This is a genomic window from Pseudomonas sp. P7759 (assembly GCF_013386445.1).
GTDB classification, from domain to species: Bacteria; Pseudomonadota; Gammaproteobacteria; order Pseudomonadales; family Pseudomonadaceae; genus Aquipseudomonas; species Aquipseudomonas azotoformans_A.
On sequence record NZ_JACART010000043.1, the window covers coordinates 1 to 57074 of the forward strand.

58 protein-coding genes (1 of these 58 running past the window's edge) are annotated in these 57074 nt (G+C 54.2%); 32 read left to right on the top strand and 26 right to left on the bottom strand.

Annotated features, from left to right (window positions below; translation table 11 throughout):
• Nucleotides 1–1105: 1105 nt before the first annotated feature.
• Together HX823_RS24880 and HX823_RS24885 are read left to right on the top strand one after the other, a co-directional pair.
• A complete protein-coding gene (locus HX823_RS24880; protein ID WP_080642384.1) occupies nt 1106–1948 on the top strand; it encodes a dioxygenase in 843 nt (280 codons plus the stop codon).
• Between the two features lie 47 nt (nt 1949–1995).
• Nucleotides 1996–2337, top strand: a complete 342-nt coding sequence (locus tag HX823_RS24885; RefSeq protein ID WP_038845904.1) for a Dabb family protein — start codon at nt 1996–1998, stop codon at nt 2335–2337.
• Nucleotides 2338–2628: 291 nt separating this feature from the next.
• Here the strand turns inward: HX823_RS24885 and HX823_RS24890 are convergent, their stop codons facing one another.
• Nucleotides 2629–3693 carry a hypothetical protein gene (locus tag HX823_RS24890; RefSeq protein ID WP_050572424.1) on the bottom strand — a complete coding sequence of 355 codons (1065 nt, stop codon included), beginning with the start codon at nt 3691–3693 and terminating at the stop codon, nt 2629–2631.
• 185 nt (nt 3694–3878) lie between these two features.
• Between HX823_RS24890 and HX823_RS24895 the strand changes: the two genes are divergently transcribed.
• Complete coding sequence (locus HX823_RS24895; protein WP_050572425.1) at nt 3879–5285, top strand: PLP-dependent aminotransferase family protein; 1407 nt, start codon at nt 3879–3881, stop codon at nt 5283–5285.
• Between the two features lie 266 nt (nt 5286–5551).
• On the opposite strand, the gene HX823_RS24900 is transcribed toward HX823_RS24895, so the two are convergent.
• The 4 genes from HX823_RS24900 to HX823_RS24915 form a co-directional block, all read right to left on the bottom strand.
• Entirely contained in the window at nt 5552–6511 is a 960-nt protein-coding gene (locus HX823_RS24900; RefSeq protein WP_016976858.1) for a LysR family transcriptional regulator, read from the bottom strand.
• Between the two features lie 351 nt (nt 6512–6862).
• Nucleotides 6863–8272, bottom strand: coding sequence for a VOC family protein (locus tag HX823_RS24905; RefSeq protein ID WP_038845905.1), 1410 nt, complete (start codon nt 8270–8272; stop codon nt 6863–6865).
• Nucleotides 8273–8563: 291 nt separating this feature from the next.
• Nucleotides 8564–10222 (bottom strand): GMC family oxidoreductase, encoded by a 1659-nt coding sequence (locus HX823_RS24910; protein ID WP_016978831.1) that lies wholly within the window; start codon nt 10220–10222, stop codon nt 8564–8566.
• 110 nt (nt 10223–10332) lie between these two features.
• The gene (locus HX823_RS24915) at nt 10333–11808 is read right to left on the bottom strand and encodes an aldehyde dehydrogenase family protein (protein WP_080642367.1); all 1476 of its coding nucleotides are present in this window, start codon (nt 11806–11808) and stop codon (nt 10333–10335) included.
• 340 nt (nt 11809–12148) lie between these two features.
• On the opposite strand from HX823_RS24915, the gene HX823_RS24920 reads away from it, so the two are divergent.
• Nucleotides 12149–13192, top strand: a complete 1044-nt coding sequence (locus HX823_RS24920; protein WP_177077175.1) for an AraC family transcriptional regulator — start codon at nt 12149–12151, stop codon at nt 13190–13192.
• 308 nt (nt 13193–13500) lie between these two features.
• The gene (locus HX823_RS24925; protein WP_016978834.1) at nt 13501–14319 is read left to right on the top strand and encodes a transporter; all 819 of its coding nucleotides are present in this window, start codon (nt 13501–13503) and stop codon (nt 14317–14319) included.
• A 409-nt stretch (nt 14320–14728) separates the two neighbouring features.
• Here the strand turns inward: HX823_RS24925 and HX823_RS24930 are convergent, their stop codons facing one another.
• The 20 genes from HX823_RS24930 to HX823_RS25025 form a co-directional block, all read right to left on the bottom strand.
• Nucleotides 14729–15382 (bottom strand): cysteine hydrolase family protein, encoded by a 654-nt coding sequence (locus HX823_RS24930; RefSeq protein ID WP_256350250.1) that lies wholly within the window; start codon nt 15380–15382, stop codon nt 14729–14731.
• A 72-nt stretch (nt 15383–15454) separates the two neighbouring features.
• Nucleotides 15455–16696, bottom strand: coding sequence for an OprD family porin (locus tag HX823_RS24935; RefSeq protein WP_025999932.1), 1242 nt, complete (start codon nt 16694–16696; stop codon nt 15455–15457).
• Nucleotides 16697–17104: 408 nt separating this feature from the next.
• A complete protein-coding gene (locus tag HX823_RS24940; protein WP_016978837.1) occupies nt 17105–18058 on the bottom strand; it encodes a LysR family transcriptional regulator in 954 nt (317 codons plus the stop codon).
• 275 nt (nt 18059–18333) lie between these two features.
• Complete coding sequence (locus HX823_RS24945; RefSeq protein WP_235165410.1) at nt 18334–19338, bottom strand: amidohydrolase family protein; 1005 nt, start codon at nt 19336–19338, stop codon at nt 18334–18336.
• On the bottom strand, nt 19335–19889 hold the full coding sequence (locus HX823_RS24950; protein WP_016978839.1) for a 3-hydroxyanthranilate 3,4-dioxygenase: 555 nt from the start codon (nt 19887–19889) through the stop codon (nt 19335–19337). The genes HX823_RS24945 and HX823_RS24950 overlap by 4 nt, the downstream gene beginning before the upstream one ends.
• A 2-nt stretch (nt 19890–19891) precedes the next feature.
• Nucleotides 19892–20323, bottom strand: coding sequence for a RidA family protein (locus tag HX823_RS24955; protein WP_016978840.1), 432 nt, complete (start codon nt 20321–20323; stop codon nt 19892–19894).
• Nucleotides 20320–21099 (bottom strand): 2-keto-4-pentenoate hydratase, encoded by a 780-nt coding sequence (locus HX823_RS24960; protein ID WP_016978841.1) that lies wholly within the window; start codon nt 21097–21099, stop codon nt 20320–20322. Before HX823_RS24960 ends, HX823_RS24955 begins: the two co-directional genes overlap by 4 nt.
• The gene (dmpG, locus tag HX823_RS24965; RefSeq protein ID WP_200864481.1) at nt 21099–22130 is read right to left on the bottom strand and encodes a 4-hydroxy-2-oxovalerate aldolase; all 1032 of its coding nucleotides are present in this window, start codon (nt 22128–22130) and stop codon (nt 21099–21101) included. The genes HX823_RS24960 and dmpG overlap by 1 nt, the downstream gene beginning before the upstream one ends.
• Before the next feature lie 4 nt (nt 22131–22134).
• Entirely contained in the window at nt 22135–23079 is a 945-nt protein-coding gene (locus HX823_RS24970; protein WP_016978843.1) for an acetaldehyde dehydrogenase (acetylating), read from the bottom strand.
• A gap of 5 nt (nt 23080–23084) precedes the next feature.
• Nucleotides 23085–23876: a 2-keto-4-pentenoate hydratase gene (locus HX823_RS24975; protein ID WP_025999934.1), complete on the bottom strand. Its 792-nt coding sequence runs from the start codon at nt 23874–23876 to the stop codon at nt 23085–23087.
• A gap of 10 nt (nt 23877–23886) precedes the next feature.
• A complete protein-coding gene (locus HX823_RS24980; RefSeq protein WP_200864483.1) occupies nt 23887–24279 on the bottom strand; it encodes a RidA family protein in 393 nt (130 codons plus the stop codon).
• Between the two features lie 11 nt (nt 24280–24290).
• A complete protein-coding gene (locus tag HX823_RS24985; protein ID WP_050572400.1) occupies nt 24291–25793 on the bottom strand; it encodes a 2-hydroxymuconic semialdehyde dehydrogenase in 1503 nt (500 codons plus the stop codon).
• A gap of 178 nt (nt 25794–25971) precedes the next feature.
• Nucleotides 25972–26682: an ABC transporter ATP-binding protein gene (locus HX823_RS24990; RefSeq protein ID WP_016978847.1), complete on the bottom strand. Its 711-nt coding sequence runs from the start codon at nt 26680–26682 to the stop codon at nt 25972–25974.
• Entirely contained in the window at nt 26679–27431 is a 753-nt protein-coding gene (locus HX823_RS24995) for an ABC transporter ATP-binding protein (RefSeq protein ID WP_016978848.1), read from the bottom strand. Before HX823_RS24995 ends, HX823_RS24990 begins: the two co-directional genes overlap by 4 nt.
• Complete coding sequence (locus HX823_RS25000; protein WP_050572401.1) at nt 27428–28381, bottom strand: branched-chain amino acid ABC transporter permease; 954 nt, start codon at nt 28379–28381, stop codon at nt 27428–27430. Before HX823_RS25000 ends, HX823_RS24995 begins: the two co-directional genes overlap by 4 nt.
• A gap of 4 nt (nt 28382–28385) precedes the next feature.
• Nucleotides 28386–29303 (bottom strand): branched-chain amino acid ABC transporter permease, encoded by a 918-nt coding sequence (locus HX823_RS25005; RefSeq protein ID WP_038844280.1) that lies wholly within the window; start codon nt 29301–29303, stop codon nt 28386–28388.
• The gene (locus HX823_RS25010; protein WP_025999937.1) at nt 29300–29908 is read right to left on the bottom strand and encodes an NADPH-dependent FMN reductase; all 609 of its coding nucleotides are present in this window, start codon (nt 29906–29908) and stop codon (nt 29300–29302) included. The genes HX823_RS25005 and HX823_RS25010 overlap by 4 nt, the downstream gene beginning before the upstream one ends.
• Nucleotides 29909–29963: 55 nt before the next feature.
• Nucleotides 29964–31148, bottom strand: a complete 1185-nt coding sequence (locus tag HX823_RS25015) for an ABC transporter substrate-binding protein (RefSeq protein ID WP_218170005.1) — start codon at nt 31146–31148, stop codon at nt 29964–29966.
• Between the two features lie 47 nt (nt 31149–31195).
• On the bottom strand, nt 31196–31795 hold the full coding sequence (locus HX823_RS25020; protein WP_016978852.1) for a DUF4863 family protein: 600 nt from the start codon (nt 31793–31795) through the stop codon (nt 31196–31198).
• Nucleotides 31796–32014: 219 nt separating this feature from the next.
• Nucleotides 32015–32254 carry a dihydrofolate reductase family protein gene (locus HX823_RS25025; RefSeq protein WP_256262539.1) on the bottom strand — a complete coding sequence of 80 codons (240 nt, stop codon included), beginning with the start codon at nt 32252–32254 and terminating at the stop codon, nt 32015–32017.
• Between the two features lie 149 nt (nt 32255–32403).
• Here HX823_RS25025 and HX823_RS25030 point away from each other — a divergent pair, with 149 nt between their 5' ends.
• The 26 genes from HX823_RS25030 (at nt 32404) to HX823_RS25150 (ending at nt 55935) form a co-directional block, all read left to right on the top strand.
• Nucleotides 32404–33054: a flavin reductase family protein gene (locus HX823_RS25030; protein ID WP_016978854.1), complete on the top strand. Its 651-nt coding sequence runs from the start codon at nt 32404–32406 to the stop codon at nt 33052–33054.
• Between the two features lie 753 nt (nt 33055–33807).
• Nucleotides 33808–34929: a Re/Si-specific NAD(P)(+) transhydrogenase subunit alpha gene (locus HX823_RS25035; protein ID WP_016978855.1), complete on the top strand. Its 1122-nt coding sequence runs from the start codon at nt 33808–33810 to the stop codon at nt 34927–34929.
• Nucleotides 34930–34944: 15 nt separating this feature from the next.
• Nucleotides 34945–35268: an NAD(P) transhydrogenase subunit alpha gene (locus tag HX823_RS25040; RefSeq protein WP_016978856.1), complete on the top strand. Its 324-nt coding sequence runs from the start codon at nt 34945–34947 to the stop codon at nt 35266–35268.
• Nucleotides 35268–36701 carry an NAD(P)(+) transhydrogenase (Re/Si-specific) subunit beta gene (locus tag HX823_RS25045; protein WP_177077179.1) on the top strand — a complete coding sequence of 478 codons (1434 nt, stop codon included), beginning with the start codon at nt 35268–35270 and terminating at the stop codon, nt 36699–36701. Before HX823_RS25040 ends, HX823_RS25045 begins: the two co-directional genes overlap by 1 nt.
• A 318-nt stretch (nt 36702–37019) precedes the next feature.
• Complete coding sequence (locus HX823_RS25050) at nt 37020–37766, top strand: hypothetical protein (protein ID WP_016978858.1); 747 nt, start codon at nt 37020–37022, stop codon at nt 37764–37766.
• Between the two features lie 113 nt (nt 37767–37879).
• Entirely contained in the window at nt 37880–38110 is a 231-nt protein-coding gene (locus HX823_RS25055; protein ID WP_016978859.1) for an AlpA family transcriptional regulator, read from the top strand.
• Between the two features lie 4 nt (nt 38111–38114).
• Nucleotides 38115–38957 carry a ParA family protein gene (locus HX823_RS25060; protein WP_016978860.1) on the top strand — a complete coding sequence of 281 codons (843 nt, stop codon included), beginning with the start codon at nt 38115–38117 and terminating at the stop codon, nt 38955–38957.
• An 85-nt stretch (nt 38958–39042) separates the two neighbouring features.
• The gene (locus HX823_RS32375; protein WP_080589277.1) at nt 39043–39252 is read left to right on the top strand and encodes a hypothetical protein; all 210 of its coding nucleotides are present in this window, start codon (nt 39043–39045) and stop codon (nt 39250–39252) included.
• 14 nt (nt 39253–39266) lie between these two features.
• Nucleotides 39267–40853, top strand: a complete 1587-nt coding sequence (locus HX823_RS25065) for a ParB family protein (RefSeq protein WP_016978861.1) — start codon at nt 39267–39269, stop codon at nt 40851–40853.
• The gene (locus HX823_RS25070) at nt 40850–41398 is read left to right on the top strand and encodes a DUF2857 domain-containing protein (protein WP_016978862.1); all 549 of its coding nucleotides are present in this window, start codon (nt 40850–40852) and stop codon (nt 41396–41398) included. Before HX823_RS25065 ends, HX823_RS25070 begins: the two co-directional genes overlap by 4 nt.
• Nucleotides 41395–42585: an STY4528 family pathogenicity island replication protein gene (locus tag HX823_RS25075; protein WP_016978863.1), complete on the top strand. Its 1191-nt coding sequence runs from the start codon at nt 41395–41397 to the stop codon at nt 42583–42585. The genes HX823_RS25070 and HX823_RS25075 overlap by 4 nt, the downstream gene beginning before the upstream one ends.
• 219 nt (nt 42586–42804) lie before the next feature.
• Complete coding sequence (locus HX823_RS25080; protein ID WP_016978864.1) at nt 42805–43560, top strand: PFL_4669 family integrating conjugative element protein; 756 nt, start codon at nt 42805–42807, stop codon at nt 43558–43560.
• Complete coding sequence (locus HX823_RS25085) at nt 43557–44075, top strand: DUF3158 family protein (protein ID WP_016978865.1); 519 nt, start codon at nt 43557–43559, stop codon at nt 44073–44075. Before HX823_RS25080 ends, HX823_RS25085 begins: the two co-directional genes overlap by 4 nt.
• Entirely contained in the window at nt 44072–44542 is a 471-nt protein-coding gene (locus HX823_RS25090; RefSeq protein WP_016978866.1) for a single-stranded DNA-binding protein, read from the top strand. Before HX823_RS25085 ends, HX823_RS25090 begins: the two co-directional genes overlap by 4 nt.
• Before the next feature lie 208 nt (nt 44543–44750).
• Nucleotides 44751–46718: a DNA topoisomerase III gene (locus tag HX823_RS25095; protein ID WP_016978867.1), complete on the top strand. Its 1968-nt coding sequence runs from the start codon at nt 44751–44753 to the stop codon at nt 46716–46718.
• A gap of 894 nt (nt 46719–47612) precedes the next feature.
• Nucleotides 47613–48194 carry an STY4534 family ICE replication protein gene (locus HX823_RS25100; RefSeq protein WP_016978868.1) on the top strand — a complete coding sequence of 194 codons (582 nt, stop codon included), beginning with the start codon at nt 47613–47615 and terminating at the stop codon, nt 48192–48194.
• A gap of 71 nt (nt 48195–48265) precedes the next feature.
• The gene (locus HX823_RS25105) at nt 48266–48523 is read left to right on the top strand and encodes a hypothetical protein (protein WP_016978869.1); all 258 of its coding nucleotides are present in this window, start codon (nt 48266–48268) and stop codon (nt 48521–48523) included.
• Between the two features lie 99 nt (nt 48524–48622).
• Entirely contained in the window at nt 48623–49117 is a 495-nt protein-coding gene (gene radC, locus HX823_RS25110) for a DNA repair protein RadC (RefSeq protein WP_016978870.1), read from the top strand.
• A gap of 52 nt (nt 49118–49169) precedes the next feature.
• The gene (locus HX823_RS25115) at nt 49170–49916 is read left to right on the top strand and encodes a hypothetical protein (protein WP_016978871.1); all 747 of its coding nucleotides are present in this window, start codon (nt 49170–49172) and stop codon (nt 49914–49916) included.
• Between the two features lie 106 nt (nt 49917–50022).
• Nucleotides 50023–50565, top strand: coding sequence for a PilL N-terminal domain-containing protein (locus HX823_RS25120; RefSeq protein WP_016978872.1), 543 nt, complete (start codon nt 50023–50025; stop codon nt 50563–50565).
• The gene (locus HX823_RS25125) at nt 50562–51233 is read left to right on the top strand and encodes a hypothetical protein (protein WP_016978874.1); all 672 of its coding nucleotides are present in this window, start codon (nt 50562–50564) and stop codon (nt 51231–51233) included. The genes HX823_RS25120 and HX823_RS25125 overlap by 4 nt, the downstream gene beginning before the upstream one ends.
• 9 nt (nt 51234–51242) lie before the next feature.
• Nucleotides 51243–51962, top strand: a complete 720-nt coding sequence (locus HX823_RS25130; protein ID WP_038848947.1) for a TIGR03759 family integrating conjugative element protein — start codon at nt 51243–51245, stop codon at nt 51960–51962.
• Nucleotides 51944–52492 carry a lytic transglycosylase gene (locus HX823_RS25135; protein ID WP_016978876.1) on the top strand — a complete coding sequence of 183 codons (549 nt, stop codon included), beginning with the start codon at nt 51944–51946 and terminating at the stop codon, nt 52490–52492. The genes HX823_RS25130 and HX823_RS25135 overlap by 19 nt, the downstream gene beginning before the upstream one ends.
• Nucleotides 52489–53004, top strand: a complete 516-nt coding sequence (locus HX823_RS25140; protein ID WP_025999940.1) for an integrating conjugative element protein — start codon at nt 52489–52491, stop codon at nt 53002–53004. The genes HX823_RS25135 and HX823_RS25140 overlap by 4 nt, the downstream gene beginning before the upstream one ends.
• An 8-nt stretch (nt 53005–53012) precedes the next feature.
• Complete coding sequence (traD, locus tag HX823_RS25145; RefSeq protein ID WP_177077181.1) at nt 53013–55118, top strand: type IV conjugative transfer system coupling protein TraD; 2106 nt, start codon at nt 53013–53015, stop codon at nt 55116–55118.
• Between the two features lie 85 nt (nt 55119–55203).
• Entirely contained in the window at nt 55204–55935 is a 732-nt protein-coding gene (locus HX823_RS25150) for a TIGR03747 family integrating conjugative element membrane protein (RefSeq protein WP_038848945.1), read from the top strand.
• 20 nt (nt 55936–55955) lie between these two features.
• Here the strand turns inward: HX823_RS25150 and HX823_RS25155 are convergent, their stop codons facing one another.
• Entirely contained in the window at nt 55956–56537 is a 582-nt protein-coding gene (locus HX823_RS25155) for a YniB family protein (RefSeq protein ID WP_025999941.1), read from the bottom strand.
• Between the two features lie 282 nt (nt 56538–56819).
• Between HX823_RS25155 and HX823_RS25160 the strand changes: the two genes are divergently transcribed.
• Nucleotides 56820–57074, top strand: partial view of an RAQPRD family integrative conjugative element protein gene (locus HX823_RS25160; protein ID WP_025999942.1) — the 5' portion only. Its footprint extends 81 nt past the window's final position; only the first 255 of its 336 coding nucleotides appear in the window; it begins with the start codon at nt 56820–56822; its stop codon lies beyond the right edge, outside the window.

A 57074-nucleotide genomic window follows, 5' to 3' on the forward strand; every position in this document is an offset into this window, starting at 1 on the left:
ACACTGATATTGATTTTCCTAGCGTAACAGTAGTCTAAGTTTTGTTAAGTGGCGGTCGTCTAAAATTAACTATCACTAAAGATGACTTAGTTTTTGTCCTCAATGGGGCCTCATTACAGAGACCCCATTCTTCAATTGTTTAACTGGTCGGCATTAAACACAGTAACCGTAACGGGTAGCTGGATTATCATTACTACGAGATGCTGTTATGAAAGCTGACAAGCTATGGATAATCATAATTTTGACTTTGATGATCAATGGCGGAGCGCTCTTGGGTTTTGGACAAGCTTCCACCGGTGCTATCGCTCGTAGCATCGAATGCCGGCATTGGATAGCACGTACCGCAGAAATGATGAAAGGTTCTATGCTTGGAGTCGGAAGCTCGCCAGCCAGATGTTGAAAATGCTTAATAAGTTCACAAAAGGTCAGCAATGTGTGACCAACAGACGGTTATGGACAAAGCAAAAGCCGCTTTGCCGACTTATGCTTTATCCAGTCATACTTTATGCTTGAATGGCCTCTTTTCAATAACGAAACGAGGTACGCAACACCACGATTTGCGAGTTACTGCCTCCGGCATTCTTGTTCGCCGAACCGATGTCATAGAACAGATAGTCGAGACCGACCGTGATATTGGAGATAGGCGTCCAGTTGACGTTGGCTTGATACAGGTGCCCAAGTGTTTGTCGCTACCGGTAGTGGTTCCGGAAACGGTCACCATGCCGGGCAGGCACACTCCGTCATCACTGTTCTGGCGCCACGCGGCAAATACCCCTGGCTCGAATGTGCTTCGTGTACATGTCGACTGGAATCAGGCCGAGTCAATCGCTTGGACACTCAGTCCTGGATGAGGGTGACGTAGAAGACGGCTGGTTGCTGGTCTGTCGATCATTTGCAGACAGCTAAGAACTTATCGTTCGGTTCCTTTGATACCTTGGCGGGTTTACCGGCAGGAGACACCTATGAACGCTGAGCTTAATGCCAGTAACCATATATCGCTCACAAAAACGACGGAGAACTCGAAAGTGCACTGCCGCAACCTGACGACATCGATCTCAACAACCTCTTCACCGAAACCAGTTAGGTGGAAGTCGTTAACGCACGTATGAGCGATTTCGGCGACCCGTGCACTCGCCAGGTGATGGGCGTTATCGTGAAGCACTTCCATGCTGCCATCAAGGAAATCGAGCCCACGTATGCGGAATGGCACGCGGCCATCGAGTTTCTCACTGATGTAGGGCACATGTATAACGACCGGCGCCAGGAGTTCATTCTGCTGTCCGACGTGCTGGATGCGAGCATGCTGGCGGAAGTCATCAACGATCGTCCTCACTCGACAGGACGTCAACCGCCGACCTTTAACACCGTATTGGGGCCGTTCTACTTGCCCGGAGCACCGCACTATCCCAACAACAGCAACATCTGCCTGGATGAGAAAGACGAACCTTTACTGGTTAGCGGGTACGTAAAGGACACTGAAGGTCGGCCTATCGTGGGCGCGACGCTCGATATCTGGCAAACCAACGAAGACGGTTTCTATGACTTGCAACAGCGCGGGATACAGTCCGACTTGGTTCTGCGTGGTGTATTCGTTTCTGAGGCTGACGGACACTATGCATTTCGCACATCCAAACCGCGTCATTATCCTATTCCCAGCGACGGTCCGGTCGGCAAGCTTCTAGGCCGGATTGGACGGCATCCTCATTGGGCAGCGCATATTCACTTTATCGTCACGGTGCTTGGATACGAACTGGTCACCACGCACATCTTTGCTCCGGATTGCCCTTATCTGCGCGAAGACACCGTGCTCGGAGTTAGGCCCGCCCTGATTGCCACTATCGACAGGCTAAGCGATGCGGATATGGCAAAGTGCCGTGGCCTGAAAGCGCCATTCCTCCATATCAACTGGGATTTCATTCTGCAATCTACCACATCAGTGGGTGAGTAACGGCGCTCTATCGCGCGAGTCCGCTCTATGCTTAATAGGTTTACTATATGATCAAACACATTGTTATGTGGAATATAAAGGGTGCCAGCTCTGCTGAGAAGCTCGCGAATAGCCTTCGGGTAAAAAACCTGGTCGAAGGTCTAGCGGGCAACATTCCTGGCATGAAGACTATCGAGGTTGGCATCGAGATCAGCCAGATCGAGTATGCCTGCGACGTTGTGCTCTACAGTGGGTTCGATAGTCACGAAGCGCTGGAGGGATGCTCTTCCCATCCGGCACATCTGAGCGTTCGCCAACAATTGGAAGGCGTGCGGACAACTCGTCACCAAGTGGACTATTTGCCCGGTGGACAGGCGGTGTCAGATCGAGCGGCGGTTGAGGTTGGCTAGGAGTTAGAAGTGTGAACTTCACTTTTGAACCCTGTGCACAACGCGTTCTGTTCGGACACAGACTCACTTGCTTGCAAAAACCAGGATGGACTCCAAGTGGATTTGATGTCTGTGCACGGAGCAGAAGAGTAGACAGCGACGTGATGTGTTGCGAACACCCGTGACACACGAATAGTTCATCCTATCATCTTTGGGAGGGACCGAAGCTAGCTGTTACGGCCCCTTTAGTTTTTAGCATCAGAACAAACCAGCAGCCTCACTATTGGTCCGCTTTGTAAAAAATATGGTCACTCAGATCAGTCTAAGTCCAGTCATGCCGCACATAATTGCCACCGAAATCAGCGAGCTTATCCCTGCTCCCAGCCACCAAATCCGATTTGCATTCGATTGACTTACCTCATGCGCGAGCAGCACCACGCGTAACCCTGAAAACAGGTGAGTCAACACAAAAAACACACCAAGTGCGTAGTGGGGCAAGAGACGGATGTTCCAAGCGTCGTGTATCAAGCCGGCGGGCAGTCCTGCGGCGAAAGCCCAGTCGGTGGGAATGTCGAGAAAAGTACGCGCAAAGATGAACACAGAATTCATGTGACCGAGAATAAACACTGACATAAACACACCTGATGCCACCTGAAAAACCCGATAACGGTCAGCTGTTGTTTCTGTCCAAGTCCACGCTAGTCGTAGGCCGCTGATAATCTGGAACAGCATGACCGTCACCAACAGCGGTTCGATAGCTGCAGCTCTATAGACGGTACGGCCTATATCCATCACTGCTGCATGCGCTTGAGGGCTTATAAGCCCAAACAAATGATTAATGATATGAAATAGAACGTAGAGTGCAGTTATTGAGCCACTGATACCGTGAGCTACACGCAGACGTGAGGACGGATGTGCTTGAGAAAGCATGCTGGAATCGCCTTCTCTCGTTGCCCACGCCCCCAGCAGCAACCAGGCCGGCGACCATACCCAGGTATCTGGAATCGTGCTACCAGCCATGTAAGTAAGCACGCCAAAGAACACATATAGCGTAGGAACGGCAACTGCCAGCAACGCAAATCGTCGGGCGCGGGTGCTTTCCCTAGGCGCAGCATGAATTACACGACCCGCCATGATCAGACAAATCAGAGGCACAGCAAATGCTGCAATCAACAACAAAGCGGCGACGACGATATGACCTGCTGACAAAGACCCATTTATGCCACCAGCAAGTGTTACTGCCCAATGGAATGCCTCTAGGATCCAAGGATAGAGTGCAGCACTCATTGCCGATATCCATATCGTCACCTTGGCATCAAGGGGTCGTACAGAACCGCTGCTCACCATTAAGCGATCCATTCTTGGGTTATAGAGCATCTTATTCTCCAGGGACCGAAGAACATAAATGCTCTGCAAGTCGTATGCATGTAAGCTTTTGGGAAATGGCCTTCCTAGCGACTTATACAATAAACCGTCGTGATGGCAATAAATTTGTGTAACATTACCCTACCAAAGGCAAATTTTATAGAGTCAAAAATGATCAAATTGACTGGGACATTCCAATGAATAAAAAAGTGCACCATGAGGGTGATGGGCTACCGCTGTTTCGGCAGATCTACCTGCGCTTTCGTGATTCAATTAAGGAAGGTCGCCTCAAGCCTGGTGATCGTGTGCCCTCCATTCGGGCGTTAGCCTCTGAACTCCATCTGGCTCAGGGGACAGTCGAGGCTGCGTATCAATTATTGATAAGTGAGGGCTATCTGGTGACACGCGGGCCTGCCGGGACAGTTGTCTCTCCACAAATCAAATCCGCTCCACTTAAGCCTCTCCCGATAAAATCGGAAGCTCCCCAGCAGTCCTTGATACATACGGGAGAGACTCCGCAGCCGCTGCAGATGGGATTGCCGGCGCTGGATGCCTTTCCGACCAAGTTATGGAACCGACTGGCTTACCGTGCTCTGCGCCACTCTCCCATCGACGGTTTGATTTACCCTGATGCGAGAGGACATGTTTCTTTGCGCAACGCAGTCGCGGGTTATCTGGGTGTTTCGCGCGGAATTAGCTGTTCACCTGGACAGGTTTTCATTGTCGCGGGCTACCGAGCTTGCCTCGATTTGATCTGTAGAAGCCTGCTACACAGTGGAGATAGCTGCTGGGTCGAAGACCCCGGTTACTTTGCGACCCACCATTTCCTGCGCGAAGCTGGAGCAAACCTTGTTTCGGTTCCCGTCGATAATGAAGGGATGATTGTTCAGTCAGGTATACAACGAGGCAGCGACGCCCGTTTTGCAGTAGTAACCCCGACCCACCAAAGTCCGTTGTGTGTTCCAATGTCGATGCCTCGCCGGCAAAGTCTACTGGCTTGGGCCCACCACCAACAAAGCTGGATTATCGAAGATGACTATGACAGCGAATACCGCTATCTAGGCCGCCCCCTACCAGCCTTAAAAAGCCTGGATACCTACGATCGAGTCTTGTATTGCGGCACCTTCAGTAAAGTGCTGTTGCCGAGTCTGCGTCTCGCCTACCTAGTGGTACCAGAAAATCTTGTTTCCCGATTCGCTCAGATCGCGGACACCATGCATAGTCATTGCCCTCAGCTATGGCAGGTCACCACAGCCAACTTCATCAATGAAGGCCACTTCGCACGTCATTTGAAGAAAATGCGCGACCTTTATTCAACTCGACGAGGCTTGCTCGTGGATGCGTTGACCAGCGTCCTTGGCTCACGCCTATCGATCGACCATCAAGTCGGAGGGATGCACTTGGTGACACGTCTGGCTGAAGGCAAGGATGATCGTGCCATAATCGCTAAAGCAAAAAGCGCTGGATTGAGTGTTCACGCGCTCACTAACTGGTACTTAGACGCGCCATCTGAGTCGGGCTTGCTGTTAGGTTTCACCAACGTGAAAGACAGGGAGCAAGCCTTATTCTTGGCCACAAAGCTTGGCCAAACGATAGAAAACTGACTAAATTGTTCCAGTAGACGCCCCTCCCCTAAAACTACCTTTTGGGAATTTTATCAAGGGATCTTGTGGACCGGATTTGTAGCCCGAGAATCGGCCACAATCGCACTGAAAACACAGCGTTTAACGTGAGTAGAGCACCAAAAATCAAGTTGGCATCAACCTCTCTGTCTCTAAATCTGATCATCGACCGCATCAGCGGTTTTGAATGAAGGCAGCCTGCTCGTTTCTTCGCGTAACCATACGGTGAACGAATGCGTGTAGAGATTTTATTCGAATATACTCTTGGCGGTTTCGCGAAGGCATTTTATGAAGTTTTTGCAAGCGGGATTAACATCTTTATCGGCGCGAATTGAGAACCCCACCTCACCAAAATTAGCACTCTTTGTTAAGTCGAGGACGACTATCAATCCAGCCTTGACGAATTGTAGTGCTGCTGCTCGAGGCATCAACGCAATCATATCAGTTTCCAACAGCAAGCCTATGTTGGTCAGAATAGATAGAGAATTGACATGATGCGGAGGCAGACCCAGTTTCGAATCACGAAAAAATTTTTCGACGGCATTGTAGGAGGGTGATTCCTGAAGTGGGAAGATCCACTCTTCAGTCATCAAGTCAGCGATGCTCAAACCTTTGCTGTCAGCCAGTGGGTGGTCGCATCCGACCACCGCACAAAAAGATTCATGGAACAAAACTTCGTGTTTGAGCGGGAACGCATGGGATAGAGGCAATTCCTGCTCAGGGAGGCGTCCTACGACGATATCTAGATCTCCTGTCGCCAGCGCCGGAAACATTTGCGCCGTTGTTCCTTCGCGAACCGTGATCAACACGCCAGGAGTGGCTTTGCGCAATGCCACGATTGCCCGAGGTAATAACTTAGCAGAGGCCGATATTAGCGTTCCGACAATCACATGCCCTGCTTCACCGGTCCTGAATGCGTTGACCTCCTCAGTCATATAACGCGTCTCGGCAATCAATGACTTGACTCGCCGTCCCAGCATAACACCGAACTCGGTGGGTGTTACTCCTCTATTAGACCGCTCAAACAACGGGCTGCCAAAAAACAACTCAAGATCGTATATAGCTTTTGTTATGGCCGGTTGCGTAAGACTCATTGCATTTGCAGCCCGCACGAATGATCCTGATTCCAGCACCAACTCAAATATCATCAGTTGGTGAAACTTCAATTTGCGGCTTAAGGTGATCGTCGATATAGGTGAAGTTTCCATAACCCTCCTCATGTGAGGTCGATGGTTGCGTCCACAGAACGCCTCAGCCGACAGTATAGCGTGTTCACTCACATCGTTCCTAGGACGATCTCCTCACCGGGAAAAGGTGCCGAAATTGATCGCAAACCCAAGAAATCGACCTGTTAGTGTGCAGGCAAACACCGACACCCTTACGCTTGCCGCTGGGGGCCAGGCGGGTTCGAATATCAATCGCACAGCCCTCACACACCTGTTGCAAAAAGCTCCGAGGTCAGGATGAGCCCCACCGAATGCTACTCGTCCTCTTACCTTTCTAGCTCCCTTTGTGCTGAGGTGAGGGAAGACTCATGACTAAGGGGCCTAATACGTCCGCTAAAGCATCCAGCTTGCTTCGCTAATCCTCATGATTCTGGCGCAGCTACGCAAAGAACGCGTTTGGCTTTCGGCGTAAAGCTCAAGTTCATTAAGCGTCTTCCTACCAAGCGCTGAGTGAAACTTTTTCTGATTTGAGTTTGCCGAATAGTGTGGTGGAGCATCGCCACCCAAATTGGACTGAAAAATCCCTGCTGCGCTTACAGGCAGAAAGTCCTCATAAACTATCGGTTCAAACCTGATCCAACCCTCATCAACAAGCTGATTCAAGCTTTTCATCTGCAAATTATTACCCGAAGCTTCCATTGCCCTTTCGGCTGGAAAATACCGGAAATATGCGAGTCCCAGCGAACGCATCTCCTCATAATTGTCGGGAAATGCTTGAAAAGCCTTTTCCAGAATACGAACGTATTCAGCAGCGTTTGCCTCGTTTGGAACCTCGCCCAACTCGTTCCGAGCAACGCTTAAACGCTCGTCATAGAGAGCTCGCCCCTTAGGCGTGAGAGCAACGCCACGTTGTTCAATTTCCCCGAAGCGAGCAGAGTGACTACCTGACTCTCCTACCTCTTGCCCCACAAAGCTGATGGATTCCTCAAGCGCCTTAAAACTGGTTTGACGTAGGAGGATCGGGCATTTCCTTCGAGGCGGACCTTCAATCACCGCTTTCGGAACAATTCCCTTCATAAACATACCTCGCTGAACGGCATCGATGTCCATAGTACGAGGGGTCAGGTGATTGATATGGGGGCCTTTGAAGGCGACGACATCGGCGATCAAACGGTGCTGAGCACTCAGTTTCATGTATTGGTCAAGAGAGACAGTAGCTATGTTATGCCAGCGGAAGGTTTCGAGAGCACGGTCAACAAACTCCGAAGCGTCCGCAGCAGATAGTCCGCCTGCAGCTTCGCATTGCTCAATTAGTTCTAAAGCTCGAGGAGTAAAAATCTTGCGCTGACAGAGCAAATGCTGAGCGATCGCTCGGAGCTCCGTATCGTCTATCAATTCGACTCTGAGCAGAGAAGTAAATACTCTGAACGGGCAAGTGTTGAGTGCAGCGTCTTCAATTGCCCGAAATGCTGTGGAATGAACAGGGACCCCAGCGGGGGCCAGATCGTAGTACCCGACAGGTTCCATTCCCATCACAGCAAACAACCTACACAACATTGACAACTCTGCATCTGTGCCTACACGAATTGCGCCGTGCCGCTCGTTATGTAAGCGGTGAATTTCACCAGTCTGCGCCAGTTTTTTGAACAGTTCGGGGTCTGCGCTTATGACTTCCCTATTCACCTCGGAAACCAGTTCCATCAAAATACCATAGAGAGGCACTTCATCCCTGTACATCTGTGACATTGCATGGGAAAACGCTGACCTAATCTCGTCCGTACTCGAAAAATTAGAAGCATTCATCGAATGTGTTCTCCTCACAAAATACAACTGCGACGTTAAACCTTGATGGCACCTCAACATGCCTCTCAGCCAGCGTTGGGTAGCAACAAAATACTAGAATCCAATGCCACACCGTAAGAAAGAAAAACTCGATAGGTCTATCGATGTGCATTTCGTAATCCCTTGCAAGAGCAGGTTTGTTATTGATGAAGACCTGTAAAGCACAGGCTGGCTTCATCGCCGACAAGCCCGCTCCTACGAGACTCATGATCCATAGTGGGAGCAGCCTTGCCGGTGAAGCCATGGAGTGCTTTAACTTCTTGTGGACTCCGCGGTACTAACACTGGTCTGGCGACCAGGTGTGCGCAGCGAAATTTTCCCCATCATGTGATCAACACCTTTCTCGGCAACGGCCATTGCTGTCGCGTTGGTGTTGGCGCTGATGATTATCGGCATCATTGAACAGTCAAACACACGAACGTTTTGCACGCCTTTGACCTTCAGATCGGGGGTCAGGACAGACATTGGATCGTCTTCCTGGCCCATCCGGCAAGTACCAACGGGGTGGTAGTTACTTTCCGTAGTCTGGTGGATGTAGTCCAGCAGTGCTTCGTCGGACTGTATCTGGTTGACCGGCGAGAAAATCTCATCGATGACCGAGGAAAACGGAGCTGTCGCGACGATCTCTCTCAGGTATTTGAGCGACTGCAACATGCGGCGACGGTCCGAAGGATCGCTAAGCCAGCGAAGATCAACTTCAGGATGGTCGGCAGGGTTTGCCGAACGCAGCTTCACCGTGCCCCGCGAAAGCGGCTTGACTAGGTTCGCCATCAGAGTCACGGCGTCGGTTGGGCCACGCTTCACCGTTGGCCACATAGCGCCGATGCAATAAATCTGGATATCTGGATCGGCCTCGGGATCGTCGAGGTTAACGAATGCCATAGTTTCCGAGCCTGTGGAACCGATAGGTCCACTGTTTTTGAACGCAAAATACTGAATCGCGTTTTTAAGCGCTTTCAAGCCAGTATCTTCACCAAAGTAACCAATGGGACGTTTCGTGGTGGCCGAGAGAATCGCGACATGGTGGTCTTGCAGGTTCTGACCGACTCCAGGCGAATCGACCAGAGTCTTGATGCCGTGCTCCTCCAGATGTTTGCAAGGACCAATGCCCGACAACATGAGCAGTTGTGGTGAAACAAAGGCGCCTGCTGTCAGGATGACCTCACCAGTGGTTGAGGCCTGATGAGTAATGTCGTCAACCACATATTCCACACCCACCGCGCGAGTGCCCTCAAACAGAATTCGATTCACGCGCGCCGAGGTCACCAAGGTCAAGCGAGGATCGTTAAGGATCGGGCTTAAGAAGGCGTCCGCGGAACTGCAACGTCTCCCGCGATAAACCGTAGATTGCGTAAGACCAACACCATGGAGATTGCCGGAGTTGAAATCATCGGTATATGGAATGTTGAGATTTTGCATAGTACGCAGGAACAAGCTGTCAGCTTCGATGAGGTACGGAGCATCCGACACCTTCAATGGCCCCTCACTACCGTGCGCCTCATTCTGCAATCGCTGATTGCCTTCCTGACGGCGGAAATAGGGAATCAGATCATCCCATCCCCATCCGGCGCCACCTGTCGCTTTATCCCATAAATCATAATCAAGTCGGGAGCCTCGCGCATAAAGCATGACGTTGACCGAACTTCCTCCGCCGACAACGTTGCCTTGGGCGACATCGATGGCACGGCCGCCGAGTGACGGCTGGGGCATAGACCTTATGCGCTTAACAAAAGGTGTTTTACCGTAGATCATCTTCAAAGTGCCAGCGGGCATCTTAATGATCTGATTGTTGTTGCTAGGGCCCGCCTCCAATAAAAGAACGCGTGCGCCGTGTTCGAGAACCAACCTATTCACTGTAACACAACCGGAACTTCCGGCTCCAACAACGATAAAATCGAAACTATCTTTCATTATTCTTATCCTGATGATTAGTCGAGCACAACGCATCGCCGGTTAGGCAACATGATGATGGTGCGACGCAAGGCGCTATCACTTAATTAACAACAATAGTGCTAATATCTTTATTTGGTAGCAATAACTTGCACGCTGCAATAAGACTTCAACCCTTCAATGCCAAACTCAACGCCGAAACCTGATTCCTTATGACCACCGAACGGTAGATCACCAGCCAAACTAGCGTGCTGATTAATCCAGACCGTACCGGACTTCAACTGGCTAGCAACTTCTACTAATTGTTTAGTGTCAGTACCCCAGACTGATGAACCGAGTCCATAACTGGTGTCATTGGCACGACGAATTACGTCGTCTAAATCCGTGTATTTCATGACGGAGCGGATAGGACCGAACACTTCTTTTTTCACAAAGGAAGCATCGTCCGCGGGATTATCGAGCATCGTCACAGGAAAGAAATATCCCTGATCAGGTGCCTCACCTTGATACAGAACTTTCGTTCCGCTGCTCTCTATTTCTGCCCAGGTCGCCTGGATCTGTTGAAATTGCATCTTGTTTTGCACAGGTCCCAGCGCCGAATCTGGCGCATAGCCATCGCCAGTCTTAATTTGAGTGGCGTAGGAAATGAGCGCCTGAGTCACTGCCGGGTAAATCGACTCATGAATATAAAGACGCTTAAGACTGATGCATGCGTGTCCATTGAGCATAAACATGCTCCAGAACAGTGACTCGGCTATCTTTTCTGGATCAGCATCTGGAAGCACAATAGCAGGATCGTTACCGCCCAACTCCAGAGTCAAGCGCTTGAGAGTTGTCGCCACTGAGTTCATTACCCGCTTGCCAGTCTGAGTCGAACCGGTGAAGGTTACCTTGTCGAACCCTGGGTGCGCCGTCATCAGCGGACCAAGAGTATCGCCACCGGTGATGATGTTCAGCACGCCTGGTGGTAGCAGATCAATTCCGTAATCCGCGATGCGTAGCACTGTCAAAGGTGCGTACGGTGAAGGTTTCAGAACGATGGTATTGCCGGTCACCAGCGCTGCCAAAACTTTCAGAAAGGATAAAAGTACTGGTGCGTTCCATGGACTAATGGCGCAGACAACGCCTAGCGGAGTATATCGCTTGATCACATGGCCCATTGTTTTCGTATCGCTTTCTTCTGAAGGCAATTCCAGATTAATCAATGCCGGACCGTATTCATCTGTGAGCGTTTGCAGTTCCCAAGTGGATGTCGATAGCGGACGGCCATGCTCTGCCGTTAGCAGCGCTATCAGGTCCGGTTCGTGCTCCTTGATCCGAGCAATAAAGGAGCTCAGGAGCCCTCGCCGCTCGGCGTATGGAGTTGCTGCCCATGCAGGAAAAGCGCCGCGAGCAGCGGCAACCGCTTGATCCAATCCTTCCTGGCCCACGTCAGGGACCGAGGCGATAGCCTCCCCCGTGGCCGGATTCACAACATCCAGGGTGCCGCCGAGAGAAACCCGTTTGCCCCCTATGAAGTTGAAGAAACCAGCCTCCAGATTAGCCCTCTTTAACAACGACGCGCGAGTGGATTGTTCTTTTTGAAATTCAGCAGACATTTCGCTCATGGTTAATCTCTCGATGTGGTTTTCAGGCGTTGCAGCAGGTGCAGAACGCTCATGCTCGAAACGCAGTTCTAAAATCTATCGAGTAAATTGGCGCTTTAGTAATCAAAAAATCATGAGCGTCTATTACAAGATGGAATATCTTAAATCTAACCGTACTTGTATATCCGTTTAAAAATAATATAACCTTCATGACAGTTGACATTTTGAACTCATGTGCTGCATCCTGCTATAGCAGCTGGTACCTAGCGCCGGACTTAATAACTTCCTTAGAGTTTCCGAGAAAAAATCAGAGTTATCAATACTGCATCAATTAACACGACTGTGTTTTGCGAGAGATACCATGACGCACTCATCCGTTACACCCTCTGAATTTCGCCGTCTCTTACTTTCTGACGAACATCTCTTTTTGTGTACCGATGATCGTACCGAAGCAAATCGAGTGATATCCACACTATTTGGCCCATTCCGGAGCTATGCACCGTCCGGACTGAGGGATGCTGGGCCCGTTCTTGTCCATACGGTCAATTGGGGCACACTTAATATTTCCACAGTCAACTACGGCAGTGACGTGAATATTGAACCTGATGATCTGGGGGGATGGCTAATCGTTACGACGGTGATCGCGGGGCGCATTCGAGTTGTGACAGCCGGCAACAGTTACGATGTCGTCGCTGGTGCTACATTACTTACCGTCGATGAGGATCATTCCCGCTTCGAGTACGCGGCGGGCTCGACCGCATTCAAATTGCGGATTCCACGTAGACGTGTGGAGTCGTTGTGCTGGCGGATGATAGGTAGGCAGGGAAGAAGGCCATTGAAATTCGCCGTGGTCATGGATGGACTTCAAGTCAGTTGGCGCTGGTTGTCCTTGCTGGAATTTGTGGTAAGCACGCTTGAAAGAGGTGGTGATCGTCTCTTCCGTGAGCAGTTCGCACCCGCGACTGAGGAGCTGTTGATGATGACGCTGTTGTCGTGTCAGCCTCACAATTACCCGCCAGCGTTGGCGGAGCAGGCTACGACCATCGCTCCGAGCCAATGGCATCGCGCGGTGGCGTACATGGAGCATCATATTAGTGATGCTCTGACCCTTGCCGATATTGCCAATTCAGCCAGCTGCAGTATTCGTTCCCTAACCCGTACCTTCAAGGAGTTCAAGGGTACCACTGCGATGCGTTATCTAGTTGAACTGAGGCTTGATCGTGTGCATACGCAATTGTTGCCCGGCAACGATTCCGCGACAACGATCGAGTCCATCGCATCGCAGTGGGGATTTACCCACTTGGGAATCTTCTACCAGCAATACAAATCCCGCTTCGGCGAGTCGCCCTCCCAGACTCGCCGAACTCGGTTATCACGGGTCGATGTTCCAACCTCACGAGCTTAGTCAATCCCCTATGCCGAACAGCAGTCTTGGCTGCTTCAACTTTATAGCGAACTCCCGACCAGAAGCATTTTGAACAACGCCCTAGCTGGCCTTCTCCGCAGGTAAGCCCACTCACGCAATCGATTTATGCTTAGTACAAAGTCTGTAACCCTAGCGCTGTACGAAGTTAGCCAGATTCCGTATTCGCTGGCTACCTGCCGTTCTAGATAAGCCACGACGGTTCGCTACCTTGCTTTACGTTCGCCAAGATGCGACCGCAACTCGCACAGGCAGCGAAAGCGCTAAATAAAAATAATAAGGCTAATTCAATGAACATCCCGAGCATTCGTTTGGCAATAGGATTTGCTGCTTGCATGGCAGGAAATCTGGCAGTCGCAACTGAAAATGGTGCCGATACTTTTGCCCTTGGTGCCGAGGGCTTCACCACAGGCAATCTTCCTCCTCCTGGCGTTTACCTGCTGGCATACTATCAGAATTATCACGCGTCTCGCTTTAATGACAAACATGGTAAATCCCTGATTCCTGGTTTTGGAATAAATCTGGATGCGATTATTCCGCGCCTAATCTGGATGACTGAAACAAAGATCATGGGAGGACAATTAGGCTTTAGTGCAGCTCAACCGATACTGGATCTACGTGTCAGCCAGGGCGGAATGACCGATCAACGCCAAGCGATGGCAGACCTAGTCCTGGCAGTATTCCTCTCTTGGCACAATGGGTATCACCATTGGGTGACAGCCATGGAGGCGGCAGTTCCAACTGGCACCTACGACAAAAACCAGATGGCGAATGCCGGCAAAAACTACTACACCTTGCGACCGCTCATTCTATATAGCTACCACCAACCTAACGGATGGGACCTTTCCACTGAAGTGACCTACGGCTTCAACTCAACCAATCACGCCACTAACTACCACTCTGGCCAGTATTTCGCTGCAAACTATGCTGCGGGCTATGAGATCAGCCCACACTGGACGATTGGCCTTCAGGGGGATGCCTTCAAGCAACTAACATCCGATCGAGTAGACGGCTCCGATATAGGATTTCGAGGGCAGGAAGTCGCATACGGACCAGGTTTACATTACCAAGGGCAAGGCTGGTCTTTAGAGGCGAAATATCTAAAATAAGCCTTAGTAGAAAACAGACCAGAAGGGACGACGACCTTGGTCAAACTTGTCTGGTCGTTCTAGGCCAATAAAGCTTCGTAGGCCTGCTCTCCAGATGAATGAGACCGGTTCAATGGCTACTTATGGTTGCTTTTATATAAGCTTCATCGTGTATATAAACCGTAATGGCAGGCCTGCGAAAGAACTATGAATTAATGAAAGCAGGACTTGCCTGTGAATACTGTCTAAATATCAAAGCGATTTGAAAGTGCGAACAACCTAGTTGACTCGACACCAACAAACTTGGCTGATCGACAAGATACTCAAACATCAGTCCACACGGAACTACGTCTCTGATGTTGCTTTTCAAACAAGAACCCTAGCAGTGCGGAAGTCCTGGGACCAGACACAATAGGAGACATAAAAATTATCAAGTAGGCAGAACCGTCGGAAAGCAAAATCGTTTCACAAGCTCCTCCGACGTACAGACATCGGCGGTTGATTGTTTGAGTATTATCAGCGAAGTCTGTTGTACTTGCGAGGCAGACAATGCACCCCAGCCGGCATCCGGATGATCACGAGTAGCGCAGCAATCGGCAATAACGAAAGTACGGTAGTCACGAAACAGCGCATCCCTCGCTGTGGCATGAACACAGTTCTCGGTAGTGACACCCACAACCACCACGTTCTGGATCCACCGCTCTTTAAGAATCTGCTGCAGTTCAGTTTCAAAAAAAGCGCTGTAACGATGTTTTTTGATCAGTCGATCACCCTTCTTTGGTGCGCATTCTGGATAGATCTCGGCCCCAAGGCTGCCTTCAACCAACGCCTCTCCTCGGCCGCTTGGCGGATGGATTTCCCCATAACGTCCAATATCCGTACCGTCTTCCTTGTGTACATGGGCGGTGTAGATGATAGTGGCACCTCTGTCGCGCAAGGCGTCGACCAGTTTATTCAGTATCGGAATCAATGCTCGACCGGTAGACGTTTCCAACGGCGCACCGACGGCGATGAAGTCATTCTGCATGTCGATGACCATAACCGCGGTCCTTATTGGATCGAAGATTTTGATGTCGTAGCCCATGTTGTCACCTCGTGTAATGCTCAAAACGGCTGCGTCAACAGCCGCCATGAACGTCTGACTTCCAGTCGAGCCTCAAAAAATGTTTAGCGGGTATTCCGTGATGATCCGAATTTCGTCGATCTCACCGCCTCTATCGGAACTGCGGTACGAAGCGTGGCGTAGCCGGAAACTCAAATTTTTTGCGGGGCCTTCTTGCACCACATACTTGGATTCGATATCTCGTTCCCAGGCATGGCCGTTATTGGTCGCCGCGGTATCGAATCCGGTGCCCTTTACGTATCGGGTCATAAAGGTCAAGCCCGGTATTCCGTAAGGCGCCAGATTCATGTCATAACGGACCTGCCAGGATTTTTCGTCTTGGTAGTTGAAGTCGGAATACTGGATCGAGTTGCCCACATACACCGTACTCAAACCATCGATACCATATTGGTAATCACCACGCCCGGACACACGCTGGTGACCAATCAAGAATCGATGCGCGCCCAAGGTGTAGGCGGCCGACAAACTCCATATCCGGTTATCCAATTCACCTGCCCGAGCTTCGCCACTGCTCTTGGTGTCGTAGATATTGAAGTCAAAATTCAAGGCCTGGGTCTTGGTGAGCGGGATAGCGTAGGTGGTGCTGCCATAGTATTTGCGCCAGTAATCTTCGACTTTTTGATAAAACAAACTGCCGGTCAAGCGATCGCTGAACTTGTAAAACCCGCCGACGTAGTCGAGGCTGGTGAGCCGGGCGCTGTCGGGCTTGCTGTCATTGCGATTGTTGAGGCCGGTGAAATGCCCCGCCGAAAACGTCAGATTTTTTATTTCGTTACTGGTCAGCGACAATCCAGTGGCTGACTCGGGCAACAGCCGCGCGTCGGAGGTAGAAAGGATCGGCAACGACATAAGCTGATTGCCGTACTTAAGCACACTGTTGGAGACCTGAACCTTTAGAGCGCCACCGAGTTTTGAGTAATTGTCTTTGGCGCCATCTTTGTCCTGTTCCAATAGGCCGGTACCACCGCCGGTGCGGCCATCGCCGGTGTCCAGTTTCATACCGAACTGGCCAAGCACGTCGACACCGAAGCCGACCGTCCCTTGCGTAAAACCTGACTGGAAAGTACCGATAAAACCTTGGGCCCATTCTTCACCGAAACTCTGTGGCGCACTGGATTGACGGAAGTTGCGATTCATGAACATGTTGCGGATGTTGATGGATGCTTTCGAACCTTCAACAAATCCGGTGGCATCCGACTGTTGGCTGGCCAGTACCGGCTGTATTGCTCCAGTTGTCACCATCAAAGCGACAGCATTTATTGTTTTTATGCGCATAGTAAGCTCCGTTAAAAGTCACTGATTGGCTTAAAGGGGCAAAATATTTTTATTATTGTGATACGCACAGCATAGTGCCGCTCGGTCACAGCTGTTCATTGTTGTTATATGCTGTTTAACACTTGCGACTTAGTCGGCGAATGAATTCAATACAGCAAGCGACGCTGATTATCCAGTCGCTCTGTACTTGGATTTGCAAAACACCAAAAAAGACACACTCTCTTTTTAGGCCATCCAAAAAACAAATGCCAATCAATATCCCCTCATCGTCCATTACCGTTAGTAATAGACAATCCGATAGGCGCCATCAAATTACGTGCCTGAAAACCAGACAAACGAAGGAGAATAGAATGAAAGGTGGTCCGATCAAGAGTGACGGAACAGGGGGATTACGCTCAGGGAAGAGGGTTATTCAAATATTCCCATGGCGGCCTCACGAAGACACTTAATAAAATTTTTACAGGCAGGGTTAACGTCTTTGTCAGCCCGTATCGAAAAACCGACTTGGCCAAAATTGGCGGTGCTGGTCATATCAAGGATGGCCAACAAGCCAGCTTTCAAGAATTGCAATGCAGCCGCACGGGGCATCAGCGCGATCATATCGGTTTCCAACAACAAGCCAATATTAGTCAGCGTCGAAAGAGAATGTACATGATGAGGCGGCAGGCCTAACCCGCCATCCCGGAAAAACTTAGCGACAGCATTGTAGGACGGGGACTCCTGCAACGGAAATATCCACTCCTCGCACATCAACTCGGCAACGTTCAGACCTTTTCGATCCGACAGTGCATGACCTTTTCCCACTACCGCGCAAAAGGATTCATCAAACAAGACCTCGTGCTTGAGCGCAAACGCATGCGCCAGCTCTTGCTCCGGAAGCCGACCGACCACAATGTCAAGGTCCCCAGTGGCCAAAGCGGGAAACATTTGTGCCGTTGTACCTTCACGGACCGTGATCGAAACACCTGGCGTAGCCTTGCGTAATTTCACTATGGCACGCGGTAAAAGCTTCGCCGACGCGGAGATAAGTGTACCGACAATAACGTGCCCGGCATCCCCTGTGCGGAAAGCGTTGACTTCTTCAGTCATGTAACGAGTTTCAGCAATCAATGACTTTACGCGACGACCTAACATGATGCCGAATTCGGTGGGCGTCACCCCTCGATTGGAGCGATCAAACAAAGGACCGCCAAAAAAAGACTCCAGATCGTAAATAGCTTTAGTGATCGCTGGCTGAGTAAGGCCCATGGTATTGGCAGCTCTTACAAATGAACCTGACTCCAGCACCAGCTCAAATATCATGAGCTGGTTGAATTTCAATTTTCGACTTAACGTGATTGCCGATATGGGTAAGATTTCCATAACGCTCCAGGTATAAAATCGACATTAGTGCCCATCGAATGCTAAAAACAGAGTATAACGCGATGGGCCATCCGATCCTCAGGAAAAGACTGATTTCCAGACTAAATACCTACAAATTTTCTTGGCAGTAAGCCCCGCTTACTTACCAGCGCTCTTGAACTTTCAGAACGGCGCGCTAGCAAATTCAGAGTGCTTATCGCGCCTTTTAAATAGAACGCTTTTATGTTTGCCGTCCTGATTTTCAGTAATAGGAAATGGTGTATCAGTACTGCTGACTACAGCGGAATGTTGAAAAACTGGCTGGCGTTGCCCGACAGAATCTTTTTCTTGGTTGACTCCTCAAAATCACTGGTCAAAATCAAGTCACCTATTTTTTGCTCCCCCAATGGGAATGGGTAATCGGACCCCAACATGACACGATCCTCGCCCATCACACTGACCAACAGCTCCAGTGCCGCCGGGTTAAATACCGCACTGTCGACAAAAAATCGGTCGGCGTATTCGGACGGCAGGCGCGGGCAGTCTTCGCGCACGATATCGCGATGTCGCCAAGCGTTATCAACGCGCCCTAGCAGAAATGCAAAACTGCCCCCGCCGTGCCCGAAGCAAATTTTCAGCGACTTTGGAATTCGCTCGAATGCACCGGACAATATCAGCGATAAAATCGCAAGCTGTGTTTCCGCCGGCATGGCAACCAACCACGGCAACATCCACTTCTTCATCCGCTGTCCACCCATCATGTCCCACGGATGAACCAGAATTGGGATGTTCTCGTTGGCACAGTGGGTCAAAAAGGATTCGAGTGTCGCATCGTCGAGATCCTTGTCTCCCAAATGGTTGCCAATCTGTACACCAAGATGCCCCGATGCCACAGCACGCGATGCTTCTCTACACGCCAAATCCAGATCTTGCAAGGGTACCTGAGCCAGAACTTTGAGACGCTGGGGGTTGTGACCGGCAAACTCTAAGGCCAAATCATTCATTCGCGCAGCCCATTGCGCCGTTTTTTTGGCCTCCCATGTGTAGCCGAACATCACAGGCGTGGCGCAAGTCACCTGGACATCCACGCCCTGCGCGTCCATTTCTTCAATCCGGACAGCGGGATCCCATAGAGCCTGGTAAACCGGACGGAAATTATTCTTGCCCATCATAATTGAACCGGTATCACCTTTAGCGCTTACTTGTAGCCAAGGTGCCTGTGCCGAATCGAACTCCGCAGCTTCTTGTTCCGAAATCCGTGGAAAAAAGTGCGAATGCATATCGATATGTGGACTTTTCAAGATTTTTCTCCACGCGCCATTGCATCAATCGCCGCCTTACCCGGGTGAACCTGGCCGCATTGCGGGCACTTGCGTAAGTTCTCATTGGCATAAAACACATCGAACAACGGGGGCAAATCGGTGACGATATTTTTAAGTTGTACTTCAACACGATGGACAAGCCCGTTACAGTTCAAGCAGTACCATTCAAAACCATCGATCGTGCCTTGTGGCCGTTGGCGTTCAATGACCAAACAGCGACTTTCCGGATCAGGCCGTTGCGGTGAGTGACGCAAATGTGGGGGCAAAAGAAAGATCGCACCCTCTTCCAGTTCAAGACGCTCCAACTGCCCCCGGTCCATGATGTTCAAGTAAGCGTTGCCCTTAAACTGATAGAAGAACTCTTCCATCGGGTCATCATGAAAATCGGTACGAAAATTAGGCCCTCCCACTACCGTTACCAAAAAATCGGCATCCTTCCACACTTGCTGGTTGCCAACTGGCGGTTTAAGCAAGTCTTTGTGATCGTCAAGCCAGCGCTGAAAATTCAATGGTTTACCGTATGTAAACATCGTCAAACTCCCTTCTGTGACAACGGTTTATAGGCGACAGCTTTAATTTCGATAACCAAGTGTGGGTGCGGCAACTGGTGCACGGCGACGGTGGTTCGCGCCGGGCCTTCATAACCGAAATACGTGCCGTAAACTTGATTGTAACCGGCGAAGTCGTTCATGTTGACCAAGTACGTCGATATTTCGACCACGTCGTCTAACGTCGCGTCAACACTGCCAAGAATGTCTCGAATATTCTCGATGACCGCAGTGGTTTGCGCCACGATATCGAGATGCGTGGTCCCCATTTCATCCACTTCGACACCGACTAACGTATTGTCCGGGCGACGGGAACTTGTGCCTGAAACAAAAAGAAAATCGCCAGCACGCTTTACGTGGGGAAACTTTCCACGGGGCAGGGCTTTTCCTTCAACCAATTTCGCTTCAGTACTCATGCTCGCGCTCCCGTATAAAACTCGACACGTCCCAAAGAAGTAACTTCTGCGCTGACATGGGTGCCGGCGGTCAACGCCTGAGCGGCGGTGGCAGCGCCCGCCATAATCAAGGACCCCGCTGGGAGTACCATTTCTGCGCGTGCAGCCAAACGCGAGGCCTGCACGACACTGCGCAGCGGATCACCCAGGATGGCGCCGGTGCTGCCTATCTGCATGGGCCTGCCGTTGAAACGCATCGCCACTCCCAAGTTGGCCAAATCGGTGAGATTGCGCGACATGGCACCGATCACCAGGCCGGCGGAGGAGCAGTTATCAGCGACTACGTCTTCCAGCGTGAATTTAAAATTGCGGTAACGGGAATCGATAATTTCAATCGCTGGGGCAACACCTTCGAGGTAGGACGAGGCTTCCAGTAACGTCAGAGGTCGGTCGATGTCACGCTTGGTCAAAAAGCAGACTTCGGGTTCAGCACGCGGATGGATGAAGTCAGACAGGTCAATCACTGCTCCTTCTTCATACAACATCGCGTCGGTGAGAAGACCCCAAATCAGGCTGTCGACGCCCATCTGAATCATCTTCGCGCGGCTGGTGAAGCCCAGTTTGATGCCGACCGGCAATTCGCCGCGAGCATGACGCAAAGCAATCGACGTCCGCTGAATCTCATATGCTTCATTCAGATTGAACCCATGGACCGGGGTCAGCGGATCAATTTCTTCACGGTATCTGGCTGCGTTATCAAGCGCCGTTGAAATGGCATAAATGTCCAGGTTGCTCATCACTTACCCCCTCCTTTGCTCAGTAAATCCAGGGCGACATCAACGATCATGTCTTCCTGCCCCCCCACCATGCGCCGATTGCCCAGCTCGACCAGGATGTCGACGGCCGAAACGCCATAACGCGCCGAAGCTGCTTCTGCATGACGCAAAAAGCTTGAGTAGACACCGGCGTAACCCAGCGCGAGAGTTTCACGGTCTACCCGTACCGGGCGGTCCTGCAGGGGACGTACCAGATCGTCAGCGGCGTCCATCAAGGTGAACAGGTCAGTGCCATGGTTCCAGCCCAACTTGTCGATGGCGGCGATGAAGACTTCCAGCGGGGCGTTACCTGCCCCGGCACCCATACCGGCCAGCGAGGCGTCGACCCGGTCACAACCGTTTTCCACGGCGACAATCGAGTTTGCGACCCCCAACGACAGATTGTGGTGCGCATGCATGCCGGTTTGGGTCGAGGGGTCAAGGACGTCTTTGAAGGCTTTGAAGCGCTCGGCAATACCCTGCATCGACAAGGCGCCGCCCGAGTCCACGACGTACACACATTCAGCGCCGTAACCTTCCATGAGCTTGGCTTGCTCCGCGAGCTTCTGCGGAGTCGCCATGTGCGACATCATCAGAAAACCAACCGTGTCCATGCCCAATTTGCGAGCATGCTCAATGTGCTGGCGAGAGATATCGGCTTCCGTGCAATGGGTCGCAACCCTGACGGTGCGCACGCCTGCCTTGAACGCAGCATCAAGGTCATGAAGAGTGCCAATGCCTGGCAGCAGCAAGGTCGCGAGCTTGGCGTACTTGAGCACCGAGGCGGTCGCTTCAATCCACTCCAGATCGCTGTGGGCACCAAAGCCATAATTGAAGCTTGAACCGGCGAGCCCGTCGCCGTGAGCCACTTCGATGCTATCGACCTTCGCCACGTCGAGTGCTTTGGCAATGGACATGACGTGATCAAGCGAATACTGGTGACGAATTGCATGCATGCCGTCACGCAGGGTGACGTCCTGGATAAAGATTTTCTTGGCGCTATTCATAGTCATACCCCTACCCGGCCGCGATCATGTTGGCGGCAATCTGCTCAGCAGCGGCGAGCGCGGCAGACGTCATGATGTCGAGATTGCCTGCGTACGCGGGTAGGTAATGCGCCGCGCCTTCAATTTCCAGAAACACCGACACCTTGATGCCGGAGACCAGGCCAACGCCCGGAATATTGATGGGCTTGTCAGCGGGAATCGTGTCGAATTGCACGTCCTGTTTCATGCGGTAGCCCGGCACGTAAGCCGCTACGTCTTTAACCATCTGTTCGATGGATTCGCGGATCGCATTAGTGTCGGCATCGCCTTCGGCCAGGCACAGAACGGTGTCGCGCATCATCAACGGTGGTTCGGCCGGGTTTAGCACAATGATCGCTTTACCGTGTTCGGCACCGCCCACACTGACGATCGCATGGGAGGTGGTTTCGGTGAACTCATCGATATTGGCGCGGGTACCAGGGCCTGCAGATTTACTGGCAATCGAGGCCACGATTTCGGCGTAACGAACCCGAGTGACCCGCGATATGGCGCGCACCACAGGAATCGTTGCCTGACCACCGCAAGTCACCATGTTGATGTTGGTGCTCGCCAGGTGATCCCTCAGATTGACCACAGGCACCACGTAAGGACCGATAGCGGCAGGTGTTAGATCAATGACCTTGATCCCGTGCTGCTGCAGTATTTCGTTGTGCTTGGCGTGTGCACCGGCCGAGGTCGCGTCGAACACGATACGAATCTGCTCGAATCCTGTCAGGTTAACCAAACCGTTGATGCCTTCGTGAGTGGTGGCAACACCCATCCGTGCAGCGCGAGCCAAGCCATCGGAAGCTGCATCGATGCCCACCATTGCGCCCATCGCCAAGTGTTTTGAATTACGCAAGACCTTGATCATCAAATCGGTGCCGATGTTTCCGGAGCCGATAATGGCAACTTGTAGCCGAGTGTTCTGGTCCATGTCTGTTACTCCTCCGCAGGGGCGAAGGAGGCGCGAACGCGACCCAGGCCTTGGATATTGGCTTCAAAAATATCGCCAGAAGCCGCAGCAACCATAGGCCCGAGGGCCCCGGTCATGATGATGTCGCCTGGTTGCAGCGGTTGCCCAAGACGCGCCATGGTGTCGGCCAGCCAAACGGCAGCCAGCAGCGGATTGCCCATGCAGGCCGCACCCATTCCAACGCTGACCTGATCGCCACGGCGTTCCATGACCATGCCGCAGGCGACGATGTCGAATGCATCCAGCTTGACCGGACGCGAGCCCAGCACAAACAGTCCGCTGGACGCGTTATCGGCAATGGTATCGGTGAGTTTGATGTCCCAGTTCGCGACACGGCTGCCGACGATCTCTATGGCCGGAAGAGCAAATGCAGTAGCGCGGATAATGTCAGCGATCGTGTGTTTGCCCTGGTCCAGAGGACGCTCGATGACCAGCGCAATTTCCGCCTCGACCTTAGCTTGCAGCACCCGGCGGTTAGCGATTTCTTCGCCATCAGCCAGACACATGTCAGCGAACAACATGCCGAAATCCGGCTGGTCGACACCGAGCTGCTGCTGGACGACCTTGGAAGTGAGGCCGATTTTGCGACCGACCAGACGCCGACCCTCTTTGAGCCGACGCTCGGTGTTGATCTGCTGCACGGCATACGCCAGCTCAACGTCGTCAATCCCGATCAAGTCGCGGACAGGCTCGCAAGGTATTCCGTCCAGCTCCGCCTGCCATAACCTCGACGCGGCGAGTTCAATATTATTTTTCATGGCTTCTTGATCACTGTGATGATTTAACGAAGGAAAATTCAATTTCGACACTGGCACCCAAAGGCAGCGCACTGACGCCGACACTGGTCCTTGCCGGCGGTATCAAACCGCCGGAAAACAAGGTTTCCCAGGCCGCGTTGATCTCGGCGAATGCGTCAAAACGGGTGGTGTAGATTCGAGCGATAAGTAGATCGCCCAAGGTCAATCCATAATCAGGCAACGCACTTTGCAGATTCGCGAGGATGCGGCTGGTTTGCGCGCCGGGACCACCCTCGACCAATTGACCGGAGGCAGGATCCAACGCAATCATTCCGGAGACCTGATAGGTGCTACCGATCGCCACACAGGGCGAATAGTGAAAACGAGGTGCAGCAATGGCGCTCGATTGCAGGGTTCGACGCATGTCCATGCCCCTTAAAGCTTGATGCAGATGTTGGCGATGTCGGAGTAGAAGTCCATCGAGAAACGACCGCCTTCACGGCCCAGACCGGACAGCTTCACTCCGCCAAAAGGCGTGCGCAGGTCACGCAGGTACCAGGTATTAACCCAGACCAGGCCGACATGGATTTGCCGGGAAACACGATGAGCGCGGGAAAGATTGGTGGTCCAGATGGCGCAGGCGAGTCCGTAGTCGCTATCGTTGACGCGGCCAATGACTTCGTCCTCGTCATCAAACGGCGAGATGTGGCACACCGGGCCGAAGATCTCCTCGGTAACGCAGCGCGCCTGGTCTGACAGCCCGGTCCAGATCGTCGGCAACACGTAAGCGCCTTGATCGCGCTCATCGTTGAACTGAGGAACCCCACCGCCCGTGACAATCGTGGCGCCCTCTTCAACCGCCAATTGGTAGTACGACAGCACCTTGTCGCGATGCCCGTGGGAAATCAGAGGGCCCATACTGACGCCTTCTTGATCCGGATAACCCACAATCAATTTCTCAGTTTCAATCTTGAGTGCCGCGACAAACTTGTCGAAGATCGAACGATGAACGTACACACGCTCTGAACACAGGCAGACTTGTCCCGAGTTGGTAAAGGAAGAGCGCAAAACACCCGCTACAGCGGCATCAAAATCGGCGTCGGCAAAGACCACGGCGGCGTTCTTTCCGCCCAATTCGAACGACACCTCCTTGACACCATCGGCCACCGATTTCATGATCGCCGAACCGGTTTTCGACTCACCAGTAAAGGTCAAGGCACTGATACCGGGATGTTGTGTCAGAAACTCACCGGCCGAATCTTTACCAAATCCGTGAATCAAGTTGAATACGCCAGGTGGAACACCGGCGTCATGCATGACTTCGGCCAATAAAGTGGCAGACGACGGCGATTCTTCCGACGGCTTTGCGACCACGGTATTACCGCAGGCAAGAGCCGGCGCAACTTTCCAGGTAAACAACAGCAGCGGCAAGTTCCAGGGCGAGATAATCCCAATCACACCCAACGGCTTGCGCACGGTGTAGTTCAGCGCGCCCGCACCGTCCGCTGTAGCCATCTCAAACAAGTCGGTGTTGCTGGTCTTCGCCAAATCGGCAAAGGTCCGGAAGTTGGCGATGGCACGTGGAATATCGAGGGTCCGCGCCTGATGAACCGGACGACCAGTGTCGGCCACTTCCGCCGCCACGAACTCCTCGAATCGAGCTTGGATGCCATCAGCGATTTTGTGAATCACCGCCGCACGGTCATGGACGCTCAGCTTCCCCCACGGGCCTTTCAGCGCTTTTTGCGCAGCAACAACAGCATCGCTGACCTGCTTCGCATCCGCCTCGAACACATTGGAAACAAGTTCGCCATTCACCGGATTAATATTGGCGAAACTCGAGACAGAAGTAACAAAGTTACCGTCGACATAATTAAGCAGTTGACAAGGCACGGTGCCAGGCACAACACGTGATGCTTGATTCGATAAGGTATTCATAGTTTTCTGCTCTGCAGGGGGTTGCAAGATGGTTTTATTTTATCGATATGCGTAGAAAACCAAATTCAAAAGATCACGGTCATTTATTCGTGAAAGTAATAGCCACCTAAAAAAAAGCGAAGCTGGCCCAGGAGCAACCCTCTGGCCAACTCCACTAAAATAGAACTATTGATGGTATCTAGACGCCTAAATATCGCTGCCAAAGGCCTTTGTCCAGACTCAGTTCCTTTGAAGAACCCTGCCAGGCGACTTGGCCCTTTTCGATAATGGTGTGATGGTCAGCCAGAGCAATTAGCTTCTCGACGTATTTGTCGATCACCAGCACGGTCTGCCCGCTTTTTTTCAACGCGTGGAGACAAGCCCAGATTTCATCTCGAATCAGCGGTGCCAGGCCCTCAGTCGCTTCGTCCAGTATCAACAAGTAAGGATTAGTCATCAGCGCACGGCCGATGGCCAACATTTGTTGTTCGCCACCAGACAGCTGCGAACCCATGTTGCGCTCGCGCTCAGCCAGCCGTGGGAAAAAGTTGTAGACCTTGTCCAGCGTCCATGGCTCAGAGGATTTGTTGCGATTACAGGCAAAGGCCACCAGGTTTTCTTTCACCGTCAGGTTCGGAAAGATATGCCGCCCTTCTGGCACCACCGCAATACCCTTGCGCCCAATGGCGTCCGCCGATTTGCGCTCGATCAATTCACCGCGAAAACGAATTGATCCCGAGTTGACCGGCGTCAGTCCCAAAATAGAGCGCACGCTGGTAGTCTTGCCCATGCCGTTGCGGCCGAGCAAGGTCGACATTTCACCTTCCCTGATCTTCAAACTCACGCCAAACAGAATCTGGCTCTCGCCGTAAGAAGTTTCTACGTTGCTGACTTCAAGGATCGCACTCATACCGCCTCCTCGCCAAGGTAAGCTCTTTTGACTTCAGGGTCTTCCCGCACAGCGTTCGGCACACCGGTGGCAATGACTCGACCATAAACCAGCGCGGACATTCGGTCGGCGAGCCGGAACACCGCAGCCATATCGTGCTCGATGAGCAGCACGGTCGATTTACCCTTAAGCGCCATGAGCAACTCCACCATTTTTTCCGAGTCTTCAGGGCCCATACCGGCCATGGGTTCATCGAGCAATAACAATTTTGGGCGGGTCCCGAGTGTGATGCCCAATTCCAGTTGCCGTTGCTCACCGTGGGCCAGACTGCCGGCGATGGTTTTGGCCTTCGACGATAAACCAACCTGTTCGAGGATCTGGTGGGCTTCGTTAAATAACGCAGCCTCGGAAATAGCCGCTCGCCAAAACCGAAAACTGCTGCCACTGCGTGCCTGCACCGACAGCGCAACGTTATCCAACACCGTCAGTTTTTTAAAAATACTGGTGATCTGATAAGACCGAGCCAAACCAGCCGCCACGCGTTTGTGCATGGGCATGTCGAATATGTCGACACCGTCGAAAATCATCGTCCCTTCATCGGAGTTCAGCGCCCCGGAAATCTGATGAATGAGTGTGGTCTTGCCGGCACCGTTCGGGCCGATGAGTGCATGGATTTCACCGCTATGGATGGATAGGTTGGTGCCGTTGGTGGCGACCAGGCCACCAAAGCGTTTTACCAAATTGCGGATTTCCAGGAGCGGCTGGTTCATGAGGACACCTTCCTGCTAAATATTCCGGCGATGCCGGTTTGTGCAAACAGCACGACCAGCAGAAGAATGACGCCTAATGGCAATTGCCAATGAATTGTGTAGTTGGACAGCGTCTCCTCCAATATTAATAGCAACGCTGCACCGAAAACACCGCCATACAAATAACCCACCCCCCCCATAATCACCATAATCATCAGCGTACCGGACTGGGTCCAAAGCATCAGGTTAGGACTGATGAAGCCATTCTGGTTGGCGACCAGCGCACCGGCCAAACCTGCCAGTGCGCCGGACAAGGTGAAGGCCACCAGCTTGAAGCGAAACACCGGATAGCCGATGGATTCCATTCGCGATTCGTTTTCGCGAATCGACTGCAGTACCCGTCCAAAGCGCGCGTTGACCGTACGTTGCACGGCGAACATCACCACCACCGAGATCAATAACACGACGTAGTAGAAAGTGACGTCAGATGATAGATCAAGTCCCAGTGGCAGGGTCGAACGCCCAGCCAGGGACATGCCGTCATCACCACCAAATGCGGCCAGAGATTGAAAGATGTAGTACAGCATCTGGGCGAACGACAAGGTGATCATGATGAAATACACGCCGCGGGTGCGTAGTGAAATCAGCCCAATCAGCAGCGCGCACGCGGCGCTAATCGCCACTGCGGCCGGCCACGCAGTCCAGGCGGAACTGATGCCCATGTCCATCAAAATGGCCACTGTATAAGCGCCAATCCCGAAAAAACCGGCGTGCCCGAACGCCACTAGACCGCCGAAACCCAGGACCAGATTGAGGCTGGTGGCGGCCAGGGCAAAGATCATGATCCGAGTGGCGAACGTCATGTAAAACGTCTGATCCAGCACACTGGCTACCCAAGGTAATACCAGCAAAATAAGTAGCGCCACGGCAGCCACGCCGAGCCGAACGCTGTGGTGAAGGGTCGAGGTCATAGGGTCACCCACGCGCAGGGAACAGGCCTTGTGGCTTCCAGAACAAAACGGCAGCCATAAGAACATAAATGATGATGGAGGCCACGGCTGCACCAATCGAGGAGGTCACCGCCGGCGACAGAAACTTGCTCAGTAACAGCGGTAGCAACGAGCGACTCAGGGTATCGACCGCACCGATCAGTAGGGCACCGACAAATGCCCCCCTAATCGAGCCGATACCTCCGATGACCACCACCACGAAGGCCAAAATCAGAATGCTTTCACCCATCCCGACCTGCACCGCCAACAATGGACCGAGCATTGCGCCCGCCAAGGCGCACAGCGCTGCACCGATGCCGAACACGGCGGTGAACAACCATTTGATGTTCACACCCATGCTGGTCGCCATTTCGCGATTCGAAGCCCCAGCCCGTACCCACATACCCAAGCGGGTTTTGGCCACTAGGAAGTACATGGCAACCGCGACCACCAATCCCACACCGATAATCATTAATCGCTGCGCCGGGTACTGCAGGCCGGGCATCAATTCGACAGGATGCGTAAAGGCAACCGGCGTATTGAGTGGGATCGGCTGAGCCCCCCAGATCATCCGTACCGATTCGTTACAGATCAGAATCAGAGCGAAGGTCGCCAGCACCTGGGACAAGTGATCCCGTCGGTACAGCCTTCGGAACAGGCTCACCTCCAGTACCATTCCGATGATCGCAGTTGCCACCAGCGCCACAGGTACGCCGATGAAGTAAGAACCGCTCGCGTCAGTCACAGTCGCGGTCAAATAAGCCCCAATCATGTATAGCGAGCCGTGGGCCAGGTTGATCATGTCCATGATCCCGAACACCAAGGTCAACCCCGCTGCCAGCAGAAAAAGCATGAGTCCGAACTGCAATCCATTCAGCGCTTCCTCAATGATCAGGGTGCTCATCGCTCAACCTTGGACGCGTCAGTATTCGGGTGCAGTTTCGCGACTAGACCAATGAGATTCGACGTAAATTGATCGACCAGCTTCGCAGTGTTGGAATCGACAAAGGCGTCCGTCGGATCGAACGCGTTTTGCGCAGAAGCGATCGCGACGTCTTCGGCCAAAACCACAGCGCCCATTTTCGCCATAATTCCACGCAAGTCGATGATCCCACGCAGGCCGCCGAATGGGCTGAGCGACGCCGCCATCAAGCCAACCGCTTTACCGCGAAACGGCGCCAGACCTTCGACGCCGTTGGCAGGCCTGGAACACCAGTCCAGGGTGTTCTTCAACAGTGCACTCACCGATCCGTTATATTCCGGCGACGCAATTAGCAACCCGTCGTGGGTCAGCAGGAGTTCGCGCAATTGTACGGCGTTCTCCGGGACCCCCGATGTCGCTTCCAGATCGCCGTCATAGATCGGCAGCGGAAATTCACGCAAATCGATGTGCGTGACCTGCGCGCCGTGTTCCTGCGCGGCGGCCACGGCGAGATTCAGTAATTTAACGTTAAACGAGGCTTTTCGGGTACTGCCGGAAAACGCCAATATTTTATTTGTTGGTTTCATAAGGTTCTTTCCGTTTAGTCAAGGTGTACTGAATGAAGCGTCACTGATGACGGGGCTAAAGCTTGCAGGCACCGACATATGCGTCAGCGTGATTGTCGAAAATCGTCGCGATAGTTCTGTTAGTGATCAGCCCGGCATTGTCTTTCTGCACCTCGCGCAGATAGAAGGTGTCCATGGGGAACTGATTGGTATTAAATTTGAAATTGCCACGAAGCGATTTGAAATCAGTGGTCATCAAGGCGGTGTGCAGTGCTTCTTTATCAGTCAAATTGCCTTTGACGTCTCTCACAGCACTGTCCAGAAGCCGGACCACGTCATAGCCTTGAAAGGCGTACATGGTCGGGATTCGGCCATAGGCTTTTTTGAAGTCTGCAACGAAGGCATCATTTTGTGGGTTTTTCAAATCCCAGGCCCAGTGCGAAGCGTTTTTGAGACCAACGATGGGGGCACCCACGGCAGCAATCACGTCTTCATCAGCCGAGTGACCCGTCGAGAAATAGGGAATTTCCTTATCCAGGCCGGCACCCACATACTGTTTGATGAAGTTGATGCCCATACCACTTGGCAGATAGAAAAACACCGCATCCGGTTTGGTCGAGCGAATTTGTGCGAGCTCCGAGGCGAAGTCCAACTGCCCCAACTTCACATAAACCTCTGCAGCGACATCACCCTTGAAGAAACGCTTGAACCCTTCGAGGTTTTCTTTGCCGCCCGTGTAGTTTGGCGCAATAATGAATACTTTCTTATAGTGATTGGTAGTCATGTAGTTGCCCACCGCCTCACTCTGCCCATCGTTCTGCCAAGACAAACCAAAGAAGTACTTATTGCAACGCTCACCGGCAAACGCCGCCGGCCCCGCTGCCGCACTGATATAAAAGGTTTTAGATGCAAAGGCAGGCGGCCCCACGGCCAGCATGACGTTCGAATAAACAATACCGGTCAAGAAATCAACCTTATCTCGTTTGATCATTTTGTCGGCTAATTGCTTGCCAACATCGGGACTCGCCTGATCATCACCTTCCACTACTTCAACGGGTATTCCGCCGATTTTGTTCCCGCTCGTCTTTAACGCCAGATTAAAGCCATCACGGATCTCAAGCCCAAACCCAGAAAGAGGGCCGGACAGCGTACTGACAAAACCAATTTTTACGCTGTCAGCCGCCTGCACGGTCATGGTCATGGTCATGGTCATGGTCATGGTCAACACAGAGAGTAACGCGAACGCCGCGAACTTATTCATCACCTGTCCTTCTTTTATAATTATTGGGAGGCTATTAAATAAAATTATTACTTATGCCGTGGGGGATCCATGTATTCAATTTCTCCACCTGGGAGAAAGAACAGCATTGTGACTTTGCCACCTTTAACTGTTGGAAAATGCTGGCTGCCGGGTGCGAACACTTTCCATCCTGCACCGTTGCCACAGAAGGTTGCACCATCGTCCTCCGGTCCGATCATGTTGATCTCGCCTTGGGGGTGAAGGTGATAGTTGCCCAACACGTTCTTCAACATGCCGGTCTCTACGCTGTAACCATTAGCGTTCTCAGTCGACTTGGCCAGTTGCCCGCGGCGATAGTCCGGACCGTCGATTTCGGCGTAGCAGGCCCAGCCTTCCTCTATACCCACGCGCAACAGCCGAAGCAGCTCTGAATACACCTCAGAGGTTGCACCGAAACGCTGATTGAGCTCGATTTCCAACTGCTCATCCAACGGCTTGTCTTTAAGAAAGGACAATACCGAGGCGACTGCCGCCATCATCTCGGGCTTACTCGGCCCTGATGGCAGAACGTCCCCTTTTTCCTGCGAGCTTGGCATTGTCACTGGGGAAATGGACATAATGACTCCTTGCATTAAAAAGATTACCTTGCCATTAAAAGCTTTGTACATAAGGTTCCATGCAACGGTAAAGACAAAGGCAATTAGGCTGGCGAAATTCAGTTTATGGCGTTAAAAAAACAAGGACAAATCAAGATGTCGTGACCTACCATTACCAATGGTAATAGCCAGACCGCCTTTCACCATCAATGCACACAAATGAATCAAAATCACCAACCTGAGAATGCGCATACCGTAGCGCATGCGATACTTCTGACACGACAGAATCCATCACCCATGCCAATCATCAAAAAGGTAAGAATGATTTTCGATTGGACCAAAACTCCGGAGTGGCGATGAGAACGACGCCAGATGCGCTCCGCAGCCATCGACCAGGGGCAGAATCAGCACACTGATTTCATCTACCAGCCCGGCGTTCACGTACGAGCCACTGACGTGCGGACCGCCTTCGACGGTCAGGCGCTTGATGCCGACTCCAAACCTAGGCCTACCCAGACCGAAGGAACCCATCTCTGCTATTACCAATGGCTATATCAACTCCCTGCATTCTCATTGGAATTTGTAATATTCAAAAGCTAAAATCCAACCTAGTTGGTAATGTTGCTTCTTACAATAATTAGTTGATCGTGTGGCGCGAGAGCGCGAAACTGGAGATACGCATGACGCACATAGCCATGTCGGAACTGACCAATATGCAAAAATATTGGCTGATTACCGGGAGCGTGGGCCCCCGCCCCATTGCGCTGGTGACAAGTTTGAACAGCGAAGGGTTGTGCAATGCGGCACCTTATAGTGCCTTCAATTATATGGGCGAAGATCCCCCTCTGTTTGTTATTGCTGTCGATCACTATGGTGAGGAGAGTCATCGCCCAGGTGAAAAGAAAGACACTCTGAAAAATATCATCGAGCGCGAGCAATTCGTAGTCAACATGGTTGACGAGACCATCGCCGAACGAATGGTATTGTGCGGCAGTGATTTTCCCTCTCACATCTCAGAAGCAGACACGGTAGGTTTTGGCTTGACTCCTTCTACCTCGATTGATGTACCGCGCATCACCGATGCTCCCATCGCTTGGGAATGCAAGCTGTATAAAATTCTCGAGTTTTCGACACGGCGCTCCATCGTATTTGGTGAAATTGTCGCGATGTATTTTCGTGAAGACTTAATCGACGAAGAGAAACTTAGGGTTCGAGTGGATCGCTTTGAACCGTACGGACGGCTCGGCGGACCAAACTACTGCCGAACTACTGATCGTGTACGTCTAACCGTACCAACATTCTTGCCTTCAGCCGGTAAACCGAGAGAGTGACACCAGTCGTAAGTTTTTCGTCCAAAGTACCCGAACCGCATTACGCACCTTTTATCTTGCCCCTCTCTTGGCAAATACCTGATCCTACGCAGACTAAAGGCATTCTCAATACAACCTAAGAGTACCTTTTGTCTGCGTATCTCAAGAATACAACGGGCAACGACCTGCATGGGTTGGCTGCCCTTAGCCAGACTACAAATGATACGAACAGCGCCTAATGACTACGTCAACTATGCTCTCAACGGCCGTTGTAGCGGTTTTTTCCGATCAAGCAACCCGCATATAATTGATATTTTATCTCACCCATGTTCAGGTTTCATTAAACCGTATCCTTTTGGTTTTCGGTACTATCCTGTTGGTGTTGACCTCATGTCACAGGGGAAACACACGTTACACATACCACTATTACCAATAGTTATACACGACACCAGCCTTAGAATTGGAACATGTCAAATTTTTAGGATAACCTGCTACTGCTCATATTCCGTGCAACATAGACATCGGGCCGTGTCTAAAATGTCACCATTGGAATACTCATAAATCAAGCCCATCTTTAAGATCCCGATTCTTCATGTGAACATTACTTAAAATCGAATTGTTGTGCAAGTAAGAAACCAGAAAAAACATACTGCCTTTAAGAGGTTACGTCTGCCTGCATGCTGTGTCAGGGAAATTCAGCCCAGTCTCACCTCCAATACTGTTAGTCGCTGGCATCCCAAAATACAAGAAGATTAGCTCAACAGGAGATTTGACGTGCACATTGGTGTTCCTCTCGAAACCCAGACGGGTGAAACACGGGTTGCTGCAACCCCAGAAACCATCAAGAAGCTGATCGGCCAGGGTCATAAGGTCACTGTGCAAAGCGGCGCCGGCATTAACGCCAGCGTTGTCGACAGTGCCTATGAAGCGGCAGGCGCAACCATTGGCAGTGCCACTGATACCTTCGGCGCCGAGCTGATTCTCAAGGTCGTCGCCCCCAGCGACAGCGAGCTGACCCAGATCAAGAGCGGCACGATTGTCGTCGGCATGCTTAATCCGTTCAACAACGAGACCATCGGCAAAATGGCCGAGTGTGGAATTACCGCATTCGCCCTGGAAGCCGCGCCGCGCACCTCGCGCGCGCAGAGCCTCGATGTGCTGTCCTCGCAAGCCAACATCGCCGGCTATAAAGCCGTGCTGCTCGGCGCCCATCACTATCCGCGCTTCATGCCGATGCTGATGACGGCTGCGGGCACGGTGAAGGCAGCTCGCGTGCTGATTCTGGGTGCCGGTGTAGCGGGGCTGCAGGCCATCGCCACCGCCAAGCGTCTGGGCGCGGTGATCGAAGCCTCGGATGTGCGTCCTGCGGTGAAAGAACAGATTGAATCCCTGGGTGCCAAGTTCGTCGACGTGCCTTACGAAACCGACGAAGAGCGCGAGGCTGCGGTGGGTGTCGGCGGTTACGCCCGACCCATGCCTGCCAGCTGGATGCAGCGCCAGGCAGTCGCGGTTCACGAGCGCGCCAAATTGGCTGACATCGTGATCACTACGGCGTTGATCCCCGGTCGAAAGGCCCCGGTCCTGCTCAGTGCCGAAACCGTTGCGCAGATGAAGCCAGGCTCGGTGGTGATCGATCTGGCGGCCGCGCAAGGCGGCAACTGTCCGCTGACCGTAGCTGATCAAGTGGTGATCGAGCATGGCGTGACCATCATCGGTCATACCAACCTGCCGGCCATGGTCGCCGCAGATGCGTCCGCGCTGTACGCGCGCAACCTGTTGGACTTCATGAAGCTGCTGTTCACCCCTGAAGGGCAGCTGCAGATCAACCTCGAAGACGACATCGTCGCCGCGTGCCTGATGTGCCGCGACGGCCAAGTCATCCGCAAGAACGCCTAAACAGGGATTCAGACGATGGAAGAGCTTATCTCCCCCGGTATCTACAACCTGATCATCTTCGTGCTGGCGATTTATGTCGGTTATCACGTGGTCTGGAACGTTACACCTGCACTGCACACGCCGTTGATGGCGGTAACCAATGCGATTTCGGCAATCGTGATCGTCGGCGCCATGCTGGCGGCGGCTTTGACCGTGACGCCACTGGGCAAGACCATGGGCACCCTGGCGGTGGCTCTGGCGGCGGTGAACGTGTTTGGTGGCTTCCTGGTCACCCGCAGAATGCTTGAGATGTTCAAGAAAAAAGCTCCGAAAGTCGCAAAAGAAGAGGCGCCGAAGTAATGAGCATGAACCTCGTAACGACGCTCTACTTGATCGCGTCGATCTGCTTCATCCAGGCCCTCAAAGGCCTGTCGCACCCAACCACGTCGCGGCGCGGCAACCTGTTTGGCATGCTCGGCATGGGCCTGGCGATTCTCACCACCGTGGGCCTCATCTATAAGCTGGGCGCTGAGCTCGCGACTGCCGGGTTCGGCTACGTCATCGTCGGCCTGCTGATCGGCGGCACCGCCGGTTCGATCATGGCCAAGCGCGTTGAAATGACCAAGATGCCGGAACTGGTCGCTTTCATGCACAGCATGATCGGTCTGGCGGCGGTGTTCATTGCGATTGCTGCTGTTGTCGAGCCTCAATCCCTGGGCATCGTCAAGCAGCTGGGCGATTCGATTCCGGCGGGCAATCGTCTGGAGCTGTTCCTTGGCGCGGCCATCGGCGCAATCACCTTCTCCGGTTCGGTGATCGCCTTCGGCAAGCTCTCGGGCAAGTACAAGTTCCGCCTGTTCCAGGGCGCACCGGTACAGTTCAGCGGTCAGCACAAGCTCAACCTGCTGCTGGGTCTGGCGACGCTGGCCCTGGGCATCACCTTCATGTTGACCGGCAACCTCAGTGCCTTCGCGCTGATGCTGGCCCTGGCCTTCGTGATGGGCGTGCTGATCATCATCCCGATCGGCGGCGCGGACATGCCGGTGGTGGTGTCGATGCTCAACAGCTATTCCGGCTGGGCAGCGGCGGGTATCGGCTTCTCGCTGAACAACTCGATGCTGATCATCGCCGGCTCGCTGGTGGGTTCGTCCGGTGCGATTCTCTCCTACATCATGTGCAAGGCGATGAACCGATCGTTCTTCAATGTGCTGCTCGGCGGCTTCGGCAACACAGTCGATGCAGGTCCTGCCGGCGCCAAGGAAGCCCGTCCGGTGAAATTCGGTTCAGCTGACGACGCGACCTTCCTGCTGACCAACGCTGACACTGTGATCATCGTTCCGGGTTACGGCCTCGCGGTTGCTCGCGCGCAACATGCGCTCAAGGAACTGACCGAGAAGCTCACCCACCGTGGTATCACCGTGAAGTACGCGATCCACCCGGTGGCCGGGCGGATGCCAGGGCACATGAACGTATTGCTGGCCGAGGCCGAAGTGCCTTACGACCAGGTGTTCGAGATGGAAGACATCAACTCCGAGTTCGGTCAGGCCGATGTAGTGCTGGTGCTCGGGGCCAACGACGTGGTCAACCCGGCCGCGAAGAACGATCCGAAATCACCGATTGCCGGTATGCCGATCCTTGAAGCGTTCAAGGCCAAGACCATCATCGTCAACAAGCGCTCGATGGCCAGCGGCTATGCCGGTCTGGACAACGAACTGTTCTACCTCGACAAAACCATGATGGTCTTCGGCGACGCGAAGAAAGTCATCGAAGACATGGTCAAAGCCGTCGAGTAAATAACCTCTGCTTCATTTTCGCCCGATTTGTCGGGCGATATGAGGCCGATCTGCTTTCTTGAAAATCTCATTGGAGATGGTAGTAGCTTAGGTATCCCAGGCAGGTATGATCTATGGTACCGCCAACTGATTTGCGTATGCGCCGTCGACATTCTGGAGCTCCTCTGATCGGTTTGGTTTTTTTCATGCCATTCGATGAGACTCTGACTCCTACTGGCTGCATAAACCTGTTCGGCCCCGGTGGCGCGGTTATTCGCCACTCACTAAGGCGTCGGCTGACTTCTGCACCTTAAACAAGGAAGATAACTGGTACTGTCAATGGATGGGGACAATCAGGCCAACAAGAAACTTTTCTATCGTCCCATCGAGATTGCGATCAGATGGTGCGAAATGATGCCCGTCGAAGCAAAAATTCTTAGCAAAATCGAAGATTTGCTTCCTTTGGAACGGACGTTAGCATCATGGCCTGGCCTTTTAGAAAAATTAGAATTGCTAAACGATGCAATCCGTAACCAGGAGCTAGCTTATGGATGTATGGGGGTGACGGTTAGTTCAGGTGAAACGATAGAGCAGCCGCTACTGACAATTCGACATAATGATCTCAAACGTTGGCTTATCGAATACCATCCAGCAGAACAGCCGAACTTCATCTTTGACGAATCCGAAAAACAGTCAGTCTCACCGCACACCATCGAAGTTTATAAGGCGTTGCTCGTTGAGTTAGACATCTGTAAAGCTGAGCGTGAACGCACACGAGGCCTCCTCCAAGAATTAACGAAAGAGCGTGATTTGTTGCGTCGTGAAAACGCAAAATTAATACTGCACCGCAAAAGTGCCATGGAACCAAATGAACGATCTGAGCGTTCTTACCTGCGTCTCATCGGCGCGCTCATCAGCCTACTACTAGGTAAATCCCCAGGCGGCAAGTCTTACTCCAGCTTCGTCAGCCAAGCTTCCATTATTTCTGTTCTCACAGCACGAAATGAAGGCAAACCTGGGTTTAACAAGCGCACTCTTGAAGAAAGATTCGCAGCAGCCAGACGCACCGATGAAAACAACGATTAGGCACCGAAAATTGCGGTCCTGCTTATCGTAATTCGCGGTGCTTTTCATCTCATTGTGATTTTGAATGCCACTCACATCCTCATCAAGCCAATATTTGCTATGGAGTGTTTGTCATGAAAGATCCGTTGGTAACGTCCCCCAGTAGCGCCTCAGCTAGTACTGAACGCCACATTATGCGCCGAGACGAGGTGGAGCGAAAAACCGGCTTCAAGCGTGCGCACATTTACAATCTGATGAAGGAAGGCAAATTTCCTCAAGCCAAACGTATTGGCATGCGCGCAGTCGGCTGGGACTCAGAGGAGATCGAGCAGTGGATTGTTGAACGCTTAGGTCACCAGGCCTGATGCCATGCGTGTGGTATCGGTGGTTTCCACCAAAGGGGGCGTGGGTAAAACCACAGTAGCCGCCAATCTCGGCGGTCTATTGGCTGATGCCGGCGTCCGCGTCCTGCTGCTCGATCTGGATAGCCAACCCACCCTCTCCAGCTATTACGCCTTGAGCCAGAAGGCTGATGCAGGTGCGTACGAGCTCATCGCACTCAACCTAAGAACTCCTGCCCAGATTATTTCCAGGACAGTAATTGCAGGGCTCGATCTGATCCTCTCCAACGACGATCAAGGCCGACTGAATACATTGCTGCTGCACGCCCCCGACGGGCGATTACGTCTGCGCAATCTGCTCGACAATCTCCGTCTCAATTATGACCTGCTTTTGATTGACACTCAGGGCGCACGTAGCGTGCTGCTGGAGATGGCCATCCTCGCCTCCGATCTCGCCCTCTCTCCCATCACGCCGGAAATGCTCGCCGCTCGCGAACTGCACCGCGGCACCTTGAAGCTGCTCAGTGAGCTCGAACCGTTCCGCCTCCTGGGAATTACACCGCCCCCATTGCGACTGCTCTTGAACCAAGTGAATGCCATTCGAGTCGACAACCGGATGATCATCCGTGGCCTGCGCAAGACTTTCGCTGGGGCTACCAATATCTCGGTGCTAGACACCGTAATCCCGGACCGAGTGGCGTATCTCAATGCCGCTTCCCTCGGTTTGCCGGTCCACCGAATCGAGACGCGCCGATCACGTGAACGACGCTCGCCATCAGCGCTGGAAACCATGCAAGCGCTGGCCATTGAGTTGTTTCCGAAATGGCGCGAGGCGATCTCTACGATGACCAGATGCGCGGAGGCTCAGTGAGACGAAGCACCAGGCTGGCATTTCTCGCCAAGTCATTTTGTTTGTTCGACCTTGAGGCCAACAGCGGTTGGCTAGGAGTCTTTTAATGTTGGGTCAACTTCCCATCATCGTTCAACCATCTATTCGACCACACCCCTCACCTTGCGAGGAGTACTGCACTGTGGTCTTTCGCCTGCAGCGTGGACACTCGGCTATGGGTTGGTTCCTCGCAGAGCTTTCCCGACATTTCGAAGGTTCGGGGACTGCCGAGATCGTGAAATTCGAGGTCAGTGACCATTTGCGTAACTGGCGTTAACTGAGGCAGTTCAAATGAAGAAGCTCAGTCAGGAGGAAATCACCGACAAGCTGCACCAGGACCACTTCCCTCCGGGTCCAGAACTGGAGCGGCTGTCCGATCCAGTAATTGAGACACCTATGCTGGTCACCCTGGAGCAGTTGCGGCCCTACGAACACAACCCGCGTTTCATCCGTAATCCGCTTTACGACGATATCAAGGCCTCGATCCGTGAACGCGGGCTGGACCAACCGCCACCGATTACCCGTCGCCCGGGTGAAACCTATTTCATCATCCGCAATGGCGGTAATACCCGCTTGGCGATCCTCGGCGAACTGTGGCAGGAAACCCACGACGAGCGCTTCTTCCGCATTCATTGCCTGTTCCGGCCTTGGAGCAATGAAATCACCGCCCTACTCGGCCATCTGGCCGAAAGCGATCTGCACGGCCAACTCACCTTCATCGAACGGGCTCTGGCGGTGGCCAAACTCAAAACAATGCTCGAAGCAGATGGCGCTATGCTCTCGCAACGTGAACTGGCACGACGTCTTGCCGCTGGGGGTTACCCTATTTCACAGTCGCACATCAGCCGGATGCTCGACACCCTCGAACACTTATTGCCCGCCATTCCACAAACCCTGTATGCCGGTTTGGGCAAGCCCCAGATCGAACGCCTAATCGGTCTGCGAAGCCAGGCCGAACGAACCTGGAACCGTTATTCAACCGCTACCGTTGCGTTCGCCGATTTTTGGCTCGATACCCTGTGCTATTTCGATACCGACCCCGAATCCTTCGACCTTGAGCAAATCCAGGATGAACTGCTGGAGCGCATGAGCCACTTGCTCGGACAGTCCTACCGTATGTTGGTCCTGGATCTGAGCGATACCCAGCGGGTCATCTCGACGCCGGCCGTTGTCCTCACCAAGCCCTCGGAGAACAGCCATCTGCCGAGCATTGATGTCGCCACGGCAGGAGCTCCCTCCTCCGAGCCCCATTCCCAATCAACGGATGCCAGACCCCAGACCGAACCAACGCGAGAGGAATTGCTTACACCGACTGGAACGAACGTCGTATCAGCGGTCAGTCCTCCATCACGCGTTCAACAGATTCGTGAACAGATCGATCGCGAGACAGCCACCGACACAGCATCTCCGGTCGACACCTATGCGATCGACGACATCTGGACCATCGCACCAGCACTGGATAGCCCCGAACAACTGCGATCCGCCATTGCCACACTGGCGCGGGAAATGGCCTCTTATGCCGGAGACCCCGAGAGCATCATCGGTCAGCCGCTTGGCTTGGGCTTCGCCCTCAACATCGAGCGAGTTGATCTTGGCACGCCTCGCGCAACCAGCGTTCACCTTCTGCTCCTGGCCCTGTCGCGCGCTCAAGACGACGTCAACTGGGAGGATCGCAAACAATTGCCCTCAGCCCTGTTCGGCCAGCTGTTGTTGGGGGTCTATCAACTCCCGCTGCCTGATCGTCCCGCTGTGGATGTGGGACTGGAACGACTGCCCGACGGTCTTCTCATCAAACTGTATCGGTTAATTCGTTTGGCCCGGCGCCTGATCGACTTAACGCTTACCCCTGAAGATGACTCGCCGAAGGAGCTGCCATGAACCTGTCCTTCAATGTGCTCAACCAGGCCATGCTGACCCAGGTGCTGCATGAGCTACGCCTGGGTAACCTGCAGCGCTGCAAGGCACTCGGCCTGGGTGAAGACGACATCTACTTGTTGCAATCCTTACCGCCCACCACCCTGTCGCGCCTGGCCCATGCCACCGTACCTTGGGTTGAGGTCAAGATTGACTCGCCGGTGCTGCACCGGTTGATTGAGCAAGCCGAACGTGACGAACAGAATGAGCGCTTGATCAACCGGGCGCTCAAGCTAGGCGCCAGCAGCACCATCATGTATCAGTGCTTCGGCTTGGCGCATTCGGAAACTGCCCTGCGCCGACGTCTGCTCAAGATAGAAACCCGTAAGGGCCGCCCTCAGCATTTGAGCGAAGCGCAGGAACATGCGCTCTGGCAGCGATGGTGCCAGCTACGCGCTCACTACGGTACCGAGGATCAGCTCGACGCCATGATGATGCTAGCGGAGGAGCAACAGATCAGCTTGACCATCGTGTGGCAGCAGATCGACCATTACAGCAACGAAACATGAACACTGTCCCTTCCGGCCGCTGGCAGCGTGTCCTGCAGCAATGCACCCAGCAGTTGAGTGAACGCTGGCCCGCACGCCCTACCGCCGAACCACCGTCTAACCAGGCTCTGCAGGCTGGCTTTATGTTCAGTGGCCAATCTCACGAAGTCGTGCCACGTCGCCTGCTGTTGGACAATCGGCTGACGCCGTTGGAACGGAATGCCTGGCAAGTGTTTCGCCTCATGCTGCAAGGCCAAGGCGTGGTCACGCCGCGCTATGAGGATTTGCAGCCCTACCTGTCGAGCGTGCCCTACAGTGCGTCATCCTCCCGTGAAACCATTGCTCGCGTGTTGACGATGCTCAGGTTGACACGCTGGCTCAGCTTGGTGAGTCGCGGACGCGATAAGCTCAGCGGACGCCTTCAAGGTTCTCTGTACGTTCTGCACGATGAGCCGTTAACCCCCGCCGAAGCCATGGAACTGGATCAGGATTACCTGGCGCTGGTCGGACATGCCCTCGGCCATGCAACCAAGGCTGTGCGCATTGTCGCCCAGCACATTATGGAAGAAATCCGCCAGGACACGGACATCGAGCAGGGTCGACTACCGACACGGCTCGACAGCTGGGGCGAACACTGGACGCAGCCAGAATTGGATCAGGCGACCGATGCCGCTCTGCACGATTCCGAACGGGGGGAAGATGCCCTCGTTCGGAATCGTGCAGGCCCTCGTTCGGATTCCGAACCGAGTCTGAACGCCAGTGTTTCCCGCACCGTTCGGAATCCGAACGCCGCCTGTACTGTATTAAAAGAAAGTATTTGTACTGTACCGCGCGCGACCCCAGCGGTGGATAACCTGCACTGGCCCGCTGCACTGCACCTGAACCCAAGCGAGCGTCAGGCCGTCGCCGTGGCGCTGAACAAGCTCAAACCCGCGGATCGTCAGGCGGTGCTCAACGAAGCGGGAGCACGCTGTTTGGCCGGCGGTATCCGCAAGCCAGCGGCGTATCTGATGGGCCTGATCCAGCGTGCGCTGAAAGGTGACTTTCGTCCTTGGGCAGGTCAGGCCGAACCGTCACCCATTGCAGAACCACCCCCACCCGCCCCCTCGCGGCCATCTCGACGACAGGGCGAACCCGCGTCAGCCCTGGCCCAAGCGTGCCTGAATGAACTGCGCCAACTGCGTGGCAAACACGGTGGACGTCAGTAGATTTGATGCCAGTGGCATCAAATCCATGGAGGTCCACTCTACGAACATGTCGGACCAAACTATGAAACTCTTCGGGAGAAGCTGAAACATCTCCTCCCACTGACGCCTCCATAGTTAGCCTTCTCAAACCAAACCGAACAGACCTCATTCAGCTTTTTGGCTGCCCTTAACCCTCATCTGTCGCAACGTTTCCGTCCAAGCCGATGCGAGGACACCACCGTGGCCGATCACTATCAACTCAATCTGGGTTCATTGCGCAGCAGCATCACCCTGACCCTGCACACTCACCACGCCGCGCGTATCTGGCAAGGTCGGGCCGCACGTGAAGGCGTCCACTCGATCATGGGCATGGCCGGCTACATCAGTGTCACCAACCTGATCAAACAAACCGCGGCCCAGGACGATCCCTATGCGGACTGGGCCATCGTGCAACTCGAAGAAAAACTGATGCAGGCCAAGGCTGGGATGCTGGAGCTGACCCAACAGCTGGACCGAATCAGACAGGACCTGCCGACACAGATCGACATGAGCGACAACCTCAACATCCACCCCGTCACCTTGCCGTTGTACATCGGCAGCCAGCTGGGTTTTCTGGCGGTCTACCTGCTGACCGACTACGACACCCTGGTGCGTCGTGCCCTGTTGTCTCATCACACCGCGTTGATCGGTCGCAGGGACATGGAAGCCTGGATCGATGATGGCGCCCATCTGCTGCGCAGCCTATTCGGCCAGGCCCAGCGCTATCGGCATGCCGGCGTCACACGCGATGACATGGCGGCGAACAACGCCCGAGCCATTGCGGCCATCGAGAAGATGGGTTTGCCCCCGATGGACATCCTGGAGGGTCATCGCCGCTCCCAGTTCGCGCCGCCAATCACTCGCCGTAGTGCGGTGGCAGTGGATGACGCCGACGCGTTGGCAGAGGACGTGGGAGCGTCGTCTGCGACAGTCAATGAGCCGGAGGACGACGCATGAATCCCATGATCCCGGCTCAACCAATGCCCTTCAAAGCGTTAACACCGGATGCCTATCGACAGCTCGAACACGCAGCCTCCCTAAAAGGCCTTTTAAAACCTTTTAAGGGTAAGGGGGAGTTGGAGCACCTGGCGCAGGTCGCGAGGGAAATCGAGGCGCAGTTACGTCACCTGATGGAGGCTGTGGTGCAGCAGGCCGGACAGCCCCCTTACTCGCTGCTGGACATTCGTTTAGTGCTGCAGAACACCAGCGCAGGCAGCACCTTTTTGCGTTGGCGCACCCGTGACTTTGCCCGTATGGGGGTGGCGGTCTGGGAACGCCAGGTGAGCAACAACGCCCTGCCGCTGGCCGTACACGAAGGATTGTACCGTTTCGAATGCAACCGCATTGCACTGAACCTGCAGATGAGCGTGGTGCATTCGCTCTACCGCCAGGCCTCGACCTGCGCGATCAATATGGCCAGTGCCGAACGGCTGCTGCGCCAGTTCACACCCGCAGTGGAGGTATCACAATGAGTACTTTTTTCGTTGGCGAAGGCAATATCGGCAGTGCGCCAGAGTTCCAGGAATTCGCCTCAGGCAATGACGAGCCACGGCGTTTGCTACGGCTGAATGTGTACTTCGACAACCCTATCCCACGCGAGGGCAGCTATGAAGATCGAGGCGGTTATTGGGCGCCGGTTGAGCTCTGGCACCGTGAGGCTGAACACTGGAGCACGCTGTACCAGAAAGGCATGCGCGTGCTGGTCGAAGGTCGTACCGTGCGCGATGAGTGGGAGGACAGCGAAGACAACGCGCGGGTAACCTTCAAGATCGAGGCCCGTCGAGTCGGTATTCTGCCTCACCGGGTACACGGCGTGGTCATGCGCGAGCGTTCCAGTGAACCGGCGGCCTCTCAAAATACAGAGCCGACCAGTTCACCGGCGTCGAAATCCAAGAAACGCAGGGGGCCGCCTACGTCTGACGGACAGACTCAGGCATAAAAATTGCACCTTTGCGCGAAGTTGCTGACCCGTCATTACACTCTGCTCGTGAAGCGCCATACTGCCGGTCAGTTGCAATGGGCTAGCAGCCTCGACCATTTAAGGCTGCCCTCTCCGACTAATATGAGGAACCTGCCATTCAGGTTTCTCATATCTCGCCACTGCTGTTTCCAATAACGCTGCTCCGAACTCAATCTGGAGCAGTTCTATGCTTCTCTTCCTCTGCGAGAAACCTTCCCAAGGTCGGGACATTGCCAAAGTACTCGGAGCCACCCGGCGCGGTGATGGTTGCCTGATCGGCGCCGACTCCACTGTCACCTGGTGTATTGGCCACTTGCTGGAGACAGCCCCACCTGAAGCTTATAGTGATCAGTACAAATCCTGGTCGCTGGATCATCTACCGATCATTCCCGTGCATTGGCAGGTCGAGGTCAAACCCAAGACAGCGGCACAGTTCAAGGTCATCAAACGCCTGCTCAGTGACGCTACCACCGTCATCATCGCGACCGACGCCGACCGCGAAGGTGAAATGATTGCCCGCGAATTGATGGAGCTTTGCAGGTATCGAGGACCCGTTCAGCGCCTCTGGTTGTCCGCCCTCAACGAGGCGTCGATTCGCAAAGCATTGTCCTCGCTGAAATCAGGTCAGGAGACCTTCCCGCTTTATCACTCCGCCCTCGCCCGCAGCCGCGCCGACTGGCTGATTGGCATGAACCTCAGTCGTTTATTTACCTTTCTCGGTCGGCGGGCAGGCTACGATGGCGTATTGTCAGTGGGACGCGTCCAGACACCCACTTTACGTCTGGTGGTCGATCGGGATCGTGCCATTGCCAGTTTCGTCCCGGTACCTTACTGGAATGTTGAAGTGCACCTATCGTCGAATGGCCAGCGATTCATCGCGTCGTGGTTACCGCCATGTTCAGGACGGGACGAGGCAGGTCGTTGCCTGCAGCAGGCGCTTGCCAGTCAGGCCGTCCAAGCGATCTCTAGCAGTAAGACCGCCACAGTGGTCTCGCTCCAGACTGAGCACTCCCGCGAACCGCCGCCCCTGCCCTTCGACTTGAGCACACTGCAAGAAGTCTGCTCACGCAAGCTGGGACTCGGCGCTCAGGAAACCCTGAACATCGCCCAAACCCTGTATGAAACCCACAAAGCCACCACCTACCCCCGCAGCGATTGCCGCTATTTGCCAGAGAATATGTTCAACGAGGCACCCACGGTACTTGATGCCCTGCTTAAAACGGATCCTGCACTCAGAACTGCATTTGGGTGCCTGGATCGATCATTACGCTCCCGCGTATGGAACGATACCAAGGTCACCGCGCACCACGGCATCATTCCCACCACCGAGCCGGCAAATCTGGTGCGGATGTCCGAACAAGAACGCCATGTCTACGAACTGATCCGTAGCCACTACCTCGCGCAGTTTCTTCCGCACCATGAGTTTGATCGTACCCAGGTCGAACTGGAGTGTGGCAAAGAGCGATTGGCTGCTGTCGGCAAACAAATCCTGGTCCAGGGCTGGAAAGGCTTGCTCACCGAAAACATCGAGGAGGATGAGCCCAGTCAAAAATCCCAAGTATTACCCATCTTGAAGCAGGGCACGCACTGCGCAGTGGACGATGTCGAACTCAAGTCCATGCGCACTGCCGCTCCCAAACCTCTTACCGAAGGCGATCTGATCAAGGCGATGAAAAACGTGGCCAAGCTGGTCAACGACCCACGCCTGAAACAAAAACTTCGGGACACCACCGGTATCGGTACCGAAGCCACGCGAGCCGGCATCATCAAGGGGTTGATTGAACGCGGCTATTTGCTGAAGAAAAAACGCGCTTTAATGGCCTCCGCAGCGGCCCATACTCTGATCGAGGCGGTACCCGCTGCAGTCGCGGATCCTGGTATGACCGCGATCTGGGAACAGGCGCTGGACGAAATCGAAGCGGGACGTCTGACCCTGGATGCGTTCGTCGCCAAGCAGGCGAACTGGATTGCGCAATTGGTCGCACACTACCGCTCGCTCACTTTGGCGGTACCGGTCGAAGCCGGCCCGGGCTGCCCCATGTGCAACGCCTCAATGCTTAGGCGAAAGGGAAAATCAGGGCCGTTCTGGTCATGCTCCCGCTATCCAGATTGCAAGGGCACTGTGTCGATCAGTAAAGATACGCGTCGCTCATGATGTGCCATGGGACGATCATCAGGAGAACGGTGAGTTCTCTGCCTTGACGTCGTCCCACCCTCTCTGCTGTAGTGCCCCAGGATCATCGCCAACGGCGACCCAAGACCGAATCGCTCCGGGCAGCTCGGTTGGACTCCTAGAGTTCGGAGCCTTCTTTTCTGCGGAATTTAATTCCCGTTTTGTGCTCGACCTGATCGTGGTGGCGGATGACCGCTGTTGCCTCTACCCGGCAATAGCGGTCATCCGCTTCGGCGATCGTATTCAGTCCCGGAGCCCACCGGGGAAACACGGGGCACCCTTTGTGCGCGGATGCGTGCCAGCATGTTCCGACCCAGGCCACGACAAGGGTCGGTTGGCGAATCATCGCGCAGTTAAACCAAGTTTTGCGAGGAGCTTGTGACTGCGTAAGACCGTCAAAGGTGGCTTTTCTGTTCCTCGCCTGGCGCCTCGCCAGGCCTACTCTTCATTTTTTCATTCCAGTGACTGCTACCGTATTCCAGGCGTAAAAAATCGGGTGGCAGCGCCTTGACGCTCCCCTGTGACAGGCTTATATAAAGGGCGTGGTTCGCTGTCGTTGACAGCCCAGCCCAGGTAGCTTGAACCTTCAAGGCTACGCCACGTTCGTGGTGGTTTACCCAAGTGCGATCAGCGTTCGGAAGCTCGCGCGATTACCGCTTCAGCGGTGATGAATGCCCACTACCCATGCCTGCGGATCACCACCGCAGACGCTCCTCTGCTGCACAGCTATTCCTCCAGACGCATCGTTCGGATCGTCATCGGCTTGCCGGTAGCGAGTCGTTCATTGCTCACCTTCACCTTACCCACCCTGACGGGGGCTCACTTCCCTGTTAGGGATTGTGCGTCGCCATTTTCCCTTGAAACAGGAGAACCACCATGGCCCACGCCAACCACTCCCAAGAAGCGACCACTTACTTCAACCTTCACACCGTCGGTATCGGCTACCTCAATCGTGTTCGTGAAGTACAGGTCCGCCGCGGCCAACCCTTCATGGCCTGCGATATCGCCGCACTGCACGGAGCCACCGATGCGGTGGAGTACACCCGTTTCGACTGCAAAGTCGCTGGGGGTGAAGCTGAACGCTTGATTCGTCTCTATATGGACGCCGTCAAAGCCGAGAAAAAGGTCTTGCTGTCGTTCCGTATCGGCGATCTGTGGATCGATCCGTTTCTCTACGAGAAAGGCGATAAACAAGGCCAACCGGGCGCCAGCCTGAAAGGTCGTTTGCTGTTCATCGACTGGATCAAGGTCAGCGGCACGCTCGAGTACAAAGCACCCGCCAGGCAGGAAGCAACAGCACCTGCTGAGCAGGCGCCAAACAGTGAGCCATCCCCAACGTCGGCCGAAGCCGAAGCTGAGGAGATCGAAAGCACAACTGAGGCCCAGGTAGAACCTGACTCTCCACCCGCTCCCCGCACGGCCCGCCGTGATGCCTCCCGTACCGATCAGTCCGTCTGAACGGCCCACGATGTTCCTCATCAAGGCGCTCCCTCGAGCGCCTTTTCTTCAATCAGCACAGGAGAACCAACATGGAATCCTTCTGGCTTTGCGACGACTGCCTGTTCGCGGCTGCTTACGAGGACTACAGCACGTTATCGCTCTACTACACGACGGATGAAATCGAGAAACGCATCGCCGGTATCCATCGTGGACTGGTTCGGTTAATGCCCATCAGTGCCGACTTCGATCCCGAAACCGGCTGGGGAATAAAAGCCTTTTCCCCATTGCCCTGCGACGGTTGTGGTTCACACCTACACGGTCAACGCTACCGATTCACGCGGCTGTAACAGCGCGTCACCTGCTAACGCCCACAACTCTATACCTACCTCGGGGATACCACTCCCCTCGGGCGTGTACCCCCGATTGTTCCCTTCGGAGGTACCACCATGAGCACCCCACTCACTCTGATTGAGACCTCGGATTTCGAGGCTAATCGTATCGTCCAAGAAAACCAGGTGATCGACGAAGCACTGCATATTCTGGATCGTCGGCTGTTCGCCCGCGGCCCTAACCTGACGTCGCCTGACGCCGTGGCTTCATACCTAAAGCTGCATCTTGTGCAACAAGAGCATGAAGTCTTCGGTGTGATATTTCTCGATGCCAAGCACCGGGTGTTGGCGTTCGAAGCCCTCTTTCACGGCAGCATTGATGGCGCCAGCGTTTACCCCCGCCAAGTCGTTAAGCGTTCCCTAGCGCATAACGCTGCGGCGGCCATTTTTGTGCACAACCACCCTTCGGGGTGTACAGAACCCAGCCAGGCGGATCACGTCTTGACGGCACGGCTGAAAGAGGTCTTGGCCTTGATCGAAGTGCGCGTACTGGATCACTTCATCGTGGGTGAAGGTCGTCCACTTTCTCTTGCCGAACATGGCTGGCTTTAACCCTCACAGGCGTCTTCGGGCGCCTTGTCCATTATCATTCTGGAGAACCTTCATGAACCCCACACACCAAGCTGCAGCCCTGCTGACGGCCTCCAACCCATTTGCTCGCGGTTACGACAACCTTCATATCGAACGGCTGCTACTGATCACCTACGAAGACGACTGTCCTCCCTGCTGTCGACCCGTACACGACGCACAGGCCCATCTGCCCGACGACGAGCTGCAGCTGTTCCCCTGCCTGTTCAATGACGATTTCGCCGTGATCAGCGAAGGCCAATCCATTTCGGATGATTTGGATGAACGCTGCCAGTCCACCGGGCTAGTGCGCCAAGTAATCTACGCTGTGACGGGAGAAATGCTCAACGAGCGGCATCACCTCGGTGATCTGTACTCCCTGGAAGAGGCACAAGCCATGGTCCATCGCTTGAGCTTCGAAACGGGACACTACAGTCGAGCCTGGGAGATCAGTACCGCACACCTTCCTGAAGAAGCGATGCTTTATCTGGAGGGGTGGATCAGTCACTCCGCTCCGAGGCAAACCGGCCTCTTGTTCGAGTTTTTTACACTGCATGATTGCTCAGGCATAGGTTGCAAACTGATCGGCACGCCCTGGACCGACGATAACTTAGTAAAGATCGAGGGCCGTCCTTACTCATCACTGCGGCAAGACCAACTCGACGCCGGCACACCGGAAGCCTTGGTCAACGTACTGTATCTGGCGGCATTGGCGGATGTGCGCTTGTTGATCTTCGACCCCGACGCTGCCGTTTTGGATGGGCTCGCCATTTTTGATGAGTAGCAACGTGTTCAGCGTTAACACGACCCACGTTGAATCAACTTTCTCACTGAATCGCTCCTTCACCTCATGTCAGGTTCTGCACTGAATCTGACATGAGGTTTTTTCCATGGAGCGTTTTTTCACGCCTGTCTGCCTGCTGGGTTTGTTGAGCGCCTGCACCGCGCAAATCCCCAACCCTTTGCCGACCCATCCAGCGATCGACAGTGGCTCCAATCGGGCCCAGCACCCGAGGGGCATAGCCGAAGAAAGCCATCCGGCAGAGCTTCGTTATGGCCGCTACACGCTGGTCAGCACCGAGCCCACCACGGAACAACGCGATCTTCTTGCCCAAATCATCGAAGTGAACATCCCGTCCAGCCTGCACCCCTCGGTGCAGGATGCGTTGCAGTACGTGCTGCTGCGCTCTGGTTATGCGCTTTGCCCTGTTACTGCGTCGGTGAAGGTGCTGTTTACCCGGCCTCTGCCTGCAGCCCATTACCGGCTTGGTCCAATCCCTTTGCGCAGCGCGCTACAAGTGCTGGCTGGCCCCGCTTGGCAACTCACGACCGATGAAGTCAGCCGTTCGGTCTGCTTCGAACAGCAGAAAACGGAGGCCGGTGTCGCGCTGAACACACCCGTCGTGCCCCATCAATCGGAGACGCGGCCATGAAAGCCTCAACGTATCAAACCCTCATCATTGGGCTGCTTTGCCTGGCGGACGCCGGTCTGAGCGGTGGTTTGTATAACCAGTATCAGCGCGTGGCCGAACTACAGAGCACAAACACCCAACGCCTACAAACTCTGGACTCCCTGCAACGTGATTCAAGCGCCCTCAAGGACGCCCAGGAGAAGCTGCAGTACGCGCTGAAAGACCTGAAGCAGATGGTCGATACTGGTGAGCAACAGGCCAATACCCTCGATCCCATGCTGGATCAGTGGGCGCAAGAAATACAGGCGCTGCGCGATGGTCTGGCAGCCCGCGCCACCGTGGCAGACCTGACAGCGCTGCGCGCACGCCTTGAACAGGTCGAGCAGCAGTTCCAGGAGCACAAGACCCAGCCATCACCCCCACCGCCATCGCCTTCCGCGACCAAACCTAAACAGACCGCCCGCCCCAAGCCCGTCCCGCTCTCGCCACCGTTCTCGGTGTTGGGGGTCGAATCCCGTGGTGGTGAGCGTTTTTTGGCAGTCGCACCTCATGACAGTCGCTCTCTCATAGAAGTTCGGCTGCTGCATAGCGGCGAGCAGCTCGGAGCCTGGCACCTGAAAGTGCTGGAGCCGAACTCAGCCATCTTCGCGGTGGCCGCTCAGCCAGACCAGACCGTGCACCTCCCTTGAGAAACGATCATGAACAGAGCGCTACTGCCCACCGTCGTCTATCTCGCTTCGCTACTGGCCATGGGCGCTGCGATGGGCAACCCCATCACGACACAGTCACGGTTCCAGGACACGCAGTCCGCGCCCCTGGGACGCTCTGACTCTGAACAGGCTGCGAGCTGGGGGTTGACGGAACAGGAGTGGACGCGCTTCGAACAGATCCAAGCCGGCCCGCGTGGTTTCTGGAGCCCGAACCTCGATCCGTTGACTGCACTTGGAGTCGAGGCCCAGACCGACCAAGAGCGCCAGCGCTATGCCGAATTACAGGTAGCGCTGGAAGCCAAACGCGCCGAGCGTGAATTGGCCTACCAAAACGCTTACACCGCGGCCTGGACCAAGCTGTTTCCCGGGCTGCTGCCGATCCAAGGCATGGCATCTTCGTCCCCTACCAGCTCATCGGTCGCGCCGCGCCCAGCCCTTTTTGTGGAGGACCACTGCCCTGCATGCACCGCTGAAGCACAACGTTTGCAAAACAGTGATACGGCGTTCGATATCTACCTGGTGGGCAGCCAAGGCGAGGATGAACGCGTCCGTAGCTGGGCTCGGCAAGCGGACATCGATCCGGCCAAGATGCAACGACGGCAGATCACCCTGAACCATGACCGTGGTCGCTGGTTCAGCCTGGGTGCCCCGGGGCCATTGCCTGCCACATTTCAACAGGTGAACGGACAATGGCAACGCCTCGACTGAGTAGTCTTGCGCTGATGTTGGCGATGCTGGCGGCTCAGGCCGAGGAGCTCCCGCCTCCTGCCTATCAATTGGCGGCGCATGACGCCGACATCCCTTCGACGGTGCTGTTCGCGATTGCCCTGCAGGAGAGTGGTATCCGCGTCCGTGGTCGACTGCTGCCCTGGCCATGGACCCTGAACATCGCCGGTGGTCCTTACCGCTTCGCCACTCGACAGGCTGCCTGTCACGCCTTGCTTCAGGCGCTCGTTCGGCATGATGCCAAGCGGGTCGATGTCGGTCTCGGGCAAACCAACCTGGGTTACCACGGGCAACGTTTTTCCAGTCCTTGCGAAGCCCTCGACCCCTACCGAAATCTCGCCGTGACCGCCGCGCTGCTGCAGGAGCATCACGCCACCACCGGTGATTGGGTGTTGGCTGCAGGACGTTATCACCGTCCGGCAGGAGGCGCGCCGGCCGCACATTACCGCGCAGGTTTTTCCCGGCAACTTGAACGGCTGCTGACTTCCTTCGAACAGGGCACACCACCATGAAGCGAATCTCCGTTGTCTGTTATTGCACCCTGCTCTTGGTACCGTTCGCTCAGCCGGAACTGAGCGTAGCTGGGGATCGGCCTAGCGACTTCAACCGACCCCATTTTCAGGTTGCCAGGCCGCCAATCAACAACAAGATCCGGCCTGATCGGGCCATGCATGCGGACCTGTCCACGTTTACCGATGAAGCCTGGATACTGCCCATCCGCAGCTCCTACTTGAGCCCCGGCCAGATCACGTCTCGCGCCCTGAACATGCCGGGCTTGCGGCCATTTTTTCTGGTCGGTGACGATCCCCAGTCTCTGACTTGGCTGCGTCAACGCGCGGCTGAACTGCAGGAACTGGGTGCAGCCGGCCTCGCCGTCGAGGTGGCCGATACTGAAGCTTTGGCCCGGATTCGAGCAGCCGCTCCGGACATCACCATCCTGCCGGTCAACGGCAACGACATCGCCACCCGCCTGCAGATTGAGCACTACCCCGTCTTGATCACCGCCACCTTATTGGAACAGTGAGTCGGGTCATGGCCGAGCATGCGATGGAGTCCAAGCTGCGGCCAGCGGTGGAGCTGTACACGGTAGCGATCTGCGTCGCTGCCGCAGTGTTGTGCGTGTACTCGCCCTGGGCCGTGGCCCTGTCACCGGAGATCGGTCTGATTGCGGCGCTGGCCTATACCCTGTTCGGCCTGATCCGCCTGCGACAAGCCTGGGAGGTGCTGCGCTATCGGCGCAATATCCGACGGCTCCCCCGCTACGAACTGACCAGCCGGCAGGTTCCGGTTAGCCGTAAGCGCCTGTTCATGGGCCGCGGCTTTCGCTGGACCCGCCTGCACACCCAGCGCCTGGTCGAAGCCCAGGATCCGGCGGTCGCCCACTATGTCGACCAACCGACCTGTTACCGCTTGGCCCGTGGACTCGAACGTCGTCTGGAGCATGTACCGTTTCCTCTCTCTACATTGGCGCGTGTCACCGCTTGGGACAGTGCCTTCAATCCGTTACGTCCTTTACCCCCAGTCGGTGGCTCGCCGCTGTTGCATGGGGTCGAGCCCAATGAAACAGAAGTCAGTCTGCCGCTGGGCGAACGGGTCGGACACACCCTGGTGCTAGGCACTACTCGTGTCGGCAAGACGCGACTCGCCGAGGTGTACATCACCCAGGACATTCACCGCGTCGAACATGAAGTGGTCATCGTCTTCGATCCGAAGGGCGATGCCGACCTGCTCAAGCGCATGTACGTCGAAGCCAAACGCGCTGGTCGGGAGAAAGAGTTTTATGTCTTCCATCTGGGGTGGCCAGAAATCTCGGCCCGCTACAATGCGGTAGGACGCTTCGGGCGTATCTCGGAAGTGGCGTCACGCATCGCCCGGCAGCTCAGCGGCGAAGGTAACTCCGCGGCCTTTCGCGAGTTTGCCTGGCGTTTCGTCAACATCATCGCCCGTGCCCTGATCGAGTTAGGCCGGCGCCCGGACTACCTGCAAATCCAACGGCATGTTGTCAACATCGACGCGCTGTTCATCGAATACGCCCAGCAGTTTTTCGCCAAAACCGATCCGAAAGCCTGGGAAGTGATCGTCCAACTGGAAGGCAAGCTCACCGAGAAGAACATTCCCCGGCATATGGTGGGCCGCGAAAAACGCGTGGTGGCCATCGAGCAGTACCTGGCGGTGAAACGGGTATTTGATCCGGTAATGGACGGACTGCGTTCGGCGGTGCGGTATGACCGTACTTACTTCGACAAAATCGTTGCCTCGTTACTACCGCTGCTGGAGAAACTTACCACCGGCAAGACCGCCCAGTTACTGGCTCCTAACTACACCGACCTGGATGACCCGCGGCCAATCTTCGACTGGATGCAGATCATCCGAAAACGCGGCATCGTCTATGTCGGCCTGGATGCGCTGACCGATGCCGAGGTCGCTGCCGCCGTAGGTAACTCCATGTTCGCCGACTTGGTCTCGGTCGCCGGACACATCTACAAACACGGCGTCGACCATGGCCTGCCCCAATCAGGTAACTACAGTGACAAGTTGCCGATCAACCTGCACGCCGACGAGTTCAACGAGTTGATGGGCGATGAGTTCATTCCGCTGATCAACAAGGGTGGCGGTGCCGGTATCCAGGTAACCGCCTACACCCAGACCCTTAGCGATATCGAAGCGCGAATCGGTAACCGCGCCAAGGCCGGCCAGGTGATCGGCAATTTCAACACCCTGCAGATGCTCCGCGTGCGCGAAACCGCCACCGCTGAACTGCTCACCCAGCAGTTACCCAAGGTCAATGTGCTGACCAAAACCCTAGTGTCGGGCGCCACCGACACCTCCGATCCTGAGGCCAATACCGACTTCACTTCGTCCTCGCAGGATCGCGTCAGCAGCACCAGTGTGCCGTTGATCGAGCCCGCTCACATCGTCAGTTTGCCCAAGGGGCAAATGTTCTCCTTCCAGGCCGGTGGCCAGCTCTGGAAAGTCCGTATGCCTTTGCCAAAACCCTCCAATGACGACGCCATGCCCAAAGACCTGCAGGAACTCACTCAACGCATGCGGGCGATCTACAACACGCAGGCGGGGCAGTGGTGGAGCGCCAGTGGTGGCGGCCCAACTCCCAACTTCGATTTAGATCAGGTGGGGTAGCCCTACCCTGATGGTTTCGATTCAGCAAAACATATACAGAAGGCGCGTTAACGCCATCAGCCATGTGGCACTAATGGAGTGAATGATGGTGACTTCCGTACAGAACACGCCGCCACAACCGATCCAGCATCCGGGGATGATCGTCTCGGCCATCAGCCTGGTCCTGCGCATCATCGGCTTGCTGGTTGCCTCACTGCTGTTCTCGATTCTGATTGAGTTCGCCGGTTTGCTGCTGTTCTGGAGCGATCAGGGCTGGCGGCACAGCCAAGCCATGCTGAATAGCGAATTGAGCTGGCTCAGCGAACACTTCAAATATTCACTTATCATCCAACAACCCGGACAGGCGATTGTCCAGTGGCTGGATTTCCTAAATCAGTGGCTGTTGGTCAAGACTGGATTTGCGGATTTTGCCCGGCAGGCGCGGGTATCGAGCCAAGGCAACGGCTTCTGGAGCTGGGCCAATCAGGTCTACGTGAGCATCGAAAATTTCGTGCTGGCCGCGGTCTACGTCACCTTCACCTTTGTGGTGCGGCTGATAATTCTGGTCCTAGCCTTGCCGCTGTTCTTGCTGAGTATGTTCACTGGCTTTGTCGATGGCTTGATACGCCGCGACCTTCGCAAATTTGGCGCGGGGCGAGAAAGCAGCTTCGTCTACCACCGCGCTAAGCGAGCTGTATTACCACTGCTGCTCGTACCCTGGATTATTTACCTATCCCTACCGTTTTCGCTCAACCCCATGGCGGTTTTTTTGCCTTGTGCAGTGATACTTGGAATAGCAACCGCTATCACCGCTGCGACGTTCAAAAAATACATTTGATAGAGCGCACTGCTGGCGTGCTAAACCATTCCGGTAAATTTAGCCAACACTGCGACGATATAACCGCCAATGATAGACAAACCAACGATACCCCACGGCCGCTGCCACCAATCACCGTTGGACGATTGCGGCATTGATTGCTGGTAAAAATTGATGTGGCCGATCTGGTTTGCGTTGACTTGGGTTGCGGCTCCATTCTGCATCGAGTTGCGCCACTGGGCCTCCTCAAGACGTTCGAGCTGGGCCTGAACACGCCCTCTGAGATGTCTAGCTGAAAGCAGCAATTGCTTTCCAACAATCATCACACCCAGCAACCCGAGAAACAGCAAATTCCCATAGCTGAGTGGTTTTTCCTGATTGAGAGTAGGCGCGTTGTTCCATACAAAACCGATGAAGGGCGATGTGATTTGATAAATATCAGCTACCAAGTTTTGCATCAGCCCACCCAGATGCCCAAAAATCTCTGACTCAGCGAGTTTCTCCGCTTGACGGTGTAGAGAAATCAACAACGAGACAAAATAAAATAACGCACCGAAGACCATCAATGAGAAGCCCACGCCCTGCCGAATACGATACCGCCGAATTGCTTGTTGAATGTTCACTCTTTGCACTCACTCTTCGTTAACTGATTCCGTTGGAGCTTATCTGCGCCCCGCTAGCGACGTTGTTAGCGGAATCAAACGTTAACGGCCACCGATCGTTTTTCATGAGCAATCGAGACAGTGCTTGCAGTGTAATCGCGTCACTTTTCCGTTTTTATAGCCTTCGATACGGTGCCCCAAAGAGCTGTGTCGAAATAAATGACGCAGCGTGTTTCATATTTCTTACTGCTGAGCCCTGGAGGTTAGTTGAATGCTGGCTCCATCTCCAAATGGGCTACCCACATGTCAACCAAATTTTTCAGAATCTGCCCACTGGTCGTACTGATGACGTTCCATAGGGGCAGCTATGCCGCCTCTACTCATGAGCAAGATCAGTTCAGTTTAATTCTGCAGCAACTCGACACTATCGAACGCCTTGCGACACGGGCCGAGACAGCCAACACGGCTGAATCAGTCGAGCGCTATCGGTTCGACTATCCCCGTCTGTCGCAAGACATCCAACGCATCCGCCACGGAGTGCAGGGCTACCTGTCTCCC

Bases quoted from the DNA above. Each gene is read 5' to 3' on its own strand.
- HX823_RS25040 (WP_016978856.1), top strand. From the start codon at position 34,945: ATGGAAGAGCTTATCTCCCCCGGTATCTACAACCTGATCATCTTCGTG.
- HX823_RS24985 (WP_050572400.1), bottom strand. From the start codon at position 25,793: ATGAATACCTTATCGAATCAAGCATCACGTGTTGTGCCTGGCACCGTG.
- traD (WP_177077181.1), top strand. From the start codon at position 53,013: ATGGCCGAGCATGCGATGGAGTCCAAGCTGCGGCCAGCGGTGGAGCTG.
- HX823_RS24975 (WP_025999934.1), bottom strand. From the start codon at position 23,876: ATGAAAAATAATATTGAACTCGCCGCGTCGAGGTTATGGCAGGCGGAG.
- HX823_RS25130 (WP_038848947.1), top strand. From the start codon at position 51,243: ATGAACAGAGCGCTACTGCCCACCGTCGTCTATCTCGCTTCGCTACTG.
- HX823_RS25005 (WP_038844280.1), bottom strand. From the start codon at position 29,303: ATGAGCACCCTGATCATTGAGGAAGCGCTGAATGGATTGCAGTTCGGA.
- HX823_RS25030 (WP_016978854.1), top strand. From the start codon at position 32,404: ATGACGCACATAGCCATGTCGGAACTGACCAATATGCAAAAATATTGG.
- HX823_RS25055 (WP_016978859.1), top strand. From the start codon at position 37,880: ATGAAAGATCCGTTGGTAACGTCCCCCAGTAGCGCCTCAGCTAGTACT.
- HX823_RS24970 (WP_016978843.1), bottom strand. From the start codon at position 23,079: ATGGACCAGAACACTCGGCTACAAGTTGCCATTATCGGCTCCGGAAAC.
- HX823_RS24960 (WP_016978841.1), bottom strand. From the start codon at position 21,099: ATGAGCAACCTGGACATTTATGCCATTTCAACGGCGCTTGATAACGCA.
- HX823_RS25100 (WP_016978868.1), top strand. From the start codon at position 47,613: ATGGCCCACGCCAACCACTCCCAAGAAGCGACCACTTACTTCAACCTT.
- HX823_RS24905 (WP_038845905.1), bottom strand. From the start codon at position 8,272: ATGAATGCTTCTAATTTTTCGAGTACGGACGAGATTAGGTCAGCGTTT.
- HX823_RS24920 (WP_177077175.1), top strand. From the start codon at position 12,149: ATGACGCACTCATCCGTTACACCCTCTGAATTTCGCCGTCTCTTACTT.
- radC (WP_016978870.1), top strand. From the start codon at position 48,623: ATGAGCACCCCACTCACTCTGATTGAGACCTCGGATTTCGAGGCTAAT.
- HX823_RS25015 (WP_218170005.1), bottom strand. From the start codon at position 31,148: ATGAATAAGTTCGCGGCGTTCGCGTTACTCTCTGTGTTGACCATGACC.
- HX823_RS32375 (WP_080589277.1), top strand. From the start codon at position 39,043: ATGTTGGGTCAACTTCCCATCATCGTTCAACCATCTATTCGACCACAC.
- HX823_RS25045 (WP_177077179.1), top strand. From the start codon at position 35,268: ATGAGCATGAACCTCGTAACGACGCTCTACTTGATCGCGTCGATCTGC.
- HX823_RS24980 (WP_200864483.1), bottom strand. From the start codon at position 24,279: ATGCGTCGAACCCTGCAATCGAGCGCCATTGCTGCACCTCGTTTTCAC.
- HX823_RS25115 (WP_016978871.1), top strand. From the start codon at position 49,170: ATGAACCCCACACACCAAGCTGCAGCCCTGCTGACGGCCTCCAACCCA.
- HX823_RS24880 (WP_080642384.1), top strand. From the start codon at position 1,106: ATGAGCGATTTCGGCGACCCGTGCACTCGCCAGGTGATGGGCGTTATC.
- HX823_RS24890 (WP_050572424.1), bottom strand. From the start codon at position 3,693: ATGCTCTATAACCCAAGAATGGATCGCTTAATGGTGAGCAGCGGTTCT.
- HX823_RS25120 (WP_016978872.1), top strand. From the start codon at position 50,023: ATGGAGCGTTTTTTCACGCCTGTCTGCCTGCTGGGTTTGTTGAGCGCC.
- HX823_RS24950 (WP_016978839.1), bottom strand. From the start codon at position 19,889: ATGTTTACATACGGTAAACCATTGAATTTTCAGCGCTGGCTTGACGAT.
- HX823_RS24955 (WP_016978840.1), bottom strand. From the start codon at position 20,323: ATGAGTACTGAAGCGAAATTGGTTGAAGGAAAAGCCCTGCCCCGTGGA.
- HX823_RS24900 (WP_016976858.1), bottom strand. From the start codon at position 6,511: ATGGAAACTTCACCTATATCGACGATCACCTTAAGCCGCAAATTGAAG.
- HX823_RS25140 (WP_025999940.1), top strand. From the start codon at position 52,489: ATGAAGCGAATCTCCGTTGTCTGTTATTGCACCCTGCTCTTGGTACCG.
- HX823_RS25150 (WP_038848945.1), top strand. From the start codon at position 55,204: ATGGTGACTTCCGTACAGAACACGCCGCCACAACCGATCCAGCATCCG.
- HX823_RS25135 (WP_016978876.1), top strand. From the start codon at position 51,944: ATGGCAACGCCTCGACTGAGTAGTCTTGCGCTGATGTTGGCGATGCTG.
- HX823_RS24995 (WP_016978848.1), bottom strand. From the start codon at position 27,431: ATGAACCAGCCGCTCCTGGAAATCCGCAATTTGGTAAAACGCTTTGGT.
- HX823_RS24885 (WP_038845904.1), top strand. From the start codon at position 1,996: ATGATCAAACACATTGTTATGTGGAATATAAAGGGTGCCAGCTCTGCT.
- HX823_RS25085 (WP_016978865.1), top strand. From the start codon at position 43,557: ATGAATCCCATGATCCCGGCTCAACCAATGCCCTTCAAAGCGTTAACA.
- HX823_RS24925 (WP_016978834.1), top strand. From the start codon at position 13,501: ATGAACATCCCGAGCATTCGTTTGGCAATAGGATTTGCTGCTTGCATG.
- HX823_RS24935 (WP_025999932.1), bottom strand. From the start codon at position 16,696: ATGCGCATAAAAACAATAAATGCTGTCGCTTTGATGGTGACAACTGGA.
- HX823_RS24910 (WP_016978831.1), bottom strand. From the start codon at position 10,222: ATGAAAGATAGTTTCGATTTTATCGTTGTTGGAGCCGGAAGTTCCGGT.
- HX823_RS24915 (WP_080642367.1), bottom strand. From the start codon at position 11,808: ATGAGCGAAATGTCTGCTGAATTTCAAAAAGAACAATCCACTCGCGCG.
- HX823_RS25070 (WP_016978862.1), top strand. From the start codon at position 40,850: ATGAACCTGTCCTTCAATGTGCTCAACCAGGCCATGCTGACCCAGGTG.
- dmpG (WP_200864481.1), bottom strand. From the start codon at position 22,130: ATGACTATGAATAGCGCCAAGAAAATCTTTATCCAGGACGTCACCCTG.
- HX823_RS25060 (WP_016978860.1), top strand. From the start codon at position 38,115: ATGCGTGTGGTATCGGTGGTTTCCACCAAAGGGGGCGTGGGTAAAACC.
- HX823_RS25105 (WP_016978869.1), top strand. From the start codon at position 48,266: ATGGAATCCTTCTGGCTTTGCGACGACTGCCTGTTCGCGGCTGCTTAC.
- HX823_RS25025 (WP_256262539.1), bottom strand. From the start codon at position 32,254: ATGGGTTCCTTCGGTCTGGGTAGGCCTAGGTTTGGAGTCGGCATCAAG.
- HX823_RS24940 (WP_016978837.1), bottom strand. From the start codon at position 18,058: ATGGAAATCTTACCCATATCGGCAATCACGTTAAGTCGAAAATTGAAA.
- HX823_RS25125 (WP_016978874.1), top strand. From the start codon at position 50,562: ATGAAAGCCTCAACGTATCAAACCCTCATCATTGGGCTGCTTTGCCTG.
- HX823_RS25000 (WP_050572401.1), bottom strand. From the start codon at position 28,381: ATGACCTCGACCCTTCACCACAGCGTTCGGCTCGGCGTGGCTGCCGTG.
- HX823_RS24895 (WP_050572425.1), top strand. From the start codon at position 3,879: ATGAATAAAAAAGTGCACCATGAGGGTGATGGGCTACCGCTGTTTCGG.
- HX823_RS25075 (WP_016978863.1), top strand. From the start codon at position 41,395: ATGAACACTGTCCCTTCCGGCCGCTGGCAGCGTGTCCTGCAGCAATGC.
- HX823_RS24990 (WP_016978847.1), bottom strand. From the start codon at position 26,682: ATGAGTGCGATCCTTGAAGTCAGCAACGTAGAAACTTCTTACGGCGAG.
- HX823_RS25065 (WP_016978861.1), top strand. From the start codon at position 39,267: ATGAAGAAGCTCAGTCAGGAGGAAATCACCGACAAGCTGCACCAGGAC.
- HX823_RS25050 (WP_016978858.1), top strand. From the start codon at position 37,020: ATGGATGGGGACAATCAGGCCAACAAGAAACTTTTCTATCGTCCCATC.
- HX823_RS25095 (WP_016978867.1), top strand. From the start codon at position 44,751: ATGCTTCTCTTCCTCTGCGAGAAACCTTCCCAAGGTCGGGACATTGCC.
- HX823_RS25090 (WP_016978866.1), top strand. From the start codon at position 44,072: ATGAGTACTTTTTTCGTTGGCGAAGGCAATATCGGCAGTGCGCCAGAG.
- HX823_RS25020 (WP_016978852.1), bottom strand. From the start codon at position 31,795: ATGTACAAAGCTTTTAATGGCAAGGTAATCTTTTTAATGCAAGGAGTC.
- HX823_RS24930 (WP_256350250.1), bottom strand. From the start codon at position 15,382: ATGGGCTACGACATCAAAATCTTCGATCCAATAAGGACCGCGGTTATG.
- HX823_RS25010 (WP_025999937.1), bottom strand. From the start codon at position 29,908: ATGAAACCAACAAATAAAATATTGGCGTTTTCCGGCAGTACCCGAAAA.